This window comes from Streptomyces sp. AK010 (assembly GCF_014207295.1).
Taxonomy (GTDB): Bacteria; Actinomycetota; Actinomycetes; order Streptomycetales; family Streptomycetaceae; genus Streptomyces; species Streptomyces massasporeus.
This window is the reverse complement of record NZ_JACHCX010000024.1, coordinates 57244-109488: the sequence shown is the minus strand read 5'-3', so window position 1 is coordinate 109488 and position 52245 is coordinate 57244. Positions and strand designations below refer to the sequence as shown.

48 protein-coding genes and 6 pseudogenes (1 of these 54 only partly in view) are annotated in these 52245 nt (G+C 69.7%); 15 read left to right on the top strand and 39 right to left on the bottom strand.

Annotated features, from left to right (window positions below):
* Nucleotides 1-107: 107 nt before the first annotated feature.
* A complete protein-coding gene (locus HDC93_RS33135) occupies nucleotides 108-656 on the top strand; it encodes an IS3 family transposase (protein ID WP_185014515.1) in 549 nt (182 codons plus the stop codon).
* Here HDC93_RS33135 and ltrA read toward each other — a convergent pair.
* A pseudogene (ltrA, locus tag HDC93_RS33130) lies at nucleotides 598-1758 on the bottom strand (group II intron reverse transcriptase/maturase); the annotation flags it as partial. The gene HDC93_RS33135 and the pseudogene ltrA sit on opposite strands and share 59 nt — an antisense overlap.
* An 848-nt stretch (nucleotides 1759-2606) precedes the next feature.
* Here ltrA and HDC93_RS38965 point away from each other — a divergent pair.
* Nucleotides 2607-3102: pseudogene (locus HDC93_RS38965) on the top strand (IS3 family transposase); the annotation flags it as partial.
* Between the two features lie 437 nt (nucleotides 3103-3539).
* Here HDC93_RS38965 and HDC93_RS33115 read toward each other — a convergent pair.
* Nucleotides 3540-4352, bottom strand: a complete 813-nt coding sequence (locus HDC93_RS33115; protein ID WP_311774687.1) for an RNA polymerase subunit sigma-70 — start codon at nucleotides 4350-4352, stop codon at nucleotides 3540-3542.
* Between HDC93_RS33115 and HDC93_RS38960 the strand changes: the two are divergent.
* The 3 genes and pseudogenes from HDC93_RS38960 to HDC93_RS33105 all read left to right on the top strand — a co-directional run.
* Nucleotides 4237-4998: pseudogene (locus HDC93_RS38960) on the top strand (CHAT domain-containing protein); the annotation flags it as partial. The gene HDC93_RS33115 and the pseudogene HDC93_RS38960 overlap by 116 nt on opposite strands.
* Nucleotides 4995-5255 carry a CHAT domain-containing protein gene (locus HDC93_RS39820; protein ID WP_221517437.1) on the top strand — a complete coding sequence of 87 codons (261 nt, stop codon included), beginning with the start codon at nucleotides 4995-4997 and terminating at the stop codon, nucleotides 5253-5255. The pseudogene HDC93_RS38960 and the gene HDC93_RS39820, both read left to right, overlap by 4 nt.
* Nucleotides 5256-5385: 130 nt before the next feature.
* Nucleotides 5386-5883, top strand: coding sequence for a peptidylprolyl isomerase (locus tag HDC93_RS33105; RefSeq protein WP_031107460.1), 498 nt, complete (start codon nucleotides 5386-5388; stop codon nucleotides 5881-5883).
* A 76-nt stretch (nucleotides 5884-5959) separates the two neighbouring features.
* Here the strand turns inward: HDC93_RS33105 and HDC93_RS33100 are convergent, their stop codons facing one another.
* Nucleotides 5960-6109: a hypothetical protein gene (locus tag HDC93_RS33100; RefSeq protein WP_311774686.1), complete on the bottom strand. Its 150-nt coding sequence runs from the start codon at nucleotides 6107-6109 to the stop codon at nucleotides 5960-5962.
* 172 nt (nucleotides 6110-6281) lie between these two features.
* On the opposite strand from HDC93_RS33100, the gene HDC93_RS33095 reads away from it, so the two are divergent.
* On the top strand, nucleotides 6282-6512 hold the full coding sequence (locus HDC93_RS33095) for an e9imm peptide (protein ID WP_185014512.1): 231 nt from the start codon (nucleotides 6282-6284) through the stop codon (nucleotides 6510-6512).
* A 274-nt stretch (nucleotides 6513-6786) separates the two neighbouring features.
* Here the strand turns inward: HDC93_RS33095 and HDC93_RS33090 are convergent, their stop codons facing one another.
* The gene (locus HDC93_RS33090) at nucleotides 6787-7032 is read right to left on the bottom strand and encodes a CGNR zinc finger domain-containing protein (protein WP_311774685.1); all 246 of its coding nucleotides are present in this window, start codon (nucleotides 7030-7032) and stop codon (nucleotides 6787-6789) included.
* A gap of 62 nt (nucleotides 7033-7094) precedes the next feature.
* Here HDC93_RS33090 and HDC93_RS33085 point away from each other — a divergent pair, with 62 nt between their 5' ends.
* From HDC93_RS33085 to HDC93_RS33075, 3 genes are all read left to right on the top strand, one after another.
* Entirely contained in the window at nucleotides 7095-10379 is a 3285-nt protein-coding gene (locus HDC93_RS33085) for a family 78 glycoside hydrolase catalytic domain (protein WP_221517436.1), read from the top strand.
* A gap of 350 nt (nucleotides 10380-10729) precedes the next feature.
* Entirely contained in the window at nucleotides 10730-12385 is a 1656-nt protein-coding gene (locus HDC93_RS33080) for a serine/threonine-protein kinase (protein ID WP_185014511.1), read from the top strand.
* A complete protein-coding gene (locus HDC93_RS33075) occupies nucleotides 12382-13140 on the top strand; it encodes a hypothetical protein (RefSeq protein WP_221517435.1) in 759 nt (252 codons plus the stop codon). Before HDC93_RS33080 ends, HDC93_RS33075 begins: the two co-directional genes overlap by 4 nt.
* A 24-nt stretch (nucleotides 13141-13164) precedes the next feature.
* Here HDC93_RS33075 and HDC93_RS33070 read toward each other — a convergent pair whose 3' ends face one another.
* Both HDC93_RS33070 and HDC93_RS33065 read right to left on the bottom strand, forming a co-directional pair.
* Nucleotides 13165-14706: a fused MFS/spermidine synthase gene (locus HDC93_RS33070; protein WP_185014510.1), complete on the bottom strand. Its 1542-nt coding sequence runs from the start codon at nucleotides 14704-14706 to the stop codon at nucleotides 13165-13167.
* A 143-nt stretch (nucleotides 14707-14849) separates the two neighbouring features.
* Nucleotides 14850-15383, bottom strand: a complete 534-nt coding sequence (locus HDC93_RS33065) for a 2'-5' RNA ligase family protein (RefSeq protein ID WP_185014509.1) — start codon at nucleotides 15381-15383, stop codon at nucleotides 14850-14852.
* Nucleotides 15384-15561: 178 nt separating this feature from the next.
* Between HDC93_RS33065 and HDC93_RS33060 the strand changes: the two are divergent.
* Nucleotides 15562-15999: pseudogene (locus HDC93_RS33060) on the top strand (cryptochrome/photolyase family protein); the annotation flags it as partial.
* Between the two features lie 2 nt (nucleotides 16000-16001).
* Here the strand turns inward: HDC93_RS33060 and HDC93_RS33055 are convergent.
* A pseudogene (locus HDC93_RS33055) lies at nucleotides 16002-16482 on the bottom strand (S8 family peptidase); the annotation flags it as partial.
* Nucleotides 16483-16556: 74 nt separating this feature from the next.
* Between HDC93_RS33055 and HDC93_RS33050 the strand changes: the two are divergent.
* Nucleotides 16557-16823, top strand: a pseudogene (locus tag HDC93_RS33050) (5-methyltetrahydropteroyltriglutamate--homocysteine S-methyltransferase); the annotation flags it as partial.
* A gap of 70 nt (nucleotides 16824-16893) precedes the next feature.
* Here the strand turns inward: HDC93_RS33050 and HDC93_RS33045 are convergent.
* Nucleotides 16894-18351, bottom strand: a complete 1458-nt coding sequence (locus HDC93_RS33045; protein WP_185014508.1) for a 3-hydroxybutyrate oligomer hydrolase family protein — start codon at nucleotides 18349-18351, stop codon at nucleotides 16894-16896.
* 453 nt (nucleotides 18352-18804) lie between these two features.
* Between HDC93_RS33045 and HDC93_RS33040 the strand changes: the two genes are divergently transcribed.
* Nucleotides 18805-20232, top strand: a complete 1428-nt coding sequence (locus HDC93_RS33040) for a PHB depolymerase family esterase (RefSeq protein ID WP_185014507.1) — start codon at nucleotides 18805-18807, stop codon at nucleotides 20230-20232.
* A gap of 151 nt (nucleotides 20233-20383) precedes the next feature.
* Here HDC93_RS33040 and HDC93_RS38955 read toward each other — a convergent pair whose 3' ends face one another.
* The 4 genes from HDC93_RS38955 to HDC93_RS33025 all read right to left on the bottom strand — a co-directional run bounded on the left by HDC93_RS38955 (nucleotide 20384) and on the right by HDC93_RS33025 (nucleotide 21971).
* On the bottom strand, nucleotides 20384-20707 hold the full coding sequence (locus tag HDC93_RS38955) for a hypothetical protein (RefSeq protein ID WP_311774683.1): 324 nt from the start codon (nucleotides 20705-20707) through the stop codon (nucleotides 20384-20386).
* 70 nt (nucleotides 20708-20777) lie between these two features.
* Nucleotides 20778-21161 carry a VOC family protein gene (locus HDC93_RS33035; RefSeq protein ID WP_185014506.1) on the bottom strand — a complete coding sequence of 128 codons (384 nt, stop codon included), beginning with the start codon at nucleotides 21159-21161 and terminating at the stop codon, nucleotides 20778-20780.
* 120 nt (nucleotides 21162-21281) lie between these two features.
* On the bottom strand, nucleotides 21282-21449 hold the full coding sequence (locus HDC93_RS33030; protein ID WP_097222720.1) for a hypothetical protein: 168 nt from the start codon (nucleotides 21447-21449) through the stop codon (nucleotides 21282-21284).
* Nucleotides 21450-21506: 57 nt separating this feature from the next.
* A complete protein-coding gene (locus HDC93_RS33025) occupies nucleotides 21507-21971 on the bottom strand; it encodes an ATP-binding protein (RefSeq protein WP_185014505.1) in 465 nt (154 codons plus the stop codon).
* Between the two features lie 173 nt (nucleotides 21972-22144).
* Between HDC93_RS33025 and HDC93_RS38950 the strand changes: the two genes are divergently transcribed.
* Together HDC93_RS38950 and HDC93_RS33015 are read left to right on the top strand one after the other, a co-directional pair.
* Nucleotides 22145-22516: an STAS domain-containing protein gene (locus tag HDC93_RS38950; protein WP_311774691.1), complete on the top strand. Its 372-nt coding sequence runs from the start codon at nucleotides 22145-22147 to the stop codon at nucleotides 22514-22516.
* Between the two features lie 236 nt (nucleotides 22517-22752).
* Nucleotides 22753-23229 (top strand): ATP-binding protein, encoded by a 477-nt coding sequence (locus tag HDC93_RS33015; RefSeq protein ID WP_185014504.1) that lies wholly within the window; start codon nucleotides 22753-22755, stop codon nucleotides 23227-23229.
* 141 nt (nucleotides 23230-23370) lie between these two features.
* Here HDC93_RS33015 and infA read toward each other — a convergent pair whose 3' ends face one another.
* Both infA and HDC93_RS33005 read right to left on the bottom strand, forming a co-directional pair.
* Nucleotides 23371-23595 carry a translation initiation factor IF-1 gene (gene infA / locus HDC93_RS33010; protein WP_007386266.1) on the bottom strand — a complete coding sequence of 75 codons (225 nt, stop codon included), beginning with the start codon at nucleotides 23593-23595 and terminating at the stop codon, nucleotides 23371-23373.
* A complete protein-coding gene (locus HDC93_RS33005; RefSeq protein WP_185014521.1) occupies nucleotides 23592-24302 on the bottom strand; it encodes an N-acetyltransferase in 711 nt (236 codons plus the stop codon). Before HDC93_RS33005 ends, infA begins: the two co-directional genes overlap by 4 nt.
* 445 nt (nucleotides 24303-24747) lie before the next feature.
* On the opposite strand from HDC93_RS33005, the gene HDC93_RS32995 reads away from it, so the two are divergent.
* Complete coding sequence (locus HDC93_RS32995; protein ID WP_185014503.1) at nucleotides 24748-25230, top strand: GNAT family N-acetyltransferase; 483 nt, start codon at nucleotides 24748-24750, stop codon at nucleotides 25228-25230.
* Here HDC93_RS32995 and HDC93_RS32990 read toward each other — a convergent pair.
* From HDC93_RS32990 to HDC93_RS32870, 25 genes are all read right to left on the bottom strand, one after another.
* Nucleotides 25224-25436, bottom strand: a complete 213-nt coding sequence (locus tag HDC93_RS32990; protein ID WP_185014502.1) for a hypothetical protein — start codon at nucleotides 25434-25436, stop codon at nucleotides 25224-25226. The genes HDC93_RS32995 and HDC93_RS32990 overlap by 7 nt on opposite strands.
* Nucleotides 25437-25451: 15 nt before the next feature.
* Nucleotides 25452-26855 (bottom strand): protein kinase domain-containing protein, encoded by a 1404-nt coding sequence (locus HDC93_RS32985; RefSeq protein ID WP_311774682.1) that lies wholly within the window; start codon nucleotides 26853-26855, stop codon nucleotides 25452-25454.
* Nucleotides 26856-27276: 421 nt separating this feature from the next.
* Complete coding sequence (locus HDC93_RS39460) at nucleotides 27277-28263, bottom strand: BtrH N-terminal domain-containing protein (RefSeq protein ID WP_185014501.1); 987 nt, start codon at nucleotides 28261-28263, stop codon at nucleotides 27277-27279.
* 90 nt (nucleotides 28264-28353) lie between these two features.
* A complete protein-coding gene (locus HDC93_RS32975; protein WP_185014500.1) occupies nucleotides 28354-30132 on the bottom strand; it encodes a carbamoyltransferase C-terminal domain-containing protein in 1779 nt (592 codons plus the stop codon).
* A 15-nt stretch (nucleotides 30133-30147) separates the two neighbouring features.
* The gene (locus HDC93_RS32970; RefSeq protein WP_031106464.1) at nucleotides 30148-30543 is read right to left on the bottom strand and encodes a pentapeptide repeat-containing protein; all 396 of its coding nucleotides are present in this window, start codon (nucleotides 30541-30543) and stop codon (nucleotides 30148-30150) included.
* Between the two features lie 15 nt (nucleotides 30544-30558).
* Nucleotides 30559-31596 carry a BtrH N-terminal domain-containing protein gene (locus HDC93_RS32965; protein WP_185014499.1) on the bottom strand — a complete coding sequence of 346 codons (1038 nt, stop codon included), beginning with the start codon at nucleotides 31594-31596 and terminating at the stop codon, nucleotides 30559-30561.
* A 4-nt stretch (nucleotides 31597-31600) separates the two neighbouring features.
* Nucleotides 31601-32353 (bottom strand): DNA alkylation repair protein, encoded by a 753-nt coding sequence (locus tag HDC93_RS32960; RefSeq protein ID WP_311774681.1) that lies wholly within the window; start codon nucleotides 32351-32353, stop codon nucleotides 31601-31603.
* Nucleotides 32350-33849 (bottom strand): B12-binding domain-containing radical SAM protein, encoded by a 1500-nt coding sequence (locus HDC93_RS32955; protein ID WP_185014498.1) that lies wholly within the window; start codon nucleotides 33847-33849, stop codon nucleotides 32350-32352. The genes HDC93_RS32960 and HDC93_RS32955 overlap by 4 nt, the downstream gene beginning before the upstream one ends.
* 15 nt (nucleotides 33850-33864) lie before the next feature.
* Nucleotides 33865-34698, bottom strand: a complete 834-nt coding sequence (locus tag HDC93_RS32950) for a carbon-nitrogen hydrolase family protein (RefSeq protein ID WP_185014497.1) — start codon at nucleotides 34696-34698, stop codon at nucleotides 33865-33867.
* On the bottom strand, nucleotides 34698-35405 hold the full coding sequence (locus HDC93_RS32945) for a class I SAM-dependent methyltransferase (RefSeq protein WP_185014496.1): 708 nt from the start codon (nucleotides 35403-35405) through the stop codon (nucleotides 34698-34700). The genes HDC93_RS32950 and HDC93_RS32945 overlap by 1 nt, the downstream gene beginning before the upstream one ends.
* Nucleotides 35392-36774, bottom strand: a complete 1383-nt coding sequence (locus HDC93_RS32940; RefSeq protein WP_185014495.1) for a coproporphyrinogen-III oxidase family protein — start codon at nucleotides 36772-36774, stop codon at nucleotides 35392-35394. The genes HDC93_RS32945 and HDC93_RS32940 overlap by 14 nt, the downstream gene beginning before the upstream one ends.
* The gene (locus HDC93_RS32935; protein ID WP_185014494.1) at nucleotides 36771-37745 is read right to left on the bottom strand and encodes an ABC transporter ATP-binding protein; all 975 of its coding nucleotides are present in this window, start codon (nucleotides 37743-37745) and stop codon (nucleotides 36771-36773) included. The genes HDC93_RS32940 and HDC93_RS32935 overlap by 4 nt, the downstream gene beginning before the upstream one ends.
* Nucleotides 37738-38499, bottom strand: a complete 762-nt coding sequence (locus HDC93_RS32930; RefSeq protein WP_185014493.1) for an ABC transporter permease — start codon at nucleotides 38497-38499, stop codon at nucleotides 37738-37740. Before HDC93_RS32930 ends, HDC93_RS32935 begins: the two co-directional genes overlap by 8 nt.
* A gap of 14 nt (nucleotides 38500-38513) precedes the next feature.
* Complete coding sequence (locus HDC93_RS32925; protein WP_185014492.1) at nucleotides 38514-39365, bottom strand: carbon-nitrogen hydrolase family protein; 852 nt, start codon at nucleotides 39363-39365, stop codon at nucleotides 38514-38516.
* Nucleotides 39362-40543 carry a tyrosine decarboxylase MfnA gene (mfnA, locus tag HDC93_RS32920; RefSeq protein ID WP_185014491.1) on the bottom strand — a complete coding sequence of 394 codons (1182 nt, stop codon included), beginning with the start codon at nucleotides 40541-40543 and terminating at the stop codon, nucleotides 39362-39364. Before mfnA ends, HDC93_RS32925 begins: the two co-directional genes overlap by 4 nt.
* 1 nt (nucleotide 40544) lies before the next feature.
* Nucleotides 40545-41333 (bottom strand): carbon-nitrogen hydrolase family protein, encoded by a 789-nt coding sequence (locus HDC93_RS32915; RefSeq protein WP_185014490.1) that lies wholly within the window; start codon nucleotides 41331-41333, stop codon nucleotides 40545-40547.
* Nucleotides 41330-42268 carry a carbon-nitrogen hydrolase family protein gene (locus HDC93_RS32910; RefSeq protein ID WP_185014489.1) on the bottom strand — a complete coding sequence of 313 codons (939 nt, stop codon included), beginning with the start codon at nucleotides 42266-42268 and terminating at the stop codon, nucleotides 41330-41332. Before HDC93_RS32910 ends, HDC93_RS32915 begins: the two co-directional genes overlap by 4 nt.
* 70 nt (nucleotides 42269-42338) lie before the next feature.
* A complete protein-coding gene (locus tag HDC93_RS32905) occupies nucleotides 42339-43373 on the bottom strand; it encodes an AMP-binding protein (RefSeq protein WP_185014488.1) in 1035 nt (344 codons plus the stop codon).
* Nucleotides 43370-46405 (bottom strand): flavin reductase, encoded by a 3036-nt coding sequence (locus HDC93_RS32900; RefSeq protein WP_185014487.1) that lies wholly within the window; start codon nucleotides 46403-46405, stop codon nucleotides 43370-43372. Before HDC93_RS32900 ends, HDC93_RS32905 begins: the two co-directional genes overlap by 4 nt.
* Nucleotides 46402-47898 (bottom strand): 4-hydroxyphenylacetate 3-hydroxylase N-terminal domain-containing protein, encoded by a 1497-nt coding sequence (locus tag HDC93_RS32895; protein ID WP_185014486.1) that lies wholly within the window; start codon nucleotides 47896-47898, stop codon nucleotides 46402-46404. The genes HDC93_RS32900 and HDC93_RS32895 overlap by 4 nt, the downstream gene beginning before the upstream one ends.
* 11 nt (nucleotides 47899-47909) lie before the next feature.
* Nucleotides 47910-49379 (bottom strand): hypothetical protein, encoded by a 1470-nt coding sequence (locus tag HDC93_RS32890; protein WP_185014485.1) that lies wholly within the window; start codon nucleotides 49377-49379, stop codon nucleotides 47910-47912.
* A 7-nt stretch (nucleotides 49380-49386) separates the two neighbouring features.
* Complete coding sequence (locus tag HDC93_RS32885; RefSeq protein ID WP_031107838.1) at nucleotides 49387-49635, bottom strand: ferredoxin; 249 nt, start codon at nucleotides 49633-49635, stop codon at nucleotides 49387-49389.
* Nucleotides 49625-51004: a phenylacetate--CoA ligase family protein gene (locus tag HDC93_RS32880; protein ID WP_185014484.1), complete on the bottom strand. Its 1380-nt coding sequence runs from the start codon at nucleotides 51002-51004 to the stop codon at nucleotides 49625-49627. Before HDC93_RS32880 ends, HDC93_RS32885 begins: the two co-directional genes overlap by 11 nt.
* Nucleotides 51001-51987, bottom strand: a complete 987-nt coding sequence (locus tag HDC93_RS32875) for a BtrH N-terminal domain-containing protein (protein WP_185014483.1) — start codon at nucleotides 51985-51987, stop codon at nucleotides 51001-51003. The genes HDC93_RS32880 and HDC93_RS32875 overlap by 4 nt, the downstream gene beginning before the upstream one ends.
* Nucleotides 51974-52245, bottom strand: the final stretch of a protein-coding gene (locus HDC93_RS32870; protein WP_185014482.1) for a hypothetical protein. The gene runs 406 nt beyond the window's last position; only the last 272 of its 678 coding nucleotides appear in the window; its start codon lies off the right edge, out of view — the gene reads right to left on this strand; it ends in the stop codon at nucleotides 51974-51976. The genes HDC93_RS32875 and HDC93_RS32870 overlap by 14 nt, the downstream gene beginning before the upstream one ends.

Genomic DNA, 52245 nt, shown 5'->3' with positions numbered 1-52245 from the left:
GGTGGTGCTGGTCATGAGGGGGTGGTTCTCCTGTCGTGCCCTCTCAGGCTAACCCGACGAAGCGGGACGTCTCACCCAAGGCTGACAGAGAGGGGGGAGACGAACTGGTGAACCGCTTCCAGTTCGTCCACGACCACCAGGACGCCTTCGGCGTGAAGCGGTTGTGCCAGGTGCTGGGCGTGAACCGCTCCAGCTACTACAAGTGGCGGGACAGGGCCGATGCGCGGACCGCGCGGCAGGCCGCCGACCGGGCCCTGGCCGAACAGATCCGCGCCGTCCACACCGAATCCGACGGCGCCTACGGCTCTCCGCGGATCACCGCCGAGCTCCGCGCCGACGGCCGCAAGATCAACGAGAAACGGGTGGCCCGCGTGATGCGCACGTTCTCCATCCAGGGCATACGCCTGCGCAGACGGGTCCGCACCACGATCCCCGAGCCGTCGGCGGCACCGGTGGCGGACCTGTTCCAGCGGGACTTCACCGCCCCCGCGCCCGGAGTCAAGTACATGGGGTCGGGTAGCCGGAGGGAATCTCACCCTCCGGCTCCCACAGAACCGTGCGTAACAGTCTCCCGTTACACGGCTCTTGTCACCCTGATCACCAGAAATTTCGGCACAGGCGCCAATGTGCGAACATTCCCGGGTATCGCTGCGTGATCCCCTGGAAACACTCCTTGGCTTTCTTGAACCCGGCCAGCCGTTTGTACTTTCTGCGGATCCAGCGCATCAGGTAGGCGTTGATGCGCCGCAGGAGGGGTTTCAGCGCGGAGTGATAGAACGCTCCGTAGTACTGCATCCACCCTCGCACGATCGGGTTGATGATCCGTGCGAGTTGAGCGAAGGTGTGGCCCGTGCGCCGGTGGATCCGCCACCCGCGCAATTCGGAACTGAGCCTCTTCAGGGCCTCCTTGCTGATCGCAGGCAGAAAGCACGGGAATGTCACCCCATGCTTGCTGCGCGCCGCGCGAGCGCGGAACGTGAACCCCAGGAACGTGAACGCCGTGTGCTCATACGAGCCGCGCCGGTTCGCGTCCTTGCAGTAGACGATCCGGGTCTTGTCGGGATGCAGACGCAGCCCGACCTCTTCCATCCGGTTCCCGATCGCCTCCACCAGTCTTCTGGCCTGGCGCTCGCTGACGCAGTGCACGACCGCGTCATCCACGTAGCGTTCGAAGGGGACGTTCGGGAACTCCCGAGCCAGCCACATGTCGAACGCATAGTGCAGGAACAGATTCGCCAACACGGGCGAGACCGATGACCCTTGCGGGGTCCCCCGGTCCCGCATCTGCAAGGTGCCATCGGGTAGTTGAAGCGGTGCCTCCAGCCATCGCCGGACGTACAACTTCACCCAAACGGCGTCGGTGTGTGCTTCCACTGCCTTGACGATGAGGTCCCAGGGGACGCTGTCGAAGAACTTCTGGATGTCGAGGTCGACGACCCAGTCCTTCTTCCAGCATCGTTCCCGGCACTTTTCCACCGCGTCCAGCGCCGACCGACCGGGCCGATACCCGTAGGAGTCCGGATGGAACTTCGGTTCCACCTCACGCTCCAGACGGGCGGCCACTACGGTCTGTGCAATTCTGTCCGCGACCGTGGGAACGCCGAGAATTCTGGTTCCACCGCCATGTGGCTTCGGAATCTCCACCGCTCGCACCGGGGGCGGAAAGTAGCTACCCGAGGACATCCGGTTCCAGATCTTGAAGAGGTTGCCCCTCAGATCCTTCTCGAATTCCTCGATCGAGCAACCGTCCACGCCCGACGCCCCCTTAGGGGTCCTTTCACTATGAGTGTCCGATCAGGGCGCGTGGTCTAGTGCCGTGCGTCGCAAGGCGCCGGGAAGCCCTCGTAGCGGAGCTACTAGGGCTTTTCGGCAACGCGGCGAGGTGCGGTGCCAGGCCGCGCGACCCGGACGGGCATAGTGAAAGGACCCCTTATTGGCCTTGACCTTCTCCCATGCCTCCCATACTTCCCACTTCGAGATCTCGAACGACTTTCCTGGCGACTTCAGCTCGCCCACCCGACTCCTCCCAGGGCATGCCCGGTTGATCGAACGAACACAGCCACGGATGACCCGGCCCCTTCGCTCCGTCCCCATTACAGAGACTTCATCACTACTACGAGCCGGTCCGCCGGCGAGTTCCGCACCGGTACTCGATCCCTCGCGGTTTCCGCCGCTTCGGGACACTCCCTCTCCCTGCCCATGAGGCAGGACTATCGGGACTCGCCTTCCCACGTTCCACGTGAAAGCAGCAGACCAGGCTCGCGTCGCCTCCATGCCGGGCACCGTCTGGCCAGTAGACGGGTGTCCGCCAGACTTGTCCTGGAGCCATATCTACACCCCCAGTTTCGATGCCATCTAAATACGTTTTCGACACGTCATCAGCGATTCGCTTGCGCTCGCCTTCCTGGTCCCCACCTGACGCCTCATGGGCGCCTTTTCCACATCGCTCACCACGACGGTCTTCAGCCAACGCAGCATGTGGCGGTTTGAAGCCTCCCCCCGCAGGGCGGCTCCGAAGGGCCTACCTTCATCTTTCACGCAGCACCGCATTCAAAGAGGTGCCGACCTACATTCCTGAACCTCTCTTCCTGCGTTCGTGGCACACCGACATCACCTACCTCCCCACCGGGGACGGCCAGTTCCTCTACCTGGCCACCGTCCTGGACTGCTTCAGCCGCCGAGTGGTCGGCTGGTCCCTCGCCGCCCACATGCGCACCGAACTCGTCGCCGACGCCCTGCGGATGGCAGCCGCCACCCGCGGCGGTCTGAGCGGCGCGGTCTTCCACTCCGATCACGGTGCCCAGTACACATCGCGTGAATTCGCCGACCTGTGCCGCGAGTTGGGCGTCACCCAGTCCATGGGCGCGGTCGGTACCTCCCGCCGACAACGCCGCCTGCGAGAGCTTCCACGCCACCCTCAAGCGCGAGACCCTGCGCGGCGCCCACCACTACCCGGGAACGGAACTCTGCCGACGCACCGTCTTCCGGTGGCTCACCCGCTACAACACCCGCCGCAGGCACTCCGCCAACGGACACCTCAGCCCCGTCGACTACGAACACCAGCACCAGCAGGAGTCCGATAAGCTCACGCTGGCCGCATAACCACCCGAACGCGTGTCCACTTTCGCGGGGGAAGGCCCCCTCTCCTCCGTCACCGCATCCTCCTGGGCTGACGACACCCTCCGTCACCACCGACTACGGAACAGACCCGTTCATTTGACAGACCCACGCCCGGGGTTGCCCGCCAGGGCTCGCTGAGCGCCGAGACGGTCTGGGGTTGAGCCGGTGGGTGTCTGGCGAGTTCCGAGGCCATGACCCCTGATCCATCTCCTGATCTGTGCCGTGAGCATCATCAGTCACAGAGTTCCGCGGGGGCGGCCTACCGTGCTGGTCCCCTCCGCCGGAGCGGGCATCCACGTGATACCGCTCCTACGCCCCGTGCCGCTGCTGTGCGCCGAGAACTTCGCCCACGCTCGTCAAGGTGCTGGTGGGCGTGCCCTGAGCACGGCGTCCGACGGCGGCCCCGCTCGGGGCAGGGGCTACTCCGTGCCCTCCGCCGGCAGGCCGAGCCGCTCGGACTGGTCGTCGTGGAACGTGGTGATCTCCGTGATCAGTCCGCCGGTGACGCGCAGGACGTCGATCGTCAGCGGCAGGTACGCGCCCTGCTGCTCCTGCCAGAGGTAGAAGGCGAGGGCGGGCTGCCGGTTCACGGCGCTGGGGACGGCGCGCAGGCCCTTCATGCCCTCGAAGCCGCTCGTGATCCAGTCGTTCACCACCGTGTCGCGGCCGATGCGGAGGCCCGGCGTGGGCGGCATCGAGCAGCGGACGTCCTCGCGCAGGAGCGTGGTGAGCCGGTCGACGTCCGTGGCCACGCTGGCGTCGGTGTAGCGCCGTACCAGCTCGCGCGTCTCTGCGTCCTGATCGCCGCCGCTCCAGTCCTGCCGCTCGGCGGGCAGGTGTTCCCGCATGCCGGCGCGGGCCCGCTGCAATGCGCTGTTCACGGAGTTGACGGAATCGCCCAGGCATTCCGCGCCGTCCCGCGCAGACCAGCCGAGCACATCCCGCAAGATCAGCACGGCCCGTGGGCGCGGCGCGAGGTGCTGGACCGCCACGAGGTATGCTGGCTCGATCGTCTCCCGCGCGACGGCGACGGTCTCCGGCTCGTCGGCGCCGCCCACGGGCAGCTCGTCGAGCAGCCGGTCCGGGTAGGGCTGCAGCCACAGCACCTCGCCGCCGGTGCCAGGCTCCGGGCGGATCTTGGCAAGCAGGTCCAGGCAGGCGTTGGTGGCGATCCGGTACAGCCAGGCCCGGAACGTCGAACGCCCCTCGAAGGTCCCGCCGCCGCCAGGCACGCAGGAACGTCTCCTGCACGGTGTCCTCGGCGTCCTCGAACGATCCGAGCATCCGGTCGAATGGCTCTGGGACACCGTCGCCGCCACCGTGCTCGACCGGGCTCGGCATCGACGGTGCGGCGGACCGCCCGCGGCCTCGCCTGTGGTGGTGCCCGGTCGGGTTCCTCGCCTCGCTGCCCCTGCACGCGGCCGACCTGCACCGCTCTCCCGCGCCCAGGGTCGTCGCCGTGCCACGCTCCTCGACCGGACGGTCTCCTCCCTCACCTCCACCCTGGGCGTTCTCGCCCAGGCCCGGACCCGCCCGTCGGCGTCCCCGGCCGCGGGTACGCTGGTCGTCGCGCTGCCGCGGACGCCGGGCGCGGAACCTCTCGGCCACGCGGAGAAGGAGGCGGCCCGCGTCGCCGAGCTTCTGCGGCCCGCCGGGCCCGTCACCGTACTCACCGGCCCGGCCGCCACCTCGCAGTCCGTGCTGGGCGCCCTCCCGGGGCACGGCACCGCGCACTTCGTGTGCCACGGTCTGACCGACCCGCTCGACCCGTCGGGCAGTCGGCTGTTCCTCGCAGATCACCGCGAGCGTCCGCTGACCGTCGCAGTGCTCGCGGGCCTCCGCCTGCGCGAGGCGGATCTGGCGCACCTGTCCGCGTGCAGCACCGGCGTCATGGCCCACCGGCTCGCGGACGAGTTCGTGCACCGGCCTTCCAGCTCTGCGGTTACCGACAGGTCGTCGGCCCCCTCTGGCCGGTCAGCGACGCGGCGGCCGAAGCGGTGGCCGAGGCCTTCCACGCCCGCCGCGCCGCCGGTCTGCCCGGCGCCGAAGCCCTGACCGACGCCCTCCTGGACCTCCGCGACCGCTACCTCGCCGCCCCCACCCGCTGGGCCGCGCACGTCCACACCGGGGTCTGATCTCGTGCCGGGGTGTCGCCGGCCCGGGCACGGCGTGCCGCTTCGGGGGCACCCGGCCGTACCTGTGGTGCGGGGCCGCATTCGAGATGCTCGTGGCGCTCCTGAGGGTGGCAGATGACAGGATGGGGGCATGACTATCAAGGTTTTCTTTGACATCACCATCGACGGCGTTCCCGCCGGCCGGATCAACATGAACCTCTTCGACGACGTCGCCCCCAAGACCGTGGAGAACTTCCGCGCGCTCGCGACCGGCGAGAAGGGCTTCGGCTACAAGGGCTCGTCCTTCCACCGCGTCATCCCGGAGTTCATGCTCCAGGGCGGTGACTTCACCCGCGGCGACGGCACGGGCGGCAAGAGCATCTACGGCGAGAAGTTCGCCGACGAGAACTTCACGCTCAAGCACACCAAGCCGGGCCAGCTCTCCATGGCCAACGCCGGCCCGAACACCAACGGCTCGCAGTTCTTCATCACCACGATCGTGACGTCGTGGCTCGACGGCAAGCACGTCGTCTTCGGCGAGGTCGCCGACGAGAGCAGCATGGAGCTCGTGCGCAAGATCGAGAGCTACGGCTCGCGGTCCGGCCGCACCTCGGCCACGATCACCATCGCCGACTCCGGCACTCTCTGACGATACGTCGCCACGTGCGGGGTCCGGACAGCCGGACCCCGCACGAGAGGGTGCTCACGAACCCTCGCCCTCGTGCTTACGGCTTGTCGAGCACCGTCCCCGTCAGCACCGGCCTGCCTGGCAGCGGCTCGGCGTTGCGGTCGGTCAGGGCGAGGCGCATCGGCTCGGCCGGCTCGGCCACCTGGTCCCCTACGGTCGGCACCACGGTCGGCACCTCGAAGTCCACGCCGGTGCTCCCGGGCGGGATGTGCAGGCACAGCCACAGGTGCGCGTCGGACAGCGGCCGCTCGGGGTCGTGGACGTCGATGGCGGGCGCGCTGTGCGATCAAGCCAAGGCGGCGGCGGAGACACGGACCTGCCAGGGGCGTCCCGCTACAGTGAATCGGCGGAGGGGTCCGATGCGTACTGTGGAAATGAGTCGCGCGGAGGCTGTCGCGCTCGTGCAGCGGATCATGCAAGCGGATTACGCCTCGGACGACGAGAGGGACGCCTGGCTGGACAGTCTCGACAGATCACTGGCATGCCCGTCCGGTCATGTCGGCGACTTGATCTTCTGGCCGCCGGGGCTGGGGCTTCCGGCCGATGAAGTGGTCGATCAGGCTTTGGCGTATCGGCCAATCGCTTTGTGAGGTGCCCCGTTTCAGCGACCGTCAGCGCTCGAGCGGGCCACGGGCGCCGTGCAGTCGCAGGGGGCGGTCGGCCTGACCGAGGAGCATGACGCGCGACTCTTCCACCGGCGGGCCGCGGTCCACTCACCGCTCTTGGGATGGCCCACCGAACTCCGGCGCCTGGCCGCCCCCGACATCCTCGCCCGCTCTATCGCGTGAACCCTGGTGGCGCGCTCCGCCGCCAGGACTCACGGACCCTGACCGACGGTTCGTACGGCGGCGTGTGCCCGCGACATCATCCGCGCCGACGCGTACGGGAGCAGTGGCTCCTGGCGCGATCACGGTTGCCGCAGTCGTCCGAGCTGCACCAGCGCCGGGTCCCGCTCCGGGAGCGGTCGAGGAAGAACCAGCCGCATCCGGGGCCCGCACAGCGCCGGATCCGGCCCAGGCCGTCCCCGGTCAGCAGGTCCTCCGTCAAGACCGCCCCCCTCAGCCCGATTTCGACGGCAATCCGGGCCGACTCACATATTGACGTGTTCACGTCACACAGCTACTGCCCCCGCGACCTGCCTGATTGAAACGATTCAATAGACCGGAGAAGCCATGCTCCTCAGGCGCCCCCTCATGCTCGGCCTCCTCACGGGCTTCGTCGTGCTCGCGGTACCCGCAGGCGTGTCCGCACTCTCCACTCCCCTGTCACCAGCGGCGTCCGCCGCGGCCGCTCCTCTCGCCGTGCGGGCCCTGAGCACCAACAGCCGCACGAACCCCCTCGGCATCGGCGGTGAAACCCCGGTGTTCGGATGGCAGTTGGCGTCGGACCGGCGGGCGACGGCACAACAGGCCTATGAGATACAGGTCGGACACGGACCAGGGGCCGCCGACGTGTGGTCGTCCGGCAAGGTGAGGTCCGGCCGGCAGGTCGACGTCGCGTACGGCGGCCCGGGCCTGAAGTCGGCCACTCGCTACCACTGGCGCGTCCGGGTCTGGGACGACAAGGGAGCGGTGAGCCGGTGGAGCGCGGACGCGTACTTCGAGACCGGACTGTTGGACGCCGGCGACTGGGCCGGCGCGCAGTGGATCACGCGCCCCGGCGCCCCGAGTGAACTGGACAAGTGGACCGACTACTCCGCGACCGTCCGCTTCAAGCTCGAGAACGCCGCCTTCGGCATGTTCCTGCGCGCCCCCGACCCGGCCAACGGATACATGTGGCAGTTCAACGTCACCGGAGCGAGTCCGACGCTGAGGCTGCACAAGCAGGTGAAGGGCGCGTACAGCGTCGTCAAGGAAGTAGACCTCGCACCCTACGGCTTCACCAACGCATCCCTTCTCGCCGACCGGCACACCGTGCGCTACGACGCTGCGGGCGACACGATCAGGACGACACTCGACGGCAAGCTCGTCAGCACCTTCACCGACTCCACGTTCGCGAAGGGCTACATCGGTTTCCGCACCCACGCCTGCTGCGGCGAGCGGGGAACGGTCTACGACGCCGTCGTGACCGGGGCCGACGGCAGCACCCTGCTCGACACCGACTTCGCCTCCGGCCGGAACCCCTTCTCCGGCGGTGTCATCGCCGACTCCGCCCTCGCCGTCTCCGGCACCACGGACGCCCTGTACGGGCCCGACGTCCGGCCGATGCCCTTGCTCCGCAAGGCCTTCGCGACCGAGCCCGGCAAGAAGGCCGCCTCCGCACGGGTCTACGCCTCCGCGCTCGGCATCTACACGCTGGAGATCAACGGCAGGCCGGTCGGCGACCAGGTACTGGCCCCGGGCTGGACCGACTACCACAAGCGCATCCAGTCCCAGACCTACGACGTCACGAGACTGCTCAACAGGGGCGACAACGCGATCGGTGCCTCCCTGGCGAACGGCTGGTGGGCCGGCAAGGTCGGGATCGGCTGGAGCCGCCAGTACGGCGACACGCCGGCGCTCGTGGCGAAGATGCGCGTCACCTACACCGACGGCTCCGCGCAGTGGGTCGCCACGGACGGCTCGTGGAAGGCGGCCGAGGGACCCCACGTGCAGGCCGACCTGCAGGACGGTGAGACGTATGACGCCCGTCTGAAGCCGGCGGGCTGGAGCCGCGCCGGATTCGACGACGTCGGCTGGGAGACGGCGGCCACGGTGGAGTCACGCACCGCCCGACTCGTCCCGCAGAGCGACGAGCCGGTGCGCGAGACCCAGGTCCTCAAGGCCCGGAAGATGACCGAGCCCAGCCCCGGGACCTACGTGTACGACCTCGGCCAGAACATGGTCGGCGTGGCCCGGCTGCCCCTGACCGGCTCCTCCGGCCGGACCGCGCAGATCCGTTACGCCGAGGTGCTCAACAAGGACGGCACCCTCTACACCGACAACTTCCGCAGCGCCAAGGTCACCGACCGCTATGTCTTCGCCGGCTCCGCAACGGTCACCTACGAGCCCACCTTCACCCAGCACGGGTTCCGCTACATCGAGATCACCGGAGTGGACTCACCACCCGCGCTCACCGACGTACAGGGCGTCGTCTGGGGCTCCGACCTCCCCTCCACCGGCACGCTGAAGACCTCGGACGGCATGCTCGACCAGTTGGTCAGCAACATCTCCTGGAGCCAGCGGGGCAACTTCCTGTCCATCCCCACCGACACCCCGGCCCGCGACGAGCGCCTGGGCTGGACGGGCGACATCAGCCTGTTCGCCCCGACGGCCAACTACCTCGTCGACACACGCGCGTTCCTGTCCCACTGGATGGCGGACGTCCGCAACTCCCAGCACGCAGACGGCGATCTGCCGGCGGTCGTGCCGACCCCCCAGGGCCAGTTCGCCGACAGCGGCGTAGGCTGGTCCGACGTCATGATCACCGTGCCGTACCACGTGTGGCGCTCCTACGGTGACACCCGCATCCTGCGCGACAACTACCCCGCGATGCGCAAGTTCTTCCAGTTCGTGCGCGACAGTGCCGGAGCGGACCTTCTGGAGCCCGGCCGCACCACGTTCTTCACCAACGACTGGCTGCATCTGGACGACCCCACCGAGCAGGGCATCCTGGGCACCGCCTATTACGCCGAGAACGCCCGCATGATGGCGGAAGTCGCCGAGGCTCTGGGCGACGAGCCCTCGGCGTCCGACTACCGCAAGCTCTCCACCGGCATCCGCCACTCCTTCACCGAGGCCTACGTCTCGGCCGACGGCACCGTGAAGGGCAACTCCCAGACCGGATACGCCATGGCCCTGGGCATGGATCTCGTCGCGGACCCGGCCCTGGTCGGCAAGGTCGGGGAGAAGTCCGTGGCCAAGCTGGCCCTGACCGAGAACCACCTGCGCACCGGCTTCATCGGCACGCCGCTGCTGCTGCCCGCGCTGAGCCAAATCGGCCGCGACGACCTGGCCTACAAGATGCTCCTGCACAAGGACTACCCGTCCTGGGGCTACGAGATCGAGAAGGGCGGCACCACCATGTGGGAGCGCTGGAACTCGATCATGCCCGACGGTGAATTCGGCCCCGTCGACATGAACTGCTTCAACCACTACGCGTACGGCGCCGTGGGTGACTGGATGTTCCAGAACATCGGTGGCCTCTCCGCCATCGAGCCCGGCTACAAGCGCTCCCGGATCGCCCCCGTCCCCGGCGGCAACCTGACCCGGGGCTCCGGAAGCCTCCACACCGTCCACGGCCCGCTGTCATCGCGCTGGACCAGACGCGACGGCGTCTTCACCCTGAAGGTGACGGTGCCGGTCAACACGGTCGCGGAAGTCCATGTCCCGGCCGACACCCGCCGCGCGGTGACCGAGGGCGGCCGACCGGCGGACACGGCGAAGGGGGTCCGCTTCCTGCGTATGGAGGACGGGGCGGCCGTCTTCCAGGTCGGGTCGGGCACCTACGACTTCGCCGCCGCGTCGGATTCCCACTAGGACGGGCCAGGGCACGCCGCATCGCAGGCGCACCCGAGCAGGCAGGGGATCTCCACCTGCTCGGGTGGACCGAGCGCCTCGGCAGGAACGCCGCCCCACCGTCCGGCCGACCGGCACCCACCCATGACGGCCGGCTTCACCCTCCACCTGGCAGAACCCATGCTGCGGCCTCCGGGCTCCGGGCTCCGGGCTCCGGGCTCCGGGCTCCGGGCTCCGGCAGGTTTCTCCACCGTTCTGTCACGGTCCGGGCACGCCTCACGCATACTTCTGGCCACGCAACCGCGGTGGCCGAAAGATGTGTCCTCGAGTGCGGGGCCGGCCGATGCCGAACGGTGGCCCAGGGGGGTGCGATGAACACGTGGGAAGTGCCCGGATACACCGGGTCGCTCGAGCTCGGGGAAGGGGCGAGTGGACGGGTCGTCCAGGCCGTCCATGAGGAGACCGGTGTTCCGGTCGCGGTGAAGTACCTCAGCGAGTCCCTGCGCACCCGGCCGGGCTTCGTGCACGACTTCCGCGCGGAGGCACGGCTGCTGGGCGGGCTGGAGAGCCCGTACGTCGCCGGGTTGTACGAGTACGTGGAGAGCGCGGACGGCGCCGCCATCGTGATGGAGCTGGTCGACGGCGTCTCGCTGCGTGCGCTGCTGAAGCGGGAGGGACCGCTCGACCCCGAAGCCGCACTCGTCATCCTCAAGGGTTCGTTGCTCGGGCTGGCCGACGCGCACCGGATCGGCGTCGTCCACCGGGACTACAAGCCGGAGAACGTGCTGGTCACGCCGGACGGATGCTCCAAGCTGGTCGACTTCGGCATCGCGGTGGATGCGGGCACCAGTTCGGGTGTGGCCGGGACCCCCTCCTACATGGCCCCCGAGCAGTGGACCGGCGCTCCCGCCTCTCCCACCGCCGATGTGTACGCGGCCACGGCCACCTTCTTCGAATGCCTCACGGGCCGCAAGCCGTACCTGGGTGACAACCTCGCCGAACTCGCCCTCCAGCACGTCGACGCACCCGTGCCGGCCGAGGAGGCCCCCGAGCCGGTGCGGGACCTGGTGCGCCGGGGTCTGGCCAAGAACCCCGAGGAACGGCCCGCACGCGCCGAGGACCTGGTCGCGGAGCTGGAGACCGCCGCCGGCACCGCCTACGGTCCCGACTGGGAGGAACGCGGCCGGGGCCGGCTCGCCGCGCTGGTGGCCCTGCTGCCGCTGCTCCTGCCCTCGTCGCGCGAGGCACCGCGGAGCACCACGGACACGGCACGCACGGTCCTGCGCCGTCCGCCGGGTCTCGGCGGGGCGCACTCGTGGCTGCCCGGTCGGCCGGGGCTGCTCGTGTCCGCCGGCGCCGCGCTTCTCGGTGTCCTCCTGACCCTCGGGGTCCCCTTCGCCCCGGGGACCGCCCCGCAGCAGACGGCGCAGGCCCTGGCCACCACCAGTGCCCAGCCCGGCCAAGGACCGGACGCTCCGCCCTCCCCCACCGACTCCTCGCCGTCTCCCTCCGCCACGCCGACCGAGTCGGCCGGCTCGTCGCCGTCACCCACCGTGTCGTCGCCCTCGGGCCCGGCGGCCACCGGTTCGGATGGCCCCCCGGCTCCCGACGCCCCCTCCGGCGGCCCGGAGACCACCGCACCCGGCGGCCCGGCCACCGCGGCGACACCGACGACCTCCACGCCCGCCCCGCCTGTCGCACCCGCCGTCAAGGACGTGGTGGTGTCGGACTTCCGGCAGACAGGTCCCACGAGCGCCACGGCCACCGTCGGAATCACCACGGACGGCACCGGGCCGGTCTCGATCACGGTCTCCTGGTTCACGGGCCGTACGGCGGGCCCGCTGGGCACTCCGGACAGACCGTCCCAGACCTTCGAACGCAGCGGCGCCACCCAGTACACCATCACCGTCGACCACACCTTCCAGAACGTGGGCTGCTACTGGGCGGTTCAGGCCACCACGACCCCGGCGTCCGCCGACGGGGGCGCCTCGCAGCAGCTCCTCACGAGGCGGTGCGACCTCAGATGACCACCCGCGACGACGACCACGCTCCCGCTCCCGCCTGCCACCCGACCGCGCCGCCGGGATCCGCGGACGGGCCCACCGAGGTGCTGCGGTCCACCGACCGGCCGGCTCAGGCACCCGGCAGCCACGCCCGGAGCGGCAAGACGGGCTCGGCCGATGCCGAGTACAGCGCCACTGTGCTGGCCAGCCACTGGATACAGCGCCCCGGAGCGGACGAGACCCTGGTCGAGCCCGCGGCGGAGGAGCGATCGACGCCGCCCGATCGCGTCGAAGGCACCGTGCTTCGCTTCGGCCCGGGCGTGACCGCCACCGCCGTGCATCGGACCCACCGGATGCCCGCCGCCACACCGCCGTCCGCACCCCGGCGTCGACGGCTGCGCAGACACACACTGCCCCTGCTCGTGGTGCTCTGCGTCCTCGCGCTCCTCGCCTGGCAGCGACTCGGTCAGCCGCTCAGGGTCGGCGCGATCACGGTCACGGCCCGGCCGACGGCGCTCGGCTGCGACGGCACCGCCCACATCGTCGCCCTCGTCACCGCCAACGGCCGTCCGGGCACACTGTCCTACCGCTGGGTCCGCAGCGACGGCACTGCCTCGGGCGTGCTGGAAGAAGTGATGGTCCGGGGGCAGAAGCGAGCACGACTCCATCTGCGGTGGACCTTCCAAGGCCCGGGACAGCACCCGGCCCGGGCCGAACTGCGCATTCTGTCCGGACCCGAGCGCACGGCGACCGCCCGTCTCACGTACGAGTGCCCCTGACCGCTCGAACCCGCCCGGGCTGTGTCACCGGCCGGTCCGCGGGCTGTAGGGCTGCAGGAGTTGGTCCACGGGTGCGTGATCGTCGGTGAGCAGTGGGGCGTCGCCGGTCCAGGAGTCGAGGTCCCCGCCGGTGGTGATCCTCCAGCCGGTGCGCCGGGCGTCCAGCTTCTTCTGCGCCGCGCGAAGGTCGACCGGCCGGTCGGAGGCGAGCACCACCAGGTTGCCGCCGACGGAGTCGGCGGAGGGGCCCTGGCCGATGTCCGCGGGTTCGCCGAGGACGGCGACGTGCTCGAAGGTCTCGCTCAGGGTGGCCACTTCGGCCCGTGCGAAGTCCATACCACCGTGATCGATGAGGTTGACCACGTACAGACCGTCCTCGTTGAGCACCCGCCGTACGTCGGCCATCGCTTCCGCCGTGGTGAGGTGCCACGGCACGCTCACACCCCCGAAGGCGTCGCCGACGACGAGGTCACGACTGCCGGTGTCCAGGCGTCGCAGGCCCAGTCGGCCGTCCTCGACGCGCACGCCGATACCGGCCTGCGCCGGCAGTCCGAGTTGCTCACGGTTGATGCCCTCGACCCCGCCGTCGATCTCGGAGACGAGGCTGCGCGTTCCGGGCCGCGTGGCCGCGAGGTAGCGGGGCAGGGTGAGTCCGCCGCCGCCCAGGTGATGAGCCGTCAGTGCCTCACCGTGCGGAAAGGCGGCATCCACCGCCGACGCGATGGCGCGCACGTACTCGAACTTCAGGTGGGTCGGGTCGTCGATGTCGACGTAGGAGTGCCGCAGGCCGTCCAGGACGAGTGTGCGGCCGTTGCCCCCGTCGGAGTCCGCGACGACCCGTGCGCAGTGATACGTGGTCTCCACGTCGCAGCCGCCGGGCGCGACCGTGGCACCGAGGCCGCCGGCCAGGACCATCAGTGTCAGGGCCGGGGCGCCGCTCCATCCGCGTGTTCGCCACTCGACCCACGCCGAACCCGCCACCAGCAGCGCTCCGAGGCCGAGCAGTATCCCGCTGACCGGCAGTCTCGAGACGAGGACGAAGCCGGTGAGCACGGTGCCGACGATGGCGCCGACGGTACCGACTCCGGACAGGCGGCCGACCACCGTACCGGTCTCCGCCAGGTTGGTGAGCCGCAGCTTCGTGACGAACGGCGTCACCGCGGAGAGCAGCGCGCCCGGCACCAGGATGGTCAGGGACGCGATCACCAGGAGCACCGCCGGGGCCCACTCCGCGGTGGTGCGCAGCACGGACGGGGTGAGTGCGACGACCGCTCCGGACACTCCGAGCGAAGGGCCGATGAGCCGACGGGGATCGACCTGATCCGCGATGTGCCCGCCCAGCCAGGAGCCGAAGGCGATGGCGGTGAGCGCGATGCCGATCACCATGGTGCTGGTCTCGAGGGTCAGGCCGAGGTAGGGGGCGAGCAGCCGCAGAGCGACGATCTCGACCACCAGGACCGCTGCCGAGGATCCGAACACCAGCAGTGCGGCGGCCCGAGGGCCCAGACCGACACGGCCCGGCGTGAGCTCAGGGGCGGGCGACGACGATTCGGTCACGGGCGACATTCTTGCACGCAGCTCACAGACCGAACGGCACCGTGCGAACCCTCATCTGCCCGGCCCGGGGCGTGACTTGCGGTCGAAGAAGGGCACTGGTGTCGGGGGCGTGCGCCCTCTGCCGACCAGCCCGAGCGGGCCCGTGGCGGAGCTCAGGGACGGGGTTGCAGCACCTCCAGGGTGCCGGTCCGGGTGTCGTAGCTGCGCAGGGTTGTGAGCCGGATGGACAGCGGTGGTGCCGGCAACAGCTCAGGGATCCGTCGGCCGGCGAAGGCGCCGGCTCGCCGAGTCCGGCCGAGGGTGATGTGCGGGGCCCAGCGACCGGGTTCGTGGAAGGGGTTGAGGGTTGCGGGCGGGCTGTCCGAGGCCACGACCTCCCAGACGCGGCGGTGCAGGGCGGCCAGCGCAGGGTCCAGGTCCAGCGCCCAGGCCAGTACCGAGGTGGGCCGCTCGAAGCGGACCACGCCGGTGCACCGCACCGGCAGCGGCAGGGCGGCGGCCACCTCGGCGAGCTCCCAGCGGATCGGGGCGGTCAGCTCCGGGCAAGCGGCCAGAGTGAGGTGCGGGCTGTTGGTCGGTGAGCGGTGACGCGCCTGACTGGGCAGCCCCGCGTCGGCGAGCCGCCGCCAGGCCTCGCGGACCGCTTGCTCCGCCGTCTCGTCCAACAAGAGCTCGACCGTGCGCACCGCGGCAGCCTAGCGGCGATCACCTGCACGGTCCCCGCCGACCGGGCCGGTCCCACTGGGAGGTCGAGTCCTGCACCCGTACGGGCGACGCACGGCGGCCTTCGCATCCGGTTTCACCACGGTGGGCGAAGTGCCCATCGTCCGAACGCGTCCCGCCCTTGACAGAAGGCTTCCTGCCATGGCGCACGCCACCCCGCACTGGCTCTTCGGCGACCAGCTCGGCCCGCATTTCCTCGCCCCGGACGGGGAGCGGGGCCCGGACCGCGGGGCGCCCGTGGTGATGGTCGAGGCGGTCGGTCCTCCGGCGCAGACGCTTTTCACCGGGCCAAGGCCCATCTGGTGCTCTCGGCGATGCGGCACCGTGCGGCGGAGCTGGGTGAGCGGGTGACGTACGTGCGGGCGGAGACGTATCGCGAGGGCCTGCGTCGCGCATCTGGGACTGCTGCACCCCGCCGAGTGCGTGGAGCGTGCCGAACGGGCCTGGCGGGAGGGCGAGGTCCCCGTGAACAGCGCCGAGGGGTTCGTACGCCAGGTCGCCGGATGGCGGGAGTACGTCTGGCAGTTGTACTGGTACTTCGGTGACGACTACCGCCAGGGCAACGCCCTCGGGCACACCCTGGTCTTGGTGCCTTCGTCGCTGTCGTTCCAGGCGGAGGTGATGTCGGAGCCGGGGGCGTACACGTCCACGACCGCGCCGTAGTTGGAGAAGTCCGCTGCTTGTCGTCCTTGGTCGAGGACGCGACGGTGACGGCTTCCTTCACGCGGGCCGGGAGCCCTGCCCGGCGTCCGCGGATTCGTTGCCCGCGGCCACGGCGAAGGTGACGCCGGCCGCGACGGCCTTGCGCACGGCTTCGTCGAGGGCCTCGTCAGCGCCGCCGCCCAGGCTCATGTTCGCGACGGACGGGCCCTGATGGTTCTTGGTGACCCAGTCGATGCCGGCGACGACCTGCTCGGTGGTTCCGGAGCCGTCGTCGTCGAGCACCCGGACAGTGACGATCTTCGCCTTCTTGGCGACACCGTGGGCTGTGCCCGCGATCGTGCCGGCGACATGGGTGCCGTGGCCGTTGCCGTCCGTGGCGTCGTTGTCGTTGTCCACGGCACGGATTCGGGAGCGATCTGCGCGTGCGCCGTCCCGAACGTCGGCAGGGTTGCGACGACAGCCGTGGCGGTGAACACCTGCTGGTCGCCCGCGAACTCGCCGCGCACGGTTACCCGCGAGAAGCCGGGCCCGGGGTGTACGACATCCACTCCCCCCGTGTCCCGAGCCCCGAGGAGGCCGCCCGACTGCTCCGCACCGGTCTGCGGGCGATCCCCGCCGAGCGCCTCTGGGTCAACCCCGACTGCGGTCTGAAGACCCGCGGGTGTCCGAAGACCCGCTCCTCGCTGGAGAACCTGGTCCACGCCGCCCGTACGGTCCGCGAGGAACTCTCACCGTCCTGACAACGAGCCGGTTCGGCCGGGGAAGGACGCACCTGCCGTCCTCCCCCGGCCCCCGGTCGCGCAGGGCCGTTCAGGGCGCGGACGGAGGAGCCGTGTCGCCGCGGGCCTTGAGGGGACAGGTGCTCAGGAGTGTCGCGGGGGTTGCCTGTGCGGGCATCGGGACGGTGTGGGAGGCGGGCGGGCGGTGTCCGGGCGTGAGCCAGTTCTCCAGCGCCGTGAAGGCCGTGCGGTGGCATGGCGTGAGCGGGCGCAGGCGCTCCGGGTGGGTGTCGACGAGGGCGTCCGTGTGGGTGCCGCCCTCGATGCGGTAGTAGCGGTGCAGTTGGCCGCGGCCGGCCTGGCGCACCATCCGGGCGTAGACGTCGGAGTCCCGGGTGATCGGCAGCAGGACGTCCAGGGTGCCGTGCAGGGTGATCAGCGGTTTGCCGATCCGGCCGGTCAGCGCGATCTTCTCCATGGCCTGGTGGACGGCGCGGGGCCGGGCGGCGTAGTCGTAGTCGGCGTCACAGGCCGGGGTGCCCGTCGCGCAGAAGGGTGTGCCCGCCTCGGTCGGGCCGTCGAAGCCGGGGTCCAGTTCCTCGCGGTAGATGCGTTGGGTCAGGTCCCAGTAGACCTTGTGGTGGTAGGGCCAGAGGAATTCGGACCCCGCCGGGAAGCCCGCGGCGTGCAGAGCTCTGCGTGCAGCGTCGGCTTCCTCGCCACCGGCGGCGAGCACGGGGTAGTGGCGCAGCGCCCGGGGCAGGAAGTTCAGCAGGGTGGGGCCGCCGGATCGCCACAGGGTGCCCTCCCAGTCGACTCCCCCGTCGTAGAGGCCGGGATGGTTCTCCAACTGCCAGCGCACGAGGTATCCGCCGTTGGATATGCCGGTCACCAGCGTGCGTGACGGCGGGCGGTGATAGTGCCGGGCGACCGTGGCGCGGGCGGCTCGGGTCAACTGGGTGAGCCGGTCGTTCCATTCGGCGATGGCGTCGCCCGGCTCCTTGCCGTCCCGGTGGAAGGCCAGGCCGGTGTTGCCCTTGTCGGTGGCGGCGTAGGCGTAGCCGCGGGACAGCACCCAGTCGGCGATGGCCCGGTCGTTGGCGTACTGTTCCCGGTTTCCGGGGGTGCCCGCGACCACCAGGCCGCCGTTCCACCGGTCGGGAAGGCGGATGACGAACTGGGCGTCGTGGTTCCATCCGTTGTTGGTGTTGGTGGTGGACGTGTCCGGGAAGTACCCGTCGATCTGAAGGCCGGGGACCCCGCTGGGTACGGCCAGGTCCTTGGGCGTAAGGCCCGCCCAGTCGGCCGGGTCGGTGTGACCCGAGGCGACTGTGCCGGCCGTGGTCAACTCCCCGAGACAGGCGGACCGTTGATGCTCTGCGCCTGGTACGCGCACCTGGGTGAGGTGCGTGCAGTTGATGGCGTCCGGGACGGCCGGTGCCGCCGCGGCGGGCGCCGGTGCGAGCGCGCAGGTGAGGGCGGCCAGGGCCAGGCCCGCCGGACCACCACGTCGCCGCGAGCGGGCCGGGGGGCGGAATGAGAAGCGCATGCGTGAGCCTCCACCGTCGTGAACAGGGATGCGCGGGAGGCTATGGCGCGGTGTCGCTGCCACGTATGGGGCCGGCGAACACCATCCGGGGTGGCGGGGTAGCTGTCGGCACCACCGGGCGCTGAGCAGATCGGTCCTGCCTTTGCGGCAAGGGCGGGCCGGTGGCTCCTGGCGTGCCTTGTGGGCTCTGCCCTTGGGGGCTCCTGCCGGCATGCCGTGTGGGCTCTGCCATACACGGTCCTGTACGAGCCGGGACATGTTCTGCCCTCACACAGGTTCCCGCCACTCGTGGCTGCCCCACCCATGCCGTCCCCGGCCCGCGCACGCCGATGATGCACGCCACACGCTGGTCGCCGCTCCCCGGTACCGGCGAGGTTCCCCCCACATCAGGAGGCAGTCGTCATGGGACAGTCGCACCCTGCGTTCCGCTTCTCCCGGACCCCTTTTCGAGGCATGCGCCGATGGGCGACCGCCGCCGGGGCTCTGGCTCTGACCGGCGGGCTGCTCGGCGCCGCCCCCCAGGCATCCGCCGCGGACCTCACCCAGGTCACCGGGTTCGGTACCAACCCCGGAAACCTGTCGATGTACACCTACGCACCGGACGCACTGCCCGCGGGCGCCCCTGTGGTCGTCGCCCTGCACGGCTGCACGCAGAGTGCGAACGACTACTACGCGCACTCCGGCTGGCCCAAGTTCGCCGACGCGTACGGTTTCGCGCTGGTCCTGCCCCAGACGAGCAGCGCCAACAACGCCAACTCCTGTTTCAACTGGTTCGAGCCGGGCGACAGCGGACGCGGGCAGGGCGAGGCACTGTCGATCAAGCAGATGGTGGACAAGGCCGTCGCGCTCCGCGGTGGCGACACACGGCGCGTCTACATCACCGGCCTGTCCGCGGGCGGCGCCATGACGGCGAACATGCTGGCCGCCTACCCGGACGTCTTCGCGGGCGGGGCCATCGGCTCCGGGCTGCCCGCCCGCTGCGCGAGCAGTGTGTCCACGGCGTACACCTGCATGTACAGCCCGCCGGACAAGAGCCCCGCCCAGTGGGGGGACTTGGTGCGTTCCGCCGCTCCGGCCGGCACGAACTCCTGGCCGCGCGTAGCGATCTGGCAGGGCACCGCCGACACCACCGTGAAGCCCTCCAACGCCACGGAGCTGCGCGACCAGTGGACGAACGTGTGGGGCATCGGCCAGACGCCGTCCCGTACCGAGAACCTCGGCGGGGGCACCACGCGGAGTGTCTACGACGACACCTCCGGCCGCTCCGCCGTCGAGGTCTACACCGTATCCGGCATGGCGCACGGGCTGGCCGTCGACCCGGGCAGCGGCGCCGAACAGTGCGGCAGCGCCGGCACCTACTACCTCGACACCATCTGTTCCAGCTACCACATTGCCCGTTCCTGGGGGCTCGACGGCGACCAGGACACCGGCTCCCTGCCCGCGCCCACCGGGCTGACGGTCATGGGTACCACCGACACCACGGTCTCCTTGCGCTGGCAGGCGGTCGCGGGCGCGGCCTCGTACGCCGTCTATCGCGGCGGCACACAGGTGGGCCGTACGACGTCGGCTTCCTACACGGACACGGGCCTGGCCGCCGGTACGACGTACCGTTACACGGCGGCCGCCGTGGACACCACCGGGGCGGCGGGCACCGCCTCCCCCGCCGTGACGGCCACGACCACCGGCTTCACGCCCACCTGCCACACGGCCAGCAACTATGAGCACACGGCCGCCGGGCGCGCCTATCAGAACGGCGGCCACGCCTATGCCAAGGGTTCGGGTCAGGCCATGGGACTGTGGAACACCTTCACCAGCCACACGCTCAGGCAGACGGCGCCCGGTCACTACGTCATCGACGACGCGGGGTGCCAGGGCAGGTGACGAGGGTTGCCCGATGTGGTCCCTGAACGGCTCGCGCGAGGCCTCGGTGGCACCCGGCGATCGCCGGCCGAGGCCTCGGCCCGCTCCTGTGCTGTGGGCGCCGGTTGTGCACGCCGTTCCCGGACACCGCTGCCGCTTGTCGACCTGGGACTCAGCTCTGCGTCTCGGAGTCCAGGCGCGCAAGCCCCTGTTCCCAGCGTCGTCGGCGCTCGTCTTCCGGCTGGTCCCACCAAGGGGTGCCCCGTTCGCCCAGTGCGACCTTCGCCTGGTGCACGCGTGCGCGCGCTGCCTTCAAGGCCGTGGCATCGTCCGCTGTCGTCGCTGAGCGCACCGCCCGACGAGCCGACATGAGGTGACGTCGAAGACGAGCTGCGATCTCCTCGGGGATGGACGGATCGGTTGCCCGCCATCTCCTTCCACCGATGACGACGAAATGCCCGTCGGGGGTTGTCTCCGGTGACTGGTGTGCTTCCACGCGAACGATTCTGCCCACTCGGCTCCATCCGGGGCGGGATTCCCGCCGTCACCGTCGCCGACAGGTCCTGCTAATCGCTGAGCGTCACGCTTTCACGCGTGAGGAGACAGAAAGGGTGCCCCACCGGGTCCGCGTACACGCGATAGCCGATCGGCTTGTCCGACCCTTCGAGCAGCGTGGCACCCAGGGCGAGTACTTTCGGCTCGGCCAGGTCCAAGTCGTCGACCATCACGTCGACATGCATCTGGGCCGGGCGCTCGGGATCGCGCCACCGCGGCGCCCGGAAATCATCGACGCGCTGGAAGGTGACGCTCTCGGTGCCGGTCGTGTTCTGGAGCACTGCATACTCGGTCGTGTCCACGACGCGCGGAAGCGACAGCAGGACCTCGTAGAAGCCGGCGAGCTCGGACGGGTCGGGGCAGTCCATGACGAGAGAGAACAGGCGTCCGATCATGTCGATCACTATGCCGCATCGCGTAGGGAGTACGGCTGCGCAGCGGCGGGTCGGCAGTGGACACCCGGTGTGCTCTGCAGATCCGCTGAAGGGATGCCACCGGATCTGCAGAGCGTGCGGTCATCGTCTGCGGGCCCAGCCGCCACCGACTCCGGCCACCTGCAGAGCGAGGCACAACAGTCCCAGCAACATGACGTTCGTCGAAGAGAACACATCGTTGGTGCTGATCTCTGCTGCGTTGATCAGAAACGCAAAGAAGAACAGCACCGCAGCGACTATGCCGAGCATGAAACGAGCTCCTCTCATAGGGGGTGAAGCCCGTATGCCCCGCCTCCGCCCTGGCAGTCACCCTGGCGGTGACTTGGACGCGCCGGGCAGAAGGATGCGGGCTGCGATGCGCTTGCCGACCGTCTCCTGATGGACGGACAGGGCGTCGGTCACCGCCCTGACGATCTCCAGGCCGTGGCCGCCGATCCGGCCGGGATCTGCCGTTCGGGCTGCGGGAACCGTGGGATCGCTGTCCCACACGACGACTTCCACTGCCCACGCGGTCAGGCCCAGTTCCACCAGGACGGGCCCGGGAGCGTACTTGTAGGCGTTGGTGACCAGTTCGCTGACCACGAGCTGGGTGAGGTGCTTCGCGCGTGCGGGCACCGTCAGCCCATAGTCCTCGCCGGCCTGTTCCAGGAAGGCGATGGCGCGTTGGCGGGCGTCCGCGATGCAGCCGTCGTCGCCGCCCAGGGCGAAACCCACACGTATCAGATGCTGTTCCAGCGTTGTACGCCCGTCACCGTCGGTCTCGGATTCCACTGACCCCGCCTTCCCCGTTCGTCAGCCGGTACCCCGCGTCCTGCCGTGCATGCCCGTCTTTCGAGGTCTCAACGGTCACCCGGGTCACGCGGGTGCATGCGGCCGGAGCCACGGGGCAGGATCACCGGAGCGTGTCCCGTCCCGGGGGCACCCAGATCGCAGTCGAGGAAACAGTGGCCCACACGGAAAGAACGGAGCGGCGCGGGCACCTCCATGCCGAGCATCGCGAGGTCGAGGGCGTCCGCGTCGTGACGCTGCGGGGTGAGATCGACCACGACGTCCAGGACGTGCTCAGCGAGGCCCTCCGTACCGAGGGCGGGGCCGTGCCGCCGCGGATAGTCGCCGACCTCGCCGGTGTCACCTTCATGGACTCCAGCGGCATCAACGTCTTCGTCGCCACCCACCAACAGGTCGGCAGCGCGGACGGATGGGTTCGGATCGCCGGCGCCCAACCGTCCGTCCTTCGCGTGCTGCAACTGGTCGGCGTCGACACCCTCATCACCTGCCACCCCACCACCGAGCAGGCCCTCCAACCCGACCTCTGACCCGCGTGGGGCTGTCTGGAGCCCGAGCGGGAGGACGCGCTGTTCCGCGACCGCCGGCACAGGCCTTCCGCCGCTGCCGGCGGCCTGTGGCCCTCCTCGTGGGAGGGCGCCGCGCGCCAACCATGACGGACGCGCGGGCAGTGATGTGGCACACGGGCGTTCACCGGCATTGGGCGTGACTTTGTGGGTAGGCGCTGCGCGTGCTGGACAATGGACTGAAGGACACGGCGAACTGCATGGACCATGAAGAGGCAGGTGACGAGCGGCATCCGCTGGCCACCAGTGCCCTATCCGTGTCCGCGGCGTTCGAGGACGACACGGGCATCGCTGAAGCCCGGGACATGGCCCACACCTTCCTCACCCGTGTGCAGGCCGTACACGGCCTTCCGGTTTCCGGCCGGGCCATCGGCATGGTGCAGCTCGTGGTCAGCGAGCTGGTCACCAACGCCCGCAAGTACGCGCCCGGCCCCTGCCTGCTCACTCTCGAGATCGCCGACGGGGCCGCGCGGATCAGCGTGTGGGACAGCAGCACCACCCTGCCTACGATCCTCGCTCCCGACCCCAGCCGGATCGGCCAGCACGGCCTGGAGATCGTGGCCGCCATCTGCGTCGGTTTCGCCATCCACCGTGAGCCGGTCGGCAAGCGCATCACCGCCGACGTCATGCTCGCCGACGACCCCGGCGGGGCTCCGGCCGGCCGCCAGATGCTGTGACGGCGTGACTGCGGCGGTGTCGGCCCGCCGGAAATCAGCAGGTGCCTGATCCGCCTCCTCGTCGGAGTCATCACGTGACTCAGTTCCGGCGCCGTCCGCCGTCACGGGCCACTCCGCGACCGCGGACGGCGCCGGCCGCCGCTAGTTGCGGTACCGGAACACGATCCGGCCGCGCGTCAGGTCGTACGGCGGGAGCTCCACCAGCACCCGGTCCTCCAGCATGATCTTGATGTAGTTCTTGCGGATCTTCCCGCTGATGTGCGCGAGCACCTGGTGGCCGTTCTCGAGCTCCACGGTGAACATGGCGCTGCGCAGGCACTCGACGACCTTGCCCTCGACCTCGATGACGTTCTTGTTCCTCGTCATCGCACCAGCTCCAGGTTGCTGCTCATGGGCCGGGCGCCGATGCCCTCGAACAGCGCCGAGGCCACTTGATTGGACTCCTGGACTTCCGCCCAGGCCGCGGTGGCCCCGGAGTGGTGCAGCGTCCCCAGCGCATGGGCCAGCAGCGCCCGCGCGATGCCGCGGCGCTGTTCGCCGGCCCGGACCGCGACCAGCCCGATGCGCGGCCGTTTCACCCTCACCACCCGGATCAACCCCAGGTAGCGGTCCGACGCCGCGGCCACCGCGTACTTCGACGGGTCGACGATCGTGTCGCCTTCGGGGCGGGGAACCACCTCAGCGGGCATCGACTGCCACCCGACGGTCGCCTCGACTTCGTCACGGATGGCGTGGTCCACCGCCCGCAGCAGACTCTCGTCCACCTGACCGGCGGGCACGATCGTCACGCCCGGAGGGGGCAGGACGGCGTCGAGACCTGTGACCCTCGGGTCGGTCGGCACGACGTACTCCCACTCGCGGCGCCGGATCGTGAACCCGGCCCGCCTCCAGCCGGCCGTCAACTCGACGTCGGCTTCGTCGACCAGCGTGTACAGCGGTGCAGGCAGTTCCGCCAGCATCGCCTCGGCCAGTCGGTCGAAGGCCACCTCGTGCCAGGCGTCGATACTGACGAACAACCGTCCGTCGGGCCGATGTTGGGCATGCGCGCGGCCGACCACCAGGTCGTCGTCCAGCGCGTGCCATTGCCTGGCGAGGACGTCGCCGGCCGCGAAGTCGTGCTGCGCGCAGCGGTCGGCGAGGGCGGTGAGGACGTCCGTGTCCTCGAATGCGCGCAGCAGGGCCAGTTCACCGAGTTCCCGGGGGATCACGCGGACCGTGGCGCCCTCCTGGACGAACTCGATACACCCGTCGCCGACGGTAGGTCGCAGCCGCCGGTTGACCCGGCAGGCGCCGCCTTCGGCCTCGGCCCAGGGGCAGCATCCGCAGAAGCCAGCGGGAGGTGATCTCCTGCATCTGCGGGAGGGACTTCGTGGTGGTGGAAATTACCGAGCGGTAGCTTACTCGAGCCGCCACACTCCACGGGGCGCACGCGGCACGCCGTAGGGGCCCCTGGTGAGCCGGGGCCCCGGTGCGCAGCGGCGACTCACCCGTCCCTTCGCGATGCGTAAGATGCTCCACATGCAGGTGCGCAGTACATCCATGCGCGGCGGGATCGTCATACGCCGGGCCGTGGCCCGTGACGTCAAGCGGCTGACGCGGCTGGTGCGGGGCTCGCGTGCCTACGGGGGGCAGTACGCGGCGATGGTCGCGGACTACCGCGTCGGGCCCGACTACGTCGAGACGCATCGGGTCTTCGTGGCCGTCGACGCCGGTGACTCCGCGGGCCGGGTGCTCGGCTTCTACTCGTTGGTCCTCGTGCCGCCGGAGCTGGACCTGCTCTTCGTCGAGGACGGGATGCAGGGACGCGGCATCGGGCGGTCGCTGGTCGAGCACATGAAGTCCGAGGCCCGCGCGGCGGGGCTGGACCGCGTCCGGGTGGTGTCGCATCCTCCGGCCGAGGGGTTCTACCGCAGCGTGGGCGCGCTGCTCACCGGGACCGTCTCCGCGAACCCGCCCGCCGTGGCCTGGGACCGGCCCGAGCTGGAGTTCCTGATTCAGTAGTCGCCGGCCGAAGCCTGGCCATGGGGCGCTCCCACCCCGAGCAGGTCGAGCATCGCCAGCGTGGCCGGGCTGGGGTTGAAGCGGTTCCGCACACCCTGCTCGTCGGCGCCGACGGCCGATCCTGGATCAGCGCCGAGGACTTGGCCGTCGCCGTCGTCGACGAACTCGAGACTCCTGGGCCCGACCACCACGTCACCGTCGTCCACCGCGGCGAACGTCCGTCAACGTGAGCCGGGCTTCTTGCCCTTGTGCTTCATGCGGGCATGCCCCGGCGGTTGGTCGAGGCCCTTGGCGCTGCCCTTCCCCGCAGCCTTGCGCACGGGGTGGGTGGCGCGTGGTGAGGTGTCAACGGGCTGATGGTCGCGGAGCGTTGGTGCGGCGTCGCGCAGCGGCTGAGCGGAGGCGGAGGGGGTGCGCGAGGGCGGCGGGGTGGCCGGGGCGGAGGACGTGTCGTCGTGGTGAGCAGGGGTGTCCGGGCGCGTGGAAGGGGCGACCGGGTCAGGGGCGGACGGGGCCGCCTCTCTGGCGGTGTCGCGGTGTGAATAGCCGTCGGTGACCACCAGGCCTACGGCGACAAGGGCGGCCAGTGCGGCCGCCGCCCCTCGCATTCGAAGGCGGCCGCGTGTGGAGGCGGAGCGGGGCATGTCCTCCGGGAGGCCTGTTGAGGCGTGCGGGGCAGAGGGTGCTTCTACGACCGGCGTCAAGCTCCGGTGTGTGCTGTCGGCGGGCTCCGCGGTTGTGGGAGACACGGCGCTCAGCGTCGGCCGGGCCACGGACGCGACAGGGCTTGCCGCGCCCGTTGCGACCAGGCGGGTCAGGACTTGGGCGCAGTCGCTGGCCGTGGGGCGACCCTGCTCTTCCAGGCTGGTCATGTCCCGCAGAAGGCCGGCGAAGCCGTCGGGCAGGGAGTCCGGAAGGGCGGGCGGGCGGTGCAGGCGCGCTATGGCGGCTTCGAGAGGGCCGCCGCCGTATTCGAGTCGGCCGGTGAGGCATTCGAGGAGGACCAAGCCGAGGGCGTAGATGTCGGCGGGCCGGCCCACCGGTCGGCCCAGCACCTGTTCGGGAGAGAGGTAGGCCGCGGTGCCGGTCATGGTTCCGGTGGAGGTGCGGGTGGTCGCGTCCAGCAGCCGGGAGATGCCGAAGTCCGTGAGATGGGGGCGGTCGGAGGAGTCGAGAAGGATGTTGGACGGTTTGACATCCCGGTGGACGATCCCCACCTCGTGGGTGTGAGCCAGCGCGTCGGCCAACGCGGCGCCGAGCGCCGCCGCGGCTTCGCACGACAAGGGTCCCTCGGCGATGCGGGATTTCAGCGTGCGTCCGTCGATCAGTTGCATGACCAGGAAGGCGTCGCCGTCATGGTGTCCGGCGTCGAAGGCGGTCACCAGTCCTGGATGCTGCAGTCGGGCGAGGATCTCGGCCTCGCTGCGGAAGATCTCCTCCGTGTCGAAGCCGGTGCCGGCGCGGAACATCTTCACAGCGACCGGCCGCCGCAGCCGCAGGTCGAAACCGCGGTACACGTCGGACGCGCCACCCGAACCGATCAGCGCATCCAGACGGTAGCGGCCCGCCAGGATCCGGGCGCAGCCCCGAACACCCCGGGCCTCCCGCACCACGCTCAACGCCACGACGATCTCCCCACTCCGCACACTCGCACCGCTCACCCGCCCGACGTAGACGGGCCGCCGCACGCAAGTACCCACTCGTCCGGCGTTTGCACCATCCCCGTACTGAGTGGTCGGTGGGCCCAGGACTTGGCCCGACGGATCAGGGGCCTTCACACCATGGCGCGTGCTTCGATCAGCGGATTGTCCGGATGGACCTGGACTCCCCGAGCGGCCCGGGCTCTTGGTCTCGACCCGGCCGGGCAGCCGTCCGCGGCGACGGGTCTGGCCCGGGTCGTGAAGCTCGCCCGGGGGCCGGTGGCCGCGGTAGGTCTCGTCGTCGGGTACTACGACGGCGATCCGTCGACCCTCTCTTCGCCCGTTCCGCCCCGCACCTTGACGTCCTGGCCCCACCACCATCCCGCTCGGTGACAGCGCCGCCGGCTCAGCTCGACAGTTCCAGAAGGCGCTGCATCAGGAGCTGCTCCTTGTCTGCGGCCTCATGTACGAGCTTTGACGCACTGTGAAGGGATTCCCGTGACGACGCGACTCCCGCCTCGTTCAGGAGCCCGGCCACCTCGGTCCACTTCGTCGACACCTCGCGGTACGCGTCCGAGACCTCCTGGTACTCGCCGGTTCCGGTGATGGCGGCGGTCTCGGCGAGGAACTCCGCCCACATCGTGCGGAACAGACCGCCGCCGGTTCCCGCGTCCTCCATGATGGTGCAGATCTCGGGCAGGCTGTCGGCGGGCGATTCGAGGTCGTCGAGCCACTGGGGCATCAGGTCCGCGACTTTGTGCATGCCCTTGTATCCGAAATTGGAGATGGGCGGGTTCAGAAATTCCTCCGCCGCCTTTTTGATGCCTTTGCGTGCGGCTTTCCCCAGATCAGGAAGGCCGCCCTTCGGGAGATCGAGGGTGAAGGCGCGGTTGCGGGAACTCATCGGGCCCCGGGCGTTCCGCGCTGTCTCGAGGGATTCCGCCGAAGCCCATTGCAGGCCGAGCGGCTGGGTTTCGACCAGAGCGAAACGGTCGTCGTCGTGGCCGACGCAGGCGACGTAGTGGGCCGCGAACCGGAAGTCGTCGGTGGCGTAGTCGAGGAAGTAGCGGTCGAGCTTGAGACCGACAATGGTTCCGGATTCAAGCTCGGCCAGCAGATGTTCCTTCGCCCGCTTCACCGACGACGTCTCGTGAACGGACAGCCGGAGCTTCAGCGCATTCGCGAGATTCTCGGACAGCGTGTCGGGCTTGATACGGCCACCGACGAACGGGGTCGGCATCTGCTTCGTCCGCCAGTAGATGAACGACAGACCACCGGCGAGCCCGAAGATGAGCGACTCCGACAAGTCGACCTCTCGCTGCCGCAAGAGATTCACGAGGGTGGTCGACTCACAATGGTTGCCGACGTACGGATCTTCTTCTAAAAGCGACACTTGTACCGGTCTCCCTTCCGTCGCGTAGAGCGTAGCGCAACCCCCTGAAGTACGATTGCGGACGCCGGAATCAGGGAGGCCTTCACTCGTTCAGATTCGCGAAACGAGGAAGTTGCCGAGGAACAGATGATCCATCTCCGTCTTGAGGAAGCAGGACAGGGCATCCGTGGGCGAGCAGACGATCGGTTCGCCGGCGACGTTGAACGACGTGTTGATCAGGCAGGGAATCCCGGTCAGTTCGGTGAACTCCCGCAGCAGCCGGGCGAGCAGGGGGTTGCTCTGCTCGGTGACCGTCTGGATCCGCGAGGTGGCGTCGACGTGGCAGGCGCCCTGGATCCTTTCCTGGTACTCGGGTCGCACCGGAACCACGAAGGTCATGTAGGGCGAGGACGTCTTCTTGCCGAGCTCGAAGACGTCGGGCGCCAGGTGCTCCAGGACCACGGGGGCGAAGGGCCGGAACTGCTCGCGGTGCTTGATGCGTTCGTTGATGATGTCCTTGATGTCGGGGAACCTCGGGTTGGCCAGGATGCTGCGGTTGCCCAGGGCGCGTGGGCCGTACTCCATACGCCCCTGGAACCATCCGATGACGCAGCGCTCCTGCATCAAGGCGGCGGCCTCCCGCGGCACGTCCGCCGGGTCCAGCTCTCGCCACACGACCTGGTCGGCGAACTGCTGGAGGGCCGCCTGGATCTCCTGGCCGTCGTAGCTCGGGCCCAGGTACGGCGACGTGTCGACCCGGGGCGGTGTGCCGGCCCGGCCGCTGGCGAACAGCGCCGCGCCGATGGCCACGCCGACGTCACTGGCACCGAAGCTGACGTCCATCCCGGTGAAGCGTGAACGCTCCAGCAGTTTGCTGTTGTTGACGCAGTTCAGGGCGAGTCCGCCCTCGAAGATCACGCGCGGCAGGTCGCTCCGGGCTTCGAGCGTCCGGATCTGGCCGGCGGTCACGGTCTCCAGCATGTGCTGGGCCGCACCGGCCACGCGGACCCGGTAGTCGAACTCCTCCCGGCCATCGGGATCTCCGCCGAAGATGCGGTCGAAGAGCTCGTAGTAGGCGGGTACGGCGTTCGCCGGATAGGGAATCCGGTAGGTGCCGTCCGGGCACGTCTCGACCACGTGCTCGAGGAACGGGTTCGGCTCCGGCGGCGGGCCGTAGCCGGCCAGTCCCATCACCTTGTACTCGTCGTTGTTCGGGACGAATCCGAGGTAGCGCGTCACCACGGAGAAGAACATCGCCAGAGAGTGCCGCGAGTCGATGGTCATGTCGTCGAAGATCTTCACTTCGCCGTCGCGCACCTCACCCATGATCGAGGACAGCCATTCGGCGCGGCCGTCGCTGACCAGGAACGCCGCGTCTGTGCCGCCCGACAGGTGGTATCCCGTCATCAGATGCGCGAGGTGATGCGGGACCCGGACCAGCTTCTCGGGGCTCAGCCTGTGGCCCGTGTGCTCGAGGAAGTCGGCCTCGGTCGCGGCCTCGCTGAACATCGCCTCGTGGGTTTCCGCCAGACGCCCCAGGCGCGCGAACTTCTGCTCGACGGACGCCACGGGGTCTTCGGTGATCTCGGCGATCATCTTGTTCACCACGTCCTGCGAGAACTGCCAGGAGAAGGCGAAGGTGTCGACGTCGTCGAAGGATATCCCGGCCGAATCCAGGCACCAGCGCATCGCGTTGACCGGAAAACTCGACGTCTTCTTCTCCCGGTTGAGCCGCTCCTCCTCGACGGCGGCGACCAGCTTCCCGTCGATGACGAGCGCGGCGGACGAGTCATGGCCGTACAGCAGGTGACGGTCGATGCCGGTGGCGCGAAAGAGGCGTCCGAAGATTTCCGCAGACTTGCCGAATCCGTTGTAGCCCAGAACGATCATGAGGAGCTCCTTTCGCTATGGCCAGATCGTGAGGTAGTCCGAGATCACGGTGGATCGCCGGAAGCCCGCGTCGAGCACCGCGCCGGTCAGGTCGGCACCGCTGAGGTCCGCGCCGTCGAGGTTCGCGCCCACGAGGCGGCAGCCGTTCAGCTCGGCCAGGATGAGGTACGCCTCGCACAGATCGGCGCCTTCGAGATTCGCGCCCCTGAGGTCCGCGGACATCAGATACGACTCGGTCAGCACGGCGTCGGTGAAGTCCGCGTCGGCGAGCTCGGCGCCCTGCAGATCGGCGCCGTGCAGCCGCGCCTTGCGCAGGTCGGGGCGGAAGGGGCCCTGCGCCCGGCGCCGGCGGGCGTGCTCGTTCCAGCGTCGGGGACCCTGGAGCAGTACGGTCTCGTCCTCGGTGGGCATGTCTCGACCTCGCGTCTACAGGGTGGTGAGCGCGCTCAGCGCCCGCTTCTCGACGTCCATCGCGGACCGGGCCGTGTCCGCCACGGCGTCCACCAGCGTCTTGAGATCGTCGCGCGCGGTGGCTGCCCCCGCTGCCAGCAGCGCGGATCCCAGGTTCGACCAGAGCCGGCCGCTGTCGAGGAACTGCCCGGCCGCTTCCGCGTAGCGGGTGTCGCCGGTGCTGTCGGCGACCCTCGTCAGGTAGCGGCCGATCATCGGGCGGAACAGCCCGCCGCCGGTGCCGAAGGACTCGATCTGCCGGCCCAGGTGCAGCAGTTGACGCGCCAGCGCGTCCGTCCGCACCACGTGGCCGGCCAGGTCCACGTCCTCGACCTCGCCGTGCTTGGACTGCGGCCAGGACGCCGCCGTCGTGGCCAGCAGTTTCATCCCGGGGACGCCCAGGTTGCGGCTGCCCGGCTTGAGAATCTCGCGGCACAGGGTGCGCACGGCCACCGGTCCGACACGGTCCAGTTGCGGAGTCCGCCTCGGCGCGCCGAAGACGTACACCTTCCAGTCCGGGTTCAGCGGCGGCGAGTTGCGGCTGGAGCGGGCCGCCTGCAGCTCGGCCGCGCTCACGGTGACGGGTTCGTCGAACGCCGGATCCGACACCTCGAAGGCGTCGGCGCCGAGCGGGCGGACCACGTTGACGAAGTACCCGCCGAAGGAGGTGCGGCCCTCCAGCCCCCAGTACGGAAGCAGGCCGAGGTCCACCCGGGTCATGACGGCCGGTGCCGATGCGAGCAGCTTGGCCAGGCCGTCACCGGACTTCGGTGTGTGCGCGGCGACCTCGACGCCCATCAGCCGTGCCGCCCGGAGCGGCATGATCGCCTGCTTGCCGACGACGATGTCCGGCGCGGTGCCGTTCGCCGGGAAGAACGAGAAGCCGAAGCCTCCGTCCAGCCCGAACACGATCTCCTCGTCGACGTCGTAGCCGCCGGCCGCGAGGACGGCGCATTGGCAGGCCGACTCGCAGTGGATGCCCCGCCGGTGGGCGTAGCGGCCGGTGTCGTTCATCGCGTCACCCCTGTCCCAGTGCCATCAAGGACCGGCGCAGCCGCGGGTCCATCTTCTCCACCGCGTACCGGAACGTGTCGCGGGGCATCTCGGTGTGCCAGGTGCGCAGGAACTCGGCCACCTCGTCGGGATGGACCTCGGCGGTGACCTTGAGCAGCCAGCCCGAGCCCTTCTGCACATAGGTGTCGTCGTCGTGCATCAGCCGCACGCAGTTGTCGAGGACGTGCGACAGCGGCAGCTCGAAGACCGTCCGGCCCACCGTGCGCCGGACGAACTTCACGACTGCCACGTTCGCGGCGCGTCTGGCCCACGGGGAGGCGGACTCGACCCAGCTCCGGGTCCGCGGGATCAGCTCCAGGTGCCCGAGGAAGAACGGGTACAGCAGTTTCAGGCACATGTCGTCGCACTGCGCCCAGTTGGACACGTACGTCTCCAGCCAGTGCCGACAGCGGTCCAGCAACTCCTCGCCGAGTCCGGTCCTGGCGACCTTGTGCAGGACCGCGAAGCCCAGGAGCACCTCCTCGTGGTACTCGGCGTGCGCCAGCAGCTCCTCCGCGAGGAGCAGCCGTGTCGCCGCGGGAGTGTCGCGCCGGTCACGGAAGTAGTCGGTGGCGATCTCTGCGACCGCGGCGTTGCCGACCCCGAGGGCCCGGATCTCGTGCGGGAAGTAGCGCTGCATACGCACCGCGAAGTCCGGGTCGGCCATGGCCGCGAGTGTCTTCGACAGTTCGTGCGCGGCGGTTGGAACATTGATCACTTGGTGCCGATCGTGAGTTTGAGCGGCTGGGCGGTCACCGGCTTCGGTGCGCGCTCCAGCCGGGGCTTGCCTTGCATGACGTACTCGTACTCCTGGTGCATGTCGGCCACGGCCTGAACGGTTTCCCTCGAACGGTCCGTCAGGTTCTGCCCGCCCAGGCCCCACCACAGGTACCAGTTCTTGTGGCTCAGGTAGGCGTCGCGGACGAAGTCGAGCGTGTCCCGGTCGGCGAGGATCGCCGGCTCCACGTAGAAGGCGGGGACGAACGTGCCCTGGCCCTCCCGCAGGATGCCCGCCTTGACAGCCTGGCGCTGCAGCTTGGTTCCGCTGAGGATCCGGATGCCGAGGTTGGCGTAGATCTGGGCCGGGTTCAGGAACCGCTCGGTGAAGCGGATCGACTCCCTCAATGCCTGCGGGGTCTCCCCCGGCCCGCCGAGGAAGACGCAGTGGGTGTGTTCGATCGGGCTGGCGGTGAACAGGCGGTCGATCTCGAGGACGCGGGCCATGTCGAAGCCCTTCATCAGGTCCGCCAGGGCCTCGTCGGTGAGGGCGTCGGTGCCGAGGTCCACCCGGATGCAGCCGGCCGCGTGCAGCAGCTTCACGAACTCCGGTGTGATCGCGTTGGGTGTCAGCTGGCAGTACCAGGGCACGTCGAGCCCCGCGCGGATCATCTCCTCGCACACCTCGGCCGCGTACTCCATCGGGTAGTTGAAGGTCGCGTCGACGATCTCGAACTCCCGCACGGCCGGGTTCTCCGCCATCGCCCGCTGGATCTCGCCGACGACCTCGGCAGGTTCCTTGAACCGGTCGCCCTTGCCCTCGGTCTTGCGGATGATGCAGTAGGAGCAGAACAGCTTGCAGCCCCGTTTGGTCTGCAGGGTCTCGATGGCCGGCTGATGGTCGCGGGTGAGGTCGGAGGCCGCCGAGACGCCCTCCTCGAAGTACCGGGGGTCGTACACGGACCGGTCGGGTTCGAGCGCGCCCAGGTCGAACGCCTGACTCGACTGGTTCTGGCAGAACTTGCCGTTGTCGTCGAGGTAGCAGAGCCCCGATATCGACTCCCGCCGCCCGCCGGACTCCAGGTAGTCCAGCAGTTGGACGATGCCGGCCTCGCCCTCACCCGCGATGCCGTAGTCCGGCTGGGCGAACTCGAAGAACGACAGCGGCTCGACCGAGAAGCCGGAGCCGCCGAGGACGACTGTGGCGCTGGTGTACTTGCGCACGCACTGGACGATCTTCTCGGTCATGGGGCCGAAGAAGACGGGGTCGATGAACGTCAGGTTGTCCAGGTTGCGCACGGCGATGCCGACCACGTCGTAGGTCCCGGTGGTCAGCTTCTCCCGGACCGCCTTGAGCTCCCGGGACTCCCAGAGCAGGTCGAGGACGTCGACCTGGTGTCCGGCGTGCTTGAGCGCGGCGCTGATGTAGGCCATGCCGATGGGCAGCGCCGGCCGCGGTACCCGGATCTTGTTGGTGGAGATGAGCAGTACGCGCATGGGCCTTCACTCTCGTCAGGTCTGCCAGTACGTCGCCGGCTGCAGGTCGCCGCTCAGGGTGGCTTTGGTGCGGTAGCGGCGCATACGGTCCAGGTCGACCTCGACGACGCCGACGCCGGGCTCCTTGCCGAGGTCCACCATCCGTTCGTCGCCGTCGACGAAGTCGAAGCGTTCGGCTTCCAGGAACAGCGGGTCCGCCAGGACCTGGCTGCGCCCCATGTAGCCGAATCCGGCGTACAGGTTGTTGCCGATGCCGGACGCGAACGCGACGATGCACTCGGCGTCCACGGCCCTGACCGGCAGGCGCATGTTCGCCACGTAGGCGAACATCTCGGGTACCAGCGCGGAGCACACGATGATGTCGACCCCGCGGCGGCAGTACTCGCGCGCGACCTCGGGGAAGTTGATGTCGTAGCCCTGCATCAGGCCGATCCGCCCGAACTCGACGTCGAAGACGGGGTACTCGGACCCTCCGCTGAGGTAGCGGGCCTCCAGTTCGTGGCAGTGCACGCGCCGGTAGTGGCCGAGCAGGGTCCCCTCGGGGCCGCACAGCACCGATGTGCTGTAGTACTTGCCGTCGTCGCCGCGCTCCAGCAGGCCGGCCACGATGTGCACGCCGGCCTGCTCGGCCTGCTCGCGCAGGAAGTCGGTCTCCGGCCCCGGTATGGTCACCGACACGTCCGCGACCTCCAGGATGTTGCCGGAGGTGGAGAACGCCTCGGGCAGGCAGATCAGGTCCGCTCCCTGCGCGACGGCCTCACCGATGTAGTGCTCGGCGCGGCGCAGGTTCTGCGTCGGCTTGCCGAGCTTGGACTCCATCTGGACGACGGCGATCTTCGTCCCGGGCATCAGGTGCTCACCGGTTCGAGGGGACGCGAGGAGATGACCAGGCCGAGGTCCTCCTCGACGACCTGCCAGTCCGTCAGGCCGGCCTCCTTGAGCAGCTCGGCCGCCTCGTTGCGGGTGTAGGCGGCCTGCAGGGAGCGCATGAACTCGTCGCCGCCCTCCTTCACGAACTGCAGGATGAAGGTGATGTGTCCCTCCTCGGCGTGCCGGTTCATGTCCTCGATGATCACGACACCGTCGGGCTTGCAGATCCGGGCGCACTCCTTCAGCGTCTCGACCGGCCGGCGCCAGCGGTGCAGCGAGGAGAACGAGAACACGATGTCGGCGGAGTCGTCCGGGAAGGGCAGCCGGTTCAGCTTGGCCATCTCGAACTCCACGTCGCCGGCGCTGTTGGCCCAGACGGCCAGCGTCAGGTTGTCCTCGGCGACGTCGACCAGGTTCTGGTTCTCCTCCACCCCGGACACGGCCAGGTCCGGCAGTTTGCCGGCCACGTGGAGGGAGAGCAGGCCGGTGTTGAAGCCGACTTCGACGAGGTCGGTCATCCCGTCGCGGACGTGGGCCATGATGCGGTCGCTCGGCCGCTTGTACGCCATCAGCGCGGAGCGGCGCATGCCGAGGTCGTAGAAGCGGACCTTGTCGATGTCGTCATGCGGGGACGGCTGCGGCACTCGGTCGGTCAGGTTCAGCAGTCGGGCCTCAGTGGTGGTCACAGCCGGCCTCCTCGTCCTTGGGCCGCGTGGTGATCTGCAGGGGGATCGGCTGGCTGGAGATGAAGTTGGAGATGTCCGCTCCCAGGTGCTGCGGGTAGCGCCGGAACTCCGGCGAGTAGAACGCCTTGGAGATGTTGTCCAGGTAGTACCAGCCCTTGGGGCCGGTCACCTCGATGCCGTTCTCGTCGGCGGTGATGAGTTCCTTCTCGATCAGGTCGTCGATCTCGGCGCGGAACATCTCCATGAAGTCGACGCCGTGGATCCGGCGGAACCGCTCCCGGTTGACCCGTCCGGCCTTGACGCCCAGCACCATCGACCGCCGGATCGACTCCGACTTCGTGATGTGCTTGCCCATGGAGATCGGAAGCCGGCCCTCCATCACTGTCTGGATGTAGCGGCCGATGTCGGGTTCGTTGAAGTACCAGTGGTCGCGCAGGTGCCCGGTGGCGGTGGGGCCGAGCGGGATGATGGGGATGTCCTCGCTCCACGACGTCTCGCCGTACTTGGGCTGGAAGCCGGGCTTGGCGAAGCAGTCGCCGTAGTAGCCCAGGAAGCCGTTCTTGGAGAGCTTCTCGGCGGCGAACAGGAACATGTCGTCGACCACGGCCTTCTCCGGGACCGGCGGCAGCTTCCTGCGCTTGGTGGAGATCTGCGCGAACTCCATGTACGTGTAGAACGAGATGCAGGTGACCCCGAGTTCGATGGCGACGTCGAGGCTGTGCTCCCAGCTCTCCATCGTCTGCCCGTTGATGCCGTGCATCAGGTCGATGTTGATGTTCTCGAATCCGCACCGGCGCAGCAGCCGGATACTCTCCTTGAGCATCTCCGGGTCGTTCGGGCGGCCGATGTTCTTCAGTTCCTCCGGCACGAACGTCTGCACGCCGAGGCTGATGCGCCGTATGCCGCGTTCCAGCAGGACGGTGGCCTTGCGCTCGCTGATGTCGACCGGGGTGGTCTCGATGGAGAAGTCCGCGCCCTCCTCGACGTTGAAGCTGCTGAACATGTGACCCAGCAGGTCGTCGAGCTGCGGGGCGGTGAGCGCGGTCGGCGTTCCGCCGCCGATGTAGCCGAGGGTGATGACGTGGTCCTGGATGTAGGGCCGCTCGGCGTAGTTGGTGATCTCCGTCTTCAGCGCGTCCAGATAGGTGCGGGTCAGGTCCCGGTCGGTCTGGTGCTTGATGTACGGGCAGCTGAAGCAGAGCCGGTTGCAGAAGGGGATGTGGACGTACACGCCCATGGGCTTGCGCGTGAACACCTCCTCCTCGTTCACCGGCACGTGCTTGGTGGGGTACTGCCGCACCCACTCGCTGTCGCGCTCCGGGTACTCCTTCCAGAACGGCATGCTCGTGGTCGTGGTGGTGATGCTCATGCGATGTCCTCCGGTTCGACTTGGTCGACGATGGAACGGACGACGTCCGCCAGAGTGGGCTGGAAGTAGGACGCGGAGCGCAGGGCGAGGCCGGCGGCGTGGGCTCGGGCGACCACCTCGGCCAGAGTGCCTTGGTGGTCACCGTCGGACAGGTCGAGCCGCACGCCCTGGTCGGCGGTGCGTACGGACCGGATCGGGCCGCCGGCCCGCGCCTCCTGCCCGGCCCAGTCCTGGAGCCGCTCGAGGTGGGATTCGGTGAAGGCCTCCAGGATCAGGCTGGAGCGCTCGCCCCACCGGGTGACGGCGTCGAGCGAGGCGTCCTTGATCTGGCGGCCCTGGTGGAGCACCACGACCGAGTCGGCCAGCGCGAGAAGTTCGTCGCGGTGATGGCTGGCGAACAGCACGCCGACGCCGTCCTTCTTCAGGCTCCCCAGCATCTCCAGGAGCGTCTCGCGTGCCGTCGGGTCCAGGCCCGTGGTCGGCTCGTCGAGGATCAGCAGGTCGGGGCGGTGCGCCACGGCGCAGATGACGTGCAGCTTGCGCTGGCTGCCGCCGGAGAGGCTGCGCACGTACTGGTGGCGGTAGCGCTCCAGGTCGGCCAGGGCGATCAGCTCCTCGTACCGGCCGGGGTCGGCCCGCCGGAGCTTGAGCTGGTGCTTGACGTACGTCTCCACGCTGACGCCGTCCGGGAGGTCCTTGGCCTGCTGGACGTAGCCGATGTGGCGGCCGACCTGCCCCCAGCGGCGGGGCGGGGTGCCGCAGATGCGCACCTCGCCGCCCGACGGGCGCAGCAGCCCGGCGACGAGCCGGATCAGCGTGGTCTTGCCGGCGCCGTTGGTGCCGATGATGGCCACGCCCTCGCCGGCGTTCACCGAGAAGGTGAGGGAGCGCAGGGCGAAGTCGGGGCTCACGCGGTGGTCGAGCCGGGAGACCGACAGGACCGGCGCTGCGGTGCTCGTGGTGTCAGCCATGGCCGATCCTCCTGCGGAAGGCCCATGCGGCGATGCCAAGAGCCAGGAACGAGTAGGCCACCGCCAGCACCGATGCTCCGGTGGCCGAGACGTCGGGTGAGGTGGCGGCGCGGAAGATGTCGACGTGCACGGAGAGGGGGAGCCTGGCGAAGACGTCGCCGAGCGTCCCGAGGTTTTCGAGGGGGAAGAAGATCCCGGCGAAGTACATGAGCGGGATGACGATGATGTTCACGACGGCCGGGAACGAGATCTCGTTGGTGTACGTCGCGATGAGGATCCCGAGTCCGGCGAAGGCCGTGCAGGCGGTGAAGAAGCCCAGGACGAACAGCGGCACCGACTCGATGCGGGCGTCGAAGACCCCGACGCCGAGCAGGAGCACCAGCACGAACTGGAACAGGCACTTGAGCACGACCCCGACGATCCGGGCGAGCAGGAACCCGGAGTACGACAGGGGCGAGAGGATCAGGTCCTCGATCGTGCGGCGGTTGCGGTCGATGATGACCGTGTAGCCGACGGTGTAGGTGCAGCTGAACATGATGCCGGCGCCGATGATGCCGGGGAAGACGAAGCCGAAGTAGTTGGCGGCCGTCGGCGCCGGGCTCACCATCTGGTCGGTCGCTGCCCCGAAGGCCAGCACCATCGACACCGACGTCAGCAGCGTCGACACCGCGAACAGGCGGTTGTCGAAGAACTGCCGCATGTCCATCACGACCAGCCCGAGCACGTCGCCGAGCCAGCCGGACTCCGGCTGCATACGTGTTGCCCTCATCAGGCGGGCCCCCCGTGGTTCGTGGTCCAGGTCGAGCGCAGGTCGTCGTGGAACGGCAGGCCTGCGCGGACCTTGCGCCGCTGCCGCCAGTGCACGTCCGCGTGGATCACGGATTCCCGGCTGCCCGGGTCGGCCTCGGCGAGGACGTCGGCGTCCTGGTCCTCGCGGGCGTCCTGCACAAGACCGTCGACGATCATGCTTCGGCCGACGTAGGTCATGTTCGCGAAGCGGTTCTCCCCCACCCCGCTGGCGAAGACCAGTGCGCACTCGTTGTCGGCGGCCCGGGCGCGGCACAGGGAGCGCAGCGGGTGCGAGAACGGCCCGAAGAGGTTGGCCACGCAGACAATGAGGTCGGCGTCCTGGGCGAGGTACTGCCGGCTCGCCTCCGGGAAGCGCAGGTCGTAGCTCACCTGGAGGCCGATCCGCCCGACGGGTGTGTCGATGACCTCGCCGGGCGAGCCGGTGGAGATGTACTCGGACTCGCCCGCCCACACGCAGGCGCGGTGGTACCAGCCGAGCGGGTCGCCGCCGGGGCCGATGAGCACGGCCGCGTCGAAGACGTCCCGCCCGGCGGACAGGAGCACGCCCGCGGCGATGTGCATGCCGAGGGTGCGGGCCTGCTCGGCGAGGAACTCGACGACCGGGCCGTCCTCGGCGGTCGCGTCGGTGCGCAGCGTCGGGAAGTTCAGGCCGGTGGCGAACGTCGCCGGCAGGCACGCCAGGTCGGCCTCGCGTTCTCGTGCGGTGGACAGCAGCTTGGCGGCTCGCGCCAGGTTCTCGTCCCGCTGTCCGGGCTCGATCCGCAGTTGCAGGGCGGCGAGCCGGGTGCGGGCGCCACGGAAGAGGCTCATCGCGGTGCCGCCTCGGCCGTGACGTCCTTGCACGCTGCTTCCAGCGCCGGAAGGAACTCGTCCACCATCGCGGGTGTCACGTGCCGGGTGACCACCAGCCGCAGGGTCTCGCCGAATCGCTTCGACGTGGAGACGATCCAGCCCTTCGACTCCAGCAGCTGCGAGATGCGGACCGCGTGCGGCATCTTGACCACGACGATGTTCAGCTGCGGTTCGGCGAACAACTCGTGCCCGGCGGCGCGCAATCCGTCCACCAGGTACTTCGTCACCTCGAAGTTGGTCCGGGTGAGGTCGCGGAAGCCGTCCCGCCCGAGGTGCTCCAGCACCGCGTAGGTCGACACCGCGGCGGCGCCCGGCCGGGTGCCGAGCAGGGTGTTGTGCACCGGTGTGTCGATGAAGAACGAGTCGACGGCGAAACGTCCGGCGTCCTGGGCGCCGCGGAACAGGATCGCCCCGGCCGGGACGTTGGCCAGTCCGTACTTGTGCGGGTCGATGGTGATCGAGTCGACGCCGTCCACGGTGAAGTCGAACCGGGGCAGGTCGTGGCCGAGTTCACGGGCGAAGGGAATGATGAAGCCGCCGGTGGCCGCGTCCACGTGCAGGTGCACGCCGCGTCCCGCCACCACGGGTCCGATCTCGTCGACCGCGTCGACCACACCGAACTCGCTGCTGCCCGCGGTCGCGACGACCGCGACGGTGTGCTCGCCGATGCGCCGGGCCACCTCGCCGGCCGGCAACCGCAGGGAGTCGTCTACCGGCACGACCACCGGGGTGAGCCCCAGCAGGCCGAAGACCTTGGTGAAGGAGAAGTGGACGGTGCTGCTGACGACGACTTCGGGCCGGTCGGTCAGCCGTCCCCGGGCGCGTGCCGACTCGCGGGCCACCAGCATCGCGATCAGGTTCGCCTCGGTGCCACCGGACACCAGACTTCCCGACCCGCCGGGGTTGCCCATCAGGTCGAGCAGCAGCTCGACGACCTTGCGCTCGATCCGCTTGGTGCCGCGGAAGATGCGCACGTCGCCGAGGTTGGTGTGTGCCGCGGCGGAGGCCATCTCGACACCCAGCGGATGGGGTTCGGTGCAGATGGAGTTGAGCACCCTGTTCCAGGGCACGTCGTCCGCCATCTCCGTGGCGATCCGCCCTCGGACGTCGGAGGCGGAGGCACCGGTGTCGCGCATCTCAACTCACCTGCGCCGTCAGGTCCGTGTACAGCTCCGTCCGGCGCGCCCACAGTCCGAACCAGAGGGTCTGCTGGAAGCGCAGGTCGGGTTCGCGCAGGTGCCGGATCCTCTCGACGTCCCAGGGCGCCTCGATGACACCCTCGTCGGTGCCCGCCTCGGCGACGAAGCCCTCGGGCGCCGCCACGGCACTGCCCCCGCCGCAGCGTTCGCTCAGCGAACCGGCGAAGGCGACGGCGACCGTGTTGAGGGTCGCGATGCCCCACACGGCGGCGCGCTGCGACGCCTGCTGCCTGCCGTCGAGGGACCCGGCCACCAGCAGCAGCTCCGCACCGGCCAGGCATTCGATGCGCGGCGGTTCGACCAGCCAGAAGTCGGGGCCGAGGAGCACCCCGACGTGGCCGAACGGCGTCTCGGCGACGGGGAAGTCGTCGCCGGTGCCGGTCGTCCCGTCGGGCAGGACGGGACGCTCCACCCGGGCGCACTCCGAGCCGCTCGGGTCCAGCAGCCTGGTCACCTGCGTCAGCCCGCCGCCCGGCCGGGTCTCCGCCCACGAGCCGGTGAGGACATAGGTACCGCGGGTCCGCGCCAGGGCCGTCAGCCGGTCCAGGCACTGTTCGCGCAGGGGCCGGGGCAGCGCCTGGACGCCGCCGCCCGTGGTGAACGCGTTCTCGGGGAGGACGACGAACGACGCCTCGTCGCTCACCTGGCGCTCGAGATCGTCGAGTACGGCGGAGGCCGTCGCCTCAGGGGTCGCCCGGCGGGCATGCTGCGCTACGAAGATGGTCACGAACGAGTCCCCTCATGTGTGCTGGTCGCGGCGGGGGGCCGGCCACGGTCCGGGCCGCCGCCGCCGGTCAGGCTGGCCCGCAGTTCGGCGGCGAGGTCCCGGTCCGCTCCGGCGTACGGGGTGAGCAGCGCCCGGTAGGCGTCGGGCCTGCGGAGCTGCTGCCAGCGGCGGCCGTCGCCGTCCGCGGGCTCGTCGATGTCGACGACGAGGGTCTCCGGCTCGTCGCTGCCGGCCTGCGCGAGCACGCCCTCGGGGCTGGCGACCAGGCTGGTGCCGGCGAAGTGGATCTCCACGAGCCGGTCGCCGCGTTTTCCGCGGACGACTCCGACCGAGCTCGCGTAGACGATGGTGACGTCGTTCAGGTACGCCGCCGTGCGCAGGGCGTTCACCATGAGCGGCTGGTTCTGGCCCAGTGTCCCGCCCGGTACGAAGATTGTTCGTGCGCCGGCGAGCGCCAGCAGCCGGACGACCTCGGGGATCCAGAAGTCCGAGCACACGGCGATGCCGATCTGCCCGAACTCGGTCGACAGCACGCCGAGTGCGTCCGTCTGTCGGCACACCACCATCTCGTTGCCGAACGGGTGTGCCTTGACGGCGCGTCCGGTGATGACGCCCTGCCGGCCGATCAGCAGGGACGTGTTCCGGTACATGCCGTCCTGGAGGTCCTCGACGAGCGACCCCAGCAGGATGTGCGTGTTGAGCTTGCGGGCCAGGGACTGGAAGCCGTCGACGATCGGCCCCGGTATCGGGGTGTCGGTGCGTCCCTTCAGCCCGTCCTGCCCGGGCATGTACCACGGCGGGCCGAGCAGGAACTCGGGAAAGCACACCAGGTCGATGTCGCCGGCGCCGCAGACGTCCTCGATCGCCTGGTAGGCGTTGCGCAGGCCGTCTTCGGGGTCGTCGACCCACTGGGTCTGTACTACCGCTACCCTCATGCGTCTTGTCTCCTCGAGATGCCACCGGGTGGATGGGCCGCGGCGCCCGCGCGCCGCGGCGGGGTGCGGGTCATGACGGGGCGGTACTCCAGTCCTGCGCGCCGACGATCGTGACCTCGGCCTCGACGCCGAGCGCCTCGTCGATGCCGCCGCGGATCGCGCGCCGCATCGCGCCCGTGTCCACCGCGTCGGAGTCGGCCACGGCGCAGGTCACATGGAAGGTGCCGTCCCGGACGGCGCAGGCGAAGTGCGGTGCGAGTCTCCTGTGGCCGAACACGATCCGCTCCACGTCCACCGCCGAGACCAGCCCGTCCGGTCCGCGTATCGCCCACTCCACGCTGCCGAGCGGCACCAGGACCCGGCTCGGGGAACCGCAGTCGCAGCGGCGGTCCGCCGGCCACAGCTCGACGACCTCGCCGGTCGGTGAACCGTCCAGGATCAGCTCGCCGCGCCTGCCGCCGCGGACCTCCGCCCGCAGCCGGTGGTCGCACAGGTGCAGTGCGCCGTGGTCGCAGGCGACGGCGACCGTCGGTGTCGACGGCGTCCCGTACAGGGCGGAGGTCCTGGCCGCCCAGGCGGCGCCGATGCGGTCGAGGCGCTCGGCGGAGCAGGCCTCCCCCACGCAGACGATCGTCCGGATCGTGGAGTCCGCGGGCCGCTTGCCCAGGGACACCGCGAGACCCGCGAGCTCCGCGGCGAAGCTCGGCGAGCACACCAGGGCCGTCACCTCGTACTGCTCGATCAGCCCGAGCAGCCGCGGCATCGGGCAGATGGTCCCGCTCGTCCCGACACTGATCACCGAGGCGCCGACCATCTCGATCACGCGGTCCACCTCGGCACCGGTGAACGACAGTTCGTACGGCACGGCCGAGACGACGACGTCGTCCTCGGTCAGCAGCCGGCCCAGTGCCAGCGTCAGGTCGATCTGGTTGCGGATCCACTCGTCGCGGGTCAGCACGACCGGCTGTGATCCGCCCGACGGGTCGGCCCGTTCGCCGTACCGCGCGCGCAGGCCGTCGCGGCCGTCCGCCGCGGTGCGGGGGTCTCGGGTGAGCAGTTCCAGGAACTGTTCGTAGTGCGTCGCGAGGGACGTGGTCGTGGTCACCTGGCCTCCGCTTCCCGGGCGAACCGGCGCCACCCGTAGTCGTCGAGAGCGCTGTCGCCCCGTTCGGCCCGGAGCAGTGGGCGGCGGTCCGCGCCGCCCGCCATGTCGACGCTGACGACCGTGGCCAGGACGAACTCGTGGTCGCCGATTTGGTACGTCGACTTCAGGCTGCAGTCGATGGTGCCGACGGCGCCGGAGAGCCTCGGGCAGCCGTTGGCGGACGGCGTCCACGCGAGGGCGTCGAAGCGGCTGTCCGGCCTGCCCTGCGAGAAGGCGTCGGACACCTCGTGCTGGTCCTCGCCGAGGATGTTGACGCAGAACCGGCCGGTGTCCGCGATGGCGTTCCAGCTGGTGCTGCCGGAGCGGACCAGGAAGCCGATCAGGGCGAGTTCGTCGGAGACGACGGTGAGGGAGCCGATCACCAGGCCGTACGGTGTCGGTCCGTTCCGCTCGGACTGCCGTGCCGTGCCGGCGACCACCGTGACGGCCCGTGGGAGGAGTTCGCCGATGACCCCGAGGTCCGGCCCCGCGTTCGGCTGAAGGAGTCCGGCGGGTTCGGGCACCGGCGTCGCAGCGCCGGGTTCCTCGCGCAGCCGGCGTACGAACTGGCCGGTCACGCTCTCCGCGTTGGCCGCGAGGTCCTCCGGTGTCCCGCTGTGCACGACCCGGCCCCCCTCGCGGCCGGCGCCGGGTCCCAGGTCGATCACCCAGTCGGCGATGGCGATCACCTTCAGGTCGTGCTCGATGACCACGATGGTGTTGCCGGTGGAGATCAGGCGCTCGAAGAGGGCCAGAAGGTGGCGGATGTCTGCGGCGTGCAGGCCGCGCGTCGGCTCGTCGAAGATGAACAGCGTGCGGCTGCGACGCTGCTTGAGCAGCTCGCCGGCCAGGTTGAGCCGCTGCGCCTCGCCACCGGACAGCGTGGTCGTCGAACAGCCGAGTTGCAGATAGCCGAGGCCGAACTCGCGCAGCACGCCGAGCGCTTGGACGACCTTGGGGCTGCTCGTGGCGTCGAACCACTCGAGAGCGTCCTCGACGGTCATCGACAGCACGTCGTGGATGTTCTTGTCGCCCAGCCGCACCTCGAGGACGTGTTCCTGGAACCGTCGGCCCTCGCACTCGGGGCAGACGATGAACTCGCTCTTGAAGAGGGTCATCTCGATCTCGGCCAGCCCGAGTCCCTTGCAGGACTCGCACCGTCCGCCGGCGACGTTCGGGCTGAACTCGCCTCGGCCCAGGCCGCGTTCGACCGCGTCGGCGCTGCCGGCGAAGGCGTCGCGGATGTGGTCGCTGATGCCGATGTAGGTGACGAGCGTGCTCCGGCTGGAGCGGCCGATCGGCCGCTGCTCGACGTAGATGACGTCGTCGAGGGCTTCGGCTCCCCGGATGCCGCTGTTCCCGTCCGCCGCGCCCGTCGACCGCTGGGCGATGGCCCGGGAGACCGATGCGTGGATGCCGGCCACCAGGGAGCTCTTGCCCGCGCCGGACACACCGGAGACGCAGGTGAGCCCGCCGAGCGGGAACGTCGCGGTCTGGTCGACCACGTTGTTGCGCGTGATGCCGCGCACCTCGAGCCAGGACGCGTCGGCGAGTTCGGCCCGCGTCCGCGACGGGCCGCCGGACAGCATCGCGGTCGCCGTCGGTGAGTCACCGGAGTTCAGCAGGTCGGCGAAGCGGCCCTCGAAGACGATCTCGCCGCCGCGGGAGCCGGCCCCGGGTCCCAGTTCGACGATCCAGTCGGCGGCGCGGATCACCGACTCGTCGTGCTCGATGACGATGACCGTGTTCCCGAGATCGCGCAGCCGTCGCAGTGAGGTGAGGATCTTCCCGGTGTCGGCCTCGTGCAGACCGGCGGTCGGTTCGTCGAGGACGTACATCACGCCGGTCAGGTCGCTGGCCAGGTGCTGCGCCAGCAGCAGCCGTTGCAGTTCACCGCCGGAGAGGGTGATGACCGGCCGGTGCAGTTGCAGGTGTCCCAGTCCGACGTCGTCGATGTTCGCGCTCTGTTCGACGATCGCGCAGGCGAGTTCACGCACCTGCGCCGGCACGGCACCGGACGCGAGTCCGTCGCGCAACCGGGTGATCGAACGCGACAGTTCGTCGCTCTGGAAGTCGTGGAAGGTGTGCCCGGCCACCGTCGCCCTGAGCGATTCGGGGCGTAGCCGCCCTCCGTCGCACCCGGGGCAGGTTTCCCGTCCGAGGTAGTTGGTGAAGGCGTTCTTGCGGGCGGCCGACGACGCGTTGCGGTACGCGCGCTCCAGGAAGCCCAGGATGCCCTCGAAGCGGAAGTCGTTGGTGACCTTGCGGATCTTGAGCGTGTAGATCGTGTCCGAGCCGTGCAGCACGCGCTCGGTCTGCTCCGGGCTCAGCTTCTCGAACGGCAGGGAGAGGTCCAGGCCGATGTCCGCGGCCATGGCCTCGAAGGCCTTGCGCACGTTGGGAACGGCGAACGTCCCCGGGTCGGCGCCGTCCCAGATCTCGGTGAGGGTCTTCGACCGGTCCGGGATGATCTTGTCCAGTGAGAAGCCGACGAGTTCTCCGATGCCGTCGCACTGGAGGCACTTGCCTTCCTTGCGATTGGGGCTGAAGTGCTTCGCGGAGTGCGGTTCGGCGAAGCAGCCGCAGTCGTCGCAGAACAGGTCCGGACCGGTCGGGCCGAGACAGGCCGGGCACACCGGCCGCGACCCGGCGCCGAACAACAGCCGGTACAGCCCGTCGAGGCCGGTGAGGGTCCCCACGGTCGAGCGGGGGTTGGAGTAGCCGCCGTCGCGCTGGCGCAGGGCCACCGGCGGCTGGGTCCCCGCGATCCGGTCGAACTGGTAGTCGCCGTCGCCCATGTCGAGGGACTTGCTGGACAGGGCGCCCAGGTAGAGCGTCTTGGAGTGTTCGAAGAGGGTGTCGATGACCAGGGACGACTTGCCCGATCCCGAGACGCCCGCGGCGACGACCAGCTTCCCCTTGGGGAAGGAGACGTCGACCGACTTGAGGTTGTGGGTCGTGACGCCTTCGAGCCGGATGCTGTCGAGACTCATGTGGTGTCGTTCCGCCCTTCGGCCAGGTCGCGGGCCTGGGTTTCGCAGCGCTGCAGGTCGGGATAGCGGGCGTAGAGCATCGAGCGGACCCGGGCGGGATCGCCGCGGTTCCACGTCTCGTAGAGCTCCTGGCGCATCCCGAAGCGGTCGACGGCGAGATCGGCGGCGAGGCGGAAGATCCGGGACTTCTCGTCCACGCTCGTCTCCCGCCCGCACATGTAGGTGTCCAGCACCGCGCGCAGCTCGGAGGTCCCGAGATCGGCCTCCGAGGGTTGCATGATCAGACCCGACGCGCCGATCTGCCGGATGATCTCCGAGCCCCGCGTGGAGAAGCGGCCGGCGACGGCGTCGAGCGCTGCCGTCGAGCCGGGGGCGAGCAGGCCCGAGGAGGTGGGCCGGCACTCGGCGTCGATCGCGGCCAGGCCGAGCCGGACGATCTCGACGTACGAGGTGAGCTCGCCGAGGAGGTCCGTGACCTGCCGGAACTTGTCGACGCCGATCGCCTGGGCCAGCAGTGACGCGACCCCGAGCATGGTGCGCAGCCGGTGGTAGTAGCGCACCTGGCCGGTGTAGAGCGACCACTTGTTCAGCTCGCCGAACCCGCGGACGGCCGCCTGGGAGTCGTCCAGCAGGAAGACCCGGTCCATCGGGATGAACACGTCGTCGAACACGAGCATGGCGTCCTGCTCGTCGTAGCGTGCGGACAGGCCGCCGGAGCCCTCGGCGTACGACGTGCGGCACAGGACGCGCAGGCCCGGTGTCGCCAGGGGAGCGGCGAACCAGCAGACGTAGCTGGGGTCTTCGCGCAGGTAGTTCGCGGGCGAGAGGTAGATGAGCACCTCGTGCGCGTACGGCGCCAGGGTGGCGATCTGTTTGGCTCCCCGCACGACGATGCCGTCGGATCCGCGCCGCACCACCCTGAGACCCAGTTCCGGCCGGTCGGCGGGCGTCGAGGAGCGGTCGATCTGGGGGTCGCCCAGGCCATGGGTCAGCGTGAGGTCGTTCTCGCGGCAGTAGTGGTAGTAGTTCTCCGCGTTGCGCCCGAACTCGGGGTCGACCTCGGCCAGTTGGAACCGGTAGTCGTACAGGCCGACCACGACGTTCGACATGAAGTCGGGTATCCGGGAGAGCTGGCCGTAGGAGGCCTTTGCCCACCGGTGGGAGTTGGCCCACTTGCGGGCGAGGTCGTCCCGGCCGGCCGGCGCCAGGTACGACAGGCTGACCAGGTTGCCGGAGGTGTCCGAGCGGTGCAGCATCTCGTCCGCGCGGTCGGGCAGGTGCTGGGCGTCGTAGAGACCGGCCAGCGTGGACAGCATGGGCCAAAAGCCCGGGTCGCCGGTCACGTCGACCCGGCGTCCCTCGCTCCAGACCTCCCGCTCGTCCTTGAGGCTGGCGATGTACTCGTTTCCTCGCCAGGCGCCGCCGGAGGTGCCCGGCAGGAGGGCCGTCTCGTCGGTGGGCCTGTCAGAGGCTGTGGATCCTGTGGTGGTCACCGTCCGCGCTCCTACGGGTTCCGCTCGGCCGCACCGGACCGGAACGGCTGGTAGCTCTGCTCTTGCACCTGGGGGAAGTACTCGCGTGTCGCCTCGCCCACGACCCGCATCAGTTCGGAGTCGAGGGAGCTGGGATCGGTGATGAGCTTGGCCATGGGCGAGTCCGGCACGGCGTTCGTCAGGGGCGTCCGGCGTGCCCGGTGGATGGTGGCCAGTGCGTGCTGGGCGTTGGCCGCGTCCCGCATCTTGTAGACCGCCTGGGGCCCGTCCGGGATGCCGATCATGGATTTGGTGCCTCCGCTGCCCAGGCAGTTGCGGGGCATGTGCAGATGCTCGTGACGCCACTGCTGGTGGGCGGAGTGCAGCTTGAACGCCTGGTCGACCACGGTGTGCCGCAGCCATGCCTCCGCATCGTCGTGGCGACGCGCGTCGATGTCCCGGACGGTCTCCTCGAGCGACGCCCCGCCGAGCGAGCTCAGCCAGGCTTCGAGATCGTTCCACATGTGCTTGAACAGATCCCGGAACATGTGCTGCTTGATCGACAGCGAGTGCGTACCGCTCGCGGGTCCCAGATTGGTCCGGAACTCGTGGTACTCCCCGGTGGCCAGGTGTTCGGCCATCACCCGCTGTGCGTCGACCACCGGATCGAGCAGCTCCCGGCAGGCCGTCAGGTGCTGGGCCGCCCGGCTCAGCGCCGATGCGCGGACGGCCCGGATCGCGACCTCGAGGTGGTCGTTCGCCTCGGCGCAGAGGATCTCCGGGACCTGGTGGAGGGCGACGAACTCGCCGTGCAGGGTGTCCGCGTTCAGCTCGGTCGCGGCGACCGCGCGCGCCAGTGTCTCGGCGGAGATCAGCTCGTCGGTGCTCCGGCTGACCCCGATGGGTACGGAGGTGAGGTCGCTCTCCCACTTGGTGGCGTCGTGGCAGCCGACCCGGATTCCGTGCAGCACGCGGTACAGCGAGTCGTCGATGCTCCTGGTGGCGATGGTGGAGCGGGTCAGCTCGGGTGCGCCGGCCAGCAGCGAGCCCTTGGCGACGTCCTCCAGTCCCCGGAGGGCGTCGACGTAGGCCGCGTAGCCGGCGGACTCGGAGATGCTGACGGCCGTGGCCCCCGCGGACACGCCGGCTCCGTAGATGCCGCGGGCGCCGCACATCACCGTGCCGAGCCCGCGCAGCAACCGGTGGAACCCGACGGCCCACTGGACGTAGCGGGAGGCGGTCGGGATGTCGTCGGCCAGCAGACACGCCTGGGTCCTGTTCGCCAGCCGTGCCAGGTTGAGCAGACACACCTCGGACGCCTGGAGGACGGCGCACACCGTCGAGTCGTACGTGCCCTCCGGCACCCCTCGTGCGGCCCGCGCCTCGCCGAGCAGGTCGATGCGGTGCAGCTGGTCGTAGCTCTCGGCGACCGGTCCCAGTGCGGTCATCTGCCGTCGGCCGGCGCACATGTCGGCTTCTACTGGATCGTCCAGGCTTGACATTGCGCCATCACTCCCCGCTGGGTGCCGCTGAGTACCGGATCGATTCGGTGGGGCAGGATTCGAACGCGTCGAGGACCCGCTCGAGCTCGTCGGATGTCTCGGGCTGTTTGCACACATAGTGGACGTCGTTGTCGAGGTCCGCGTCGAAGTTGTCGGGCGCCAGGTCGTTGCAGAGCTTGCAGTCGATGCACGTGTCATCGATCTCGAAGCGCCCGTCGATCGGAATGCGCGTGGGAAGCGGCAGTTCAACCCTCACCGGCAGTCCCTCCTCCCCCGTAGGCACTGAAGTTGCGCATCGTCGGTTTGGCCGAGGTTCGCAGGGCCGTCTCGAATCGTTCGGTGTCCAGCACGCGGAATCGGGTGGCCGCTCCGAGGCGGTCACGGACTGCGGCCTCGATCGATTTCCGGGTCGCGTCGTCGGCGCCGGTCGGCGGCAGGGCGATCTCCAGGGCATCGCCGTCGATGTCGAAGGCGAAGTAGTACGGCTCGGTGGTCATGGCGCCCAGGACGATGTCCTCGACCTCCAGTTGGGAGGTCCAGCGCTCCCCGAGCGGGATCCGGTCGCCGATCCGGCCGCGGTGCTGCAGCCGGCGCAGCGGGGAGCCGCAGGCGCAGGGCGCCGCCTCGATCCGGCACATGTCACCGGTGCGGTACCGCAGCAGGGGCATGGCCCGGCTCGCCAGCGTCGTCACGGCCAGTTCGCCGACGGAGCCGTCCGGCAGCCGCTCGCCGGACCCCGGATCGACCACCTCGAAGAACGTCCGTGTCTCGACCAGGTGCAGTTCGCGCTCGCGGCAGAACATGGCCAGTGTGTTGGTCTCGGTCATGCCGAACATCGAGTACGCGACGGCGTCCCACTGGTCGGCCAGGCGCCGCTTCTTGGCCGGCGACGCGCCCTCCCCCGCCATGAGGATCTTCGAGACGGCGAGGTCGCGCCGCGGGTCGATGCCTCGGCGGCGGGCGGTCTCGCCGAGGAACAGGGCGCGCGTCCCGGAGCACACCAGGGTGGTGGCGCCGGACCGCAGCAGGGCGTCGACCATCCGGTCCGGGGTGCAGGAGGGTGAGGCCGCGCCGAGCGGCACGATGGTGCAGCCGAGGATCTCGATCGCACGGTCGAGGTCCTGGCCCACCCCGGCCAGCTCGTACGGAACGGCGATGGCCGCGACGTCCCGCTCGTCCAGGACGCCGGCCAGCAACCCGGCGACGGTGAGGTTGTTCTCCAGCCAGTCCGCCATCGTGAAGAACGCGGCGATGGGGCGCCCGTTGCCGGTACCGGAACTCTCGTCGAACCGGATCACCTCACGCCGGGGCACGGCGAGCATGCCGAGCGGGTAGGCGGCGGCGAGATGTTCGCGCGTCGTGAAGGGAAGGGCCTCGAAGGCATGCGGACGGCCCTGCGCGACCGCTCGGGCGGCCTCGGCCGGGACGAAGTCGGTGTAGAACGGTGAGTTGCGGCATGCGTGCTCCACGGTCGCGGAGAGCGCCTGAGCGGCCCAGGTGTCGAGTGCCTGCCGGTCCAGTGAGGTGACCTCGGCGACCTTGCGCGCGAGGTCGACGCGGGAGACGAGGGTGTCGCGGAGTTTGCCGCGCGGGTCGTGGCCGGCCGGCCGGGCGAGCGTGGTCATCGGGACGCCTCCTCCAGCCTCGCCATCGCCGTACGCTCCTCGGCCGCCAGGCTGCTGACGATCGAGGCCGCGTCGTCGAGTGAGCGCCGGGCACCGGCGTCGTCGGCGTCGCGCAGCAGGTTCGCCACGTCCGTCCAGCGCTTGGCGATGCGGCGGTACTCGACGGCGAGCTCGTCGTAGGCCTCGACGCCGGTCAGCTCGTGCGCCTCCTCCAGGAACTGCGCCCACAGCGTCCGGAAGAGTCCGCCGCCCGTTCCGCCTTCCTCCATGCTGGTGCCGACGGCGCTCATCGCCTCGACGGGACGGTCGAGCTTGTCGTGCCACCCGCGCATCAGGGAGCCGGCCTTGGCGATCCCCTTGAATCCCATGTTGGTGATCGGCGGGCTCAGGAAGTCCTGTGCGGCGGCCAGGATCGAGGTCCGGCAGGCCTTGGCGAGGATCGATTCGTCGTAGCCGCGCGGGTCCACCCGGACCGACAGGTGGCGCGAGGACATCGGTCCCTTGGCGCACCGGGCCCGGGCCATGCTCTCCCGCGAGGTGGACTGGACGCCGAGCGACCGGGTCTCGACGACGACGAACCTGTCGTCCTCGTAGCCGATGCAGGCGACGTAGTGCGCGGCGAAGTGGTGGTTCTCCCGCGCGTAGTCGAGGTGGTAGCGGTCGAGCTTGAGGCCCACCACATCGCCCTCGTCGAGAGCCTCGATCAGCGTGGCCTCGGCCTTCGCCGGTGAGGACGTCTCCTGCGCCCGCAGCTCCAGGGAGAGCGCGTCCGCCACGTTGCGCATGAGGTGGTCGGGTTTGACCCGCCCGGCGAGGAACGGGCTCGGCATCTGCTTCGAGTGCCAGTACAGGAACGACAGCCCTTGTCCCAGCCCGAAGATCAGCGGCTCGCTCAGCTCGATGTCGTGGTTGCGGAGCATGTTGAGCAGCGCGGTGGATTCGCAGTGTTCGCCGGAGTGCGGCGAGATCTCAATGACCGCCATCGCCGTGCCCCGTTCCGCCGCGCGGCGCCTCGTAAACGATCTCGAGCACGGAACCGCTGTCGTTGTTGCGCAGGTGCCCGTAGGTGTGGCCGAGAGCGTCCGCCTCGGTGAACGCGATGTTCTCGAGGTGGTCGACGTCCCGGTCGAGGACGTCCAGGAGGTAGCGGACGTCGGCGTCGGTGTGCACGTCGATGGCGACGTGCGACATGAGCCGTCCCCGCTCGCCGGCCGGGCGGTCCGCCCAGGGGCCGAACCGGC

Bases quoted from the DNA above. Each gene is read 5' to 3' on its own strand.
- HDC93_RS33105 (WP_031107460.1), top strand. From the start codon at position 5,386: ATGACTATCAAGGTTTTCTTTGACATCACCATCGACGGCGTTCCCGCC.
- HDC93_RS33095 (WP_185014512.1), top strand. From the start codon at position 6,282: ATGCGTACTGTGGAAATGAGTCGCGCGGAGGCTGTCGCGCTCGTGCAG.
- HDC93_RS33085 (WP_221517436.1), top strand. From the start codon at position 7,095: ATGCTCCTCAGGCGCCCCCTCATGCTCGGCCTCCTCACGGGCTTCGTC.
- HDC93_RS33080 (WP_185014511.1), top strand. From the start codon at position 10,730: ATGAACACGTGGGAAGTGCCCGGATACACCGGGTCGCTCGAGCTCGGG.
- HDC93_RS33075 (WP_221517435.1), top strand. From the start codon at position 12,382: ATGACCACCCGCGACGACGACCACGCTCCCGCTCCCGCCTGCCACCCG.
- HDC93_RS33070 (WP_185014510.1), bottom strand. From the start codon at position 14,706: ATGTCGCCCGTGACCGAATCGTCGTCGCCCGCCCCTGAGCTCACGCCG.
- HDC93_RS33045 (WP_185014508.1), bottom strand. From the start codon at position 18,351: ATGCGCTTCTCATTCCGCCCCCCGGCCCGCTCGCGGCGACGTGGTGGT.
- HDC93_RS33040 (WP_185014507.1), top strand. From the start codon at position 18,805: ATGCGCCGATGGGCGACCGCCGCCGGGGCTCTGGCTCTGACCGGCGGG.
- HDC93_RS33035 (WP_185014506.1), bottom strand. From the start codon at position 21,161: ATGATCGGACGCCTGTTCTCTCTCGTCATGGACTGCCCCGACCCGTCC.
- HDC93_RS33030 (WP_097222720.1), bottom strand. From the start codon at position 21,449: ATGCTCGGCATAGTCGCTGCGGTGCTGTTCTTCTTTGCGTTTCTGATC.
- HDC93_RS33015 (WP_185014504.1), top strand. From the start codon at position 22,753: ATGGACCATGAAGAGGCAGGTGACGAGCGGCATCCGCTGGCCACCAGT.
- infA (WP_007386266.1), bottom strand. From the start codon at position 23,595: ATGACGAGGAACAAGAACGTCATCGAGGTCGAGGGCAAGGTCGTCGAG.
- HDC93_RS32995 (WP_185014503.1), top strand. From the start codon at position 24,748: ATGCAGGTGCGCAGTACATCCATGCGCGGCGGGATCGTCATACGCCGG.
- HDC93_RS32975 (WP_185014500.1), bottom strand. From the start codon at position 30,132: ATGATCGTTCTGGGCTACAACGGATTCGGCAAGTCTGCGGAAATCTTC.
- HDC93_RS32970 (WP_031106464.1), bottom strand. From the start codon at position 30,543: ATGCCCACCGAGGACGAGACCGTACTGCTCCAGGGTCCCCGACGCTGG.
- HDC93_RS32965 (WP_185014499.1), bottom strand. From the start codon at position 31,596: ATGAACGACACCGGCCGCTACGCCCACCGGCGGGGCATCCACTGCGAG.
- HDC93_RS32955 (WP_185014498.1), bottom strand. From the start codon at position 33,849: ATGCGCGTACTGCTCATCTCCACCAACAAGATCCGGGTACCGCGGCCG.
- HDC93_RS32950 (WP_185014497.1), bottom strand. From the start codon at position 34,698: ATGCCCGGGACGAAGATCGCCGTCGTCCAGATGGAGTCCAAGCTCGGC.
- HDC93_RS32940 (WP_185014495.1), bottom strand. From the start codon at position 36,774: ATGAGCATCACCACCACGACCACGAGCATGCCGTTCTGGAAGGAGTAC.
- HDC93_RS32935 (WP_185014494.1), bottom strand. From the start codon at position 37,745: ATGGCTGACACCACGAGCACCGCAGCGCCGGTCCTGTCGGTCTCCCGG.
- HDC93_RS32930 (WP_185014493.1), bottom strand. From the start codon at position 38,499: ATGCAGCCGGAGTCCGGCTGGCTCGGCGACGTGCTCGGGCTGGTCGTG.
- HDC93_RS32925 (WP_185014492.1), bottom strand. From the start codon at position 39,365: ATGAGCCTCTTCCGTGGCGCCCGCACCCGGCTCGCCGCCCTGCAACTG.
- mfnA (WP_185014491.1), bottom strand. From the start codon at position 40,543: ATGCGCGACACCGGTGCCTCCGCCTCCGACGTCCGAGGGCGGATCGCC.
- HDC93_RS32910 (WP_185014489.1), bottom strand. From the start codon at position 42,268: ATGAGGGTAGCGGTAGTACAGACCCAGTGGGTCGACGACCCCGAAGAC.
- HDC93_RS32900 (WP_185014487.1), bottom strand. From the start codon at position 46,405: ATGAGTCTCGACAGCATCCGGCTCGAAGGCGTCACGACCCACAACCTC.
- HDC93_RS32890 (WP_185014485.1), bottom strand. From the start codon at position 49,379: ATGTCAAGCCTGGACGATCCAGTAGAAGCCGACATGTGCGCCGGCCGA.
- HDC93_RS32880 (WP_185014484.1), bottom strand. From the start codon at position 51,004: ATGACCACGCTCGCCCGGCCGGCCGGCCACGACCCGCGCGGCAAACTC.
- HDC93_RS32875 (WP_185014483.1), bottom strand. From the start codon at position 51,987: ATGGCGGTCATTGAGATCTCGCCGCACTCCGGCGAACACTGCGAATCC.